Below are 56,105 nucleotides of genomic sequence, written 5' to 3'. Positions count from 1 at the left end.
GTGCGTCCCGCCCGTCGCGATAGGGACCTGAGGAGAACTGGTGCCGCTCCCGTCACTGACCCCCGAACAGCGCGCTGCCGCGCTGGAGAAGGCCGCGGAGATCCGCAAGGCCCGTGCTGAGCTGAAGGAGCAGCTCAAGCAGGGCAAGACCACCCTCGGAGCCGTCCTCGAGCGTGCCGAGTCCGACGACGTCGTCGGCAAGCTCAAGGTCTCCGCCGTGCTGCAGGCGATGCCGGGTATCGGCAAGATCCGGGCCACCCAGATCATGGAGAAGCTCAAGATCGCCGACAGCCGTCGCCTGCGTGGCCTCGGCGAGCAGCAGCGCAAGGCACTGCTTGGAGAGTTCGCCGCCAACTGAGCCTGGCTGCGTGTAGAAACAAGCAGTGAGCACGGATGACGAGGCGCGCCCGGCGGCTCGGCTCACTGTCCTGACGGGGCCTTCGGGCTCCGGCACGGAGAGTGTCGTCGAGCGCGTCCGGGCGCGTTCTCCGTCCGTGTGGGTTCCGGTGCCGGCCACCACGCGATCCCGCCGGGAGGGCGAGCTGGACGGCGTCGACCGGCTCTTCCTGACCCCCGCCGAGTTCGACCGGATGGTCGCCGCCGGGGAGCTGCTGGAGTGGAGCCGGGCCGGTCCCCACCGGCGCGGCACCCCCCTCGAACCGTTGCGCTCCCGGCTCGCCGCCGGTCAGCCGGTGCTGATCGGCCTCGACCTGGCCGGCGCGCTGCTGGTCCGGGCGGTACTGCCCGACGCCCGGCTGGTGCTGCTGCACCCGCCGGGGAACCTCCCCCCGCAGGTCACACCGGCCGCGGTCGAACACACCCTCGCGCACGACCTCACCGGGCGGGTCGTCGACGAGCTGGTAGGCTTGTCCGGTTCTTCTTTCCTGGCTCCGGCGCCACCGCACACGCGCGGTTGACCGCCAGCACCGCCACGCGGTGCGATAGACGCAGAGGTTAATTCGTGGGATCCATCGCAAACCCCGAAGGCATCACCAACCCGCCGATCGACGAGCTCCTCGAGAAGACGACCTCGAAGTACGCGCTGGTGATCTTCGCCGCCAAGCGCGCGCGCCAGGTCAACGCCTACTACAGCCAGCTCGGTGAGGGTCTGCTGGAATACGTCGGCCCGCTGGTCGAGACCACGCCGCAGGAGAAGCCCCTCTCCATCGCCATGCGCGAGATCAACGCGGGCCTGCTCACCGCCGAGCCGACCGACCAGCCGTAATCCGCCCCGCGTCGATGTCCCCCCGGATCGTCCTCGGGGTCGGCGGCGGCATCGCCGCCTACAAGGCGTGCGAGCTGCTGCGGCTCTTCACCGAGTCGGGCCACCAGGTCCGGGTCGTGCCGACCGCGTCGGCGTTGCGCTTCGTCGGGGCCCCGACCTGGGCCGCGCTCTCCGGCCAGCCCGTCGCCGACGACGTCTGGTCGGACGTGCACGAGGTGCCGCACGTCCGGCTCGGACAGCAGGCCGACCTGGTGGTGGTCGCGCCGGCCACCGCCGACCTGCTGGCCAAGGCCGCCCACGGCCTCGCCGACGACCTGCTCACCAACACGCTGCTGACCGCCCGCTGCCCGGTCGTGCTGGCCCCGGCCATGCACACCGAGATGTGGGAGCACCCGGCCACCGTCGCCAACGTCGCGACGCTGCGCTCCCGGGGCGTGCGCGTCGTCGAGCCCGCCGTCGGCCGGCTCACCGGCGCCGACACCGGCAAGGGCCGGCTGCCCGACCCGGCGGAGATCTTCGCGGTCGCCCGCCGGGCCCTCGCCCGGGGCGTCGGGGCGCCCGCCGACCTGACCGGGCGGCACGTGGTGGTGACCGCCGGCGGCACCCGCGAGCCCCTCGACCCGGTCCGCTTCCTGGGCAACCGCTCCTCGGGCAAGCAGGGCTACGCCTTCGCCCGTTGCGCGGTGGCCCGGGGCGCCCGCGTCACGCTGATCTCGGCCAACGTCTCGCTGCCCGACCCCGCCGGCGTCGACCTGGTCCGGGTCGGCACCACGGGCGAGCTGCGCGACGCCACGCTGGCGGCGGCGGCCGAGGCCGACGCGGTGGTGATGGCGGCGGCTCCGGCCGATTTCCGTCCCGCGACCTACGCGCCTGGCAAAATCAAGAAGTCGGACGACGGTAGCGCGCCCACCATCGAGCTCGTCACCAACCCGGACATCGCTGCCGAGCTGGGCCGGCGACGTCGCCCGGAGCAGGTGCTGGTGGTGTTCGCCGCGGAGACGGGCGACGCCGAGGCCAACGGCCGGGCCAAGCTCGCCCGCAAGCGGGCGGACCTCGTCGTCGTCAACGAGGTCGGGCACGACAAGGTCTTCGGCGCCGAGACCAACGCGGCGACCGTCATCGGCGCGGACGGTTCGGTCAGCCGAATGCCCGAACGGTCCAAGGAGGATCTCGCCGACGGCGTCTGGGATCTCGTGGTGGCCCGGTTGCCCGGCCGTTCCTGACGGCTGGAACCGGGCACGACCGAAGGGGCCAGGCTCTGACGCGGATGATTAAACTGCCGCGGAACGACTTCCACAATTTAGGAGTGCCGTGACACGCCGCCTCTTCACTTCCGAATCGGTCACGGAAGGCCACCCGGACAAGATCGCCGACCAGATCAGCGACGGCATCCTCGACGCCCTGCTCACCGAGGACCCGCGCAGCCGCGTCGCGGTGGAAACCCTGATCACCACCGGCCAGGTGCACATCGCGGGCGAGGTGACCACCAAGGCGTACGCCGACATCCCCACGATCGTCCGCCGGACCATCCTCGACATCGGCTACGACTCGTCGAAGAAGGGCTTCGACGGCGCCTCCTGCGGCGTCAGCGTCTCCATCGGCGCGCAGTCGGAGGACATCGCGCAGGGCGTCGACAACGCCTTCGAGCTGCGTACCGGGGCGTCGGAGAGCGCGCTGGACGCGCAGGGCGCCGGCGACCAGGGCATGATGTTCGGCTTCGCCTGCTCCGAGACGCCGGAGCTGATGCCGCTGCCGATCGCCCTGGCGCACCGGCTGGCCCGGCGGCTCTCCCAGGTCCGCAAGGACGGCACGATCCCGTACCTGCGCCCCGACGGCAAGACCCAGGTCACGATCGAGTACGAGGGGCTGCGCCCCGTCCGGCTCAACACGGTGGTCGTCTCCAGCCAGCACGCCGCGGACATCTCGCTGGACTCGCTGCTCACCCCCGACGTGCGCGAGCACGTCATCGCCCCGGAGCTGGAGAGCCTCGGGCTGGACACCGAGGGCTACCGGCTGCTGGTGAACCCGACCGGCCGGTTCGAGATCGGCGGGCCGATGGGCGACGCCGGCCTCACCGGTCGCAAGATCATCGTCGACACCTACGGCGGCTACGCCCGGCACGGCGGCGGCGCGTTCTCCGGCAAGGACCCGTCGAAGGTGGACCGCTCGGCGGCGTACGCGACGCGCTGGGTGGCCAAGAACGTGGTCGCCGCCGGCCTGGCCGAGCGGTGCGAGGTCCAGGTCGCGTACGCGATCGGCAAGGCCCACCCGGTCAGCCTCTTCGTCGAGACGTTCGGCACCGAGACCGTGCCGGTCGCCTCGATCGAGAAGGCCGTCTCCGAGGTCTTCGACCTGCGCCCGGCCGCCATCATCCGGGACCTCAACCTGCTCCGCCCGATCTACCAGCAGACCGCCGCCTACGGCCACTTCGGCCGGGAGCTGCCGGACCTGACCTGGGAGAGCACCGACCGGGCCGCCGACCTCAAGTCGGCCGCGGGAGCCTGACCGGCACCAGGCGCAGCGACCGGCGACCCGCGGACGGGTCGCCGGTCGCTCGTGTCTGCGTCGACGTCCCCCTGGCCCACCTGGACCGCCCGTTCGACTACCTCGTCCCGGCCGAGCTGGACGCCGACGCCGTTCCCGGCGTACGCGTGAAGGTCCGCTTCGCGGGGCAGCTCGTCGACGGCTGGCTGCTGGAGCGGGCCGACGACTCGGGGCACACCGGTCGGCTGGCGTACCTGGAGAAGGTCGTCTCGCCCGAGCCGGTGCTCGCGCCGGAGGTCGCCCGGCTGGCCCGGGCGGTCGCGGACCGCTACGCCGGCAGCCTCGCCGACGTGCTCCGCCTCGCCGTTCCGCCCCGGCACGCCCGGGTGGAGAAGGACGTCCGCGCCCGCGCCGCCGCCCCCGCCGTCCCCGACGTGGACTCCGCCGTCCCCGGCGCGGATCCTGCCGTTCCCGGCGTGGGTCCCACGGTCCCCGACGTGGACTCCGCCGTCCCCGGCGTGGGTCCCGCGGTTCCCGGCGCGGATCCTGCGGTTCCCGGCGCGGATCCTGCGGTTCCCGGCGCGGATCCTGCCGTTCCCGGCGTGGGTCCCGCCGTGTCCGGCGTGGGTCTCGACGCGTGGCGGGACTATCCGGCCGGGCCGGCCCTGCTGCGGGCGCTCGCCGACGGGCGGGCCCCCCGGGCGGTGTGGTCGGCGCTGCCGGGGGAGGACTGGCCCGCCCGGTACGCCGAGGCCGTCGCCGCCACCGTGGCCGGCGGCCGGGGCGCGGTGGTGGTCGTCGCCGACAACCGCGACCTGGACCGTCTCGACGCCGCCCTGCACGACGTCCTGGGCCCGGGGCGGCACGTCTGCCTCTCCGCGGCGCTCGGTCCCGCCCGGCGCTACCGGGCGTTCCTCGCCGCCCGGCGCGGCGACGCGGCGGTGGTGGTCGGCACCAGGGCCGCGATGTTCGCCCCGGTCGCCCGGCTCGGGCTGGTGGCGATCTGGGACGACGGCGACGACCTGCACGCCGAGCCCCGGGCCCCCTATCCGCACGCCCGCGAGGTGCTGCTCACCCGCGCCCAGCTCGGCGACGCCGCGGCGCTGGTGGGCGGGTACACCCGCACCGCCGAGGCGCAGCTGCTGGTGGAGACCGGGTGGGCCCGCGAGGTGGTGGCCGACCGGGCGACCGTCCGGGCCCGGATGCCGGCGATCGCGCCCACCGGCGACGACCCGCAGCTGGCCCGGGACCCCGGGGCGGCCACCGCCCGCCTGCCCAGCCTGGCCTGGACCACCGCCCGGGAGTCGCTGCGGGCGGACCTGCCGGTGCTGGTCCAGGTGCCCCGCCGCGGCTACCTGCCCTCGGTGGCCTGCGCCGAGTGCCGCACCCCGGCCCGGTGCCCGCACTGCGCCGGCCCGCTCGCGCTGCCGTCGGCCGAGGGCACCCCGGCCTGCCGCTGGTGCGGGCGGGTCGCCGCCGCGTACGCCTGCCCGGAGTGCGGCGGGCGGCGGCTGCGCGCCTCCGTCACCGGCGCCCGGCGCACCGCCGAGGAGCTGGGCCGGGCCTTCCCCGGCGTGCCGGTGCGCACCTCGGGGCGGGAGGAGGTGCTGGCCGCGGTCCCGGGCGGCGCCGGCCTGGTCATCGCCACGCCCGGGGCGGAGCCGGTCGCCGAGGGCGGCTTCGGGGCGGTGCTGCTGCTCGACTCGTGGGCCCTGCTCACCCGGGCCGACCTGCGGGCGGGGGAGGAGGCGCTGCGCCGCTGGCTGGCGGCCGCCGCGCTGGCCCGTCCCGCCTCCGCCGGCGGCCGGGTGGTGGTGGTCGCCGACGGGGCCCTCGCCCCCGTGCAGGCGCTGCTGCGCTGGGACGCCGGCTGGTTCGCCGCCCGCGAGCTGGCCGAACGGCGGGAGCTTGGCTTCCCGCCGGCGGTGCGGATGGCCAGCGTCACCGGCCTGCCGGCCGCGGTGGCCGACCTGCTGGCCGAGGCCCGGCTGCCGGCGGAGGCCGAGCTGCTCGGGCCGGTGCCGGCCGACGGGGAACGGGAACGGATGCTGGTCCGGGTCCCCCGGGCCCGCGCCGGCGCGCTGGCCGGCGCGCTGCACTCGGCGGCCGGGGTGCGCACCGCCCGCAAGGCCGCCGAGCCGGTCCGCCTCCAGGTCGACCCGCTGGCCCTCTTCTGACCGCCGGCCCCACCGCTCCCACCGCCCGACCTGGCCCCTCGTCGCACGCCGTGTCCGGCGGTGTGTCGACACGCGGGTGATAGCATCGCCCGTCATGCCCGGGCGTACGACGGCTCCAGGTCGCGGCGCGGCGCCGGACGCGCCGAGCCGGGGTCGTCGCAGGATCGCGCGACGATGGCGGGAGCGCGTCGGTTTCGGCGCGGTGTCGATGATTCCAAACAGCCGGTGATCAGGGGTGGACCAGTCGTGACCGTTCGTCAGTCGATCGTCTTCAATGGTGACCTCGGCAGCGGCAAGAGCACCGTCTCCGTGGTGATCGCCGAGCGGCTCGGCCTGCGCCGGGTCAGCGTCGGCGACCTCTACCGCCAGATGGCGCAGGAGCGGCAGATGACCGCGCTCCAGCTCAACCTGCACGCGGAGCTGGACCAGGCCGTCGACGGCTACGTCGACCAGCTCCAGCGGGACATCGCGGCCTCGGGCGAGCGGCTCGTCATGGACTCCCGGCTGGCCTGGCACTTCTTCACGGACGCGCTCAAGGTGCACATGATCACCGAGCCGGGCGAGGCGGCCCGACGGGTGCTCGCCCGCCCCTCCGGCCCGGCCGAGAGCTACGCCTCGATGGAGGAGGCCAAGGCCAAGCTGCGCGAGCGCAGCGAGAGCGAGCGGGGCCGGTTCATCGTCCGCTACGGGGTGGACAAGGCCCGGCTGCGCAACTACGACCTGATCTGCGACACCACCCGCGCCTCGGCCTCCGAGGTCATCGAGCACATCATCGACGCGTACGAGGGCCGGCTGTGCGCGGACGTGCTGCGCGACGCGCCGCCGCTGCTGCTGCTCGACCCGGCCCGCGTCTACCCGACCGAGGACATCGCCCACCTGCGCGACCTGTGGGACTCCGAGTTCGTCGGCGAGGTGGCCGCCGCCGGCGACGAGGCGCTGGAGCCCCTGCGGATCGGCTACACCGGCGAGTACTTCTTCGTCGTCGACGGGCACCGCCGCCTCAGCGCCGCCCTCCAGAACGGCTTCCGCCTGGTGCCGGCACAGCTCGTCGCCGAGGTGGACGAGCCGGTGGTCGGTGGGATGAGCGCGGTCGACTACTTCGCCGCCCAGGCCCGGCCCGGCCTGATCCACGACTGGGAGGCCGCCCACAAGATCGAGCTGCCGCTGCCCGAGCACGCCCTGCTCGGCGGCGACGCGGTCCTGGCCGGGGAGCCGGGCACCGGCGCCTGACCCGAGCGCGCCCCGTGCCGCCCGGGCCCGGGAGCGCCGCCGCGCCCGACCACAGCCGGATGCCCGGGCTCTCCCTGGCCGCCCCGCCGCGGCACCGGTCCCGGCTGGTCCTGCGCGGCTACGAGAGCCTCCCCCGTGACCATCGACACGCAACGGTCCGCGCCGCTTCGCGGCACGCCGGCCGGGGCGGCCGACGGCACTCCGTAGACTGGTACGGCACCAGTCCGCCCGCCGAAGGAGCCATGCCGAGTGACCGTCCAGCCCATCCGTCTGTTCGGGGATCCGGTGCTGCGCACGCCGGCCGATCCGGTGGTCGACTTCGACGTCGAGCTGCGCAAGCTCGTCGCCGACCTGACCGACACGATGCGTGAGCAGAACGGCGCCGGCCTCGCCGCGCCGCAGCTCGGTGTGGGCCTGCGGGTGTTCACCTTCGACGTCGACGACGTGGTCGGCCACCTGGTCAACCCGGTGCTCGAGTTCCCCGACGCCGAGGAGCAGGACGGTCCCGAGGGCTGCCTGTCCATCCCCGGCCTCTACTTCGACACCAAGCGCCGGCAGAACGTGATCGCCAAGGGCTTCAACGGCTACGGCGACCCGATGCAGATCGTCGGCACCGGTCTGATGGCGCGCTGCGTGCAGCACGAGACCGACCACCTCGACGGGGTGCTCTTCGTGGACCGGCTGGACCCGGCCGGGCGCAAGGAGGCGATGAAGGCGATCCGCCAGGCGGAGTGGTACGACCCGGCCACCCCGCCGACGGTCAAGCTCAACCCGCACGCCTCCGGCAGCCCCTTCGGCCTGGGTCGGTGAGCCGGTGCGCGTGATCTTCGCCGGTACGCCGGCCGTCGCCGTTCCCGCCCTGGCTGCCGTGGCGGCCTCCCGTCACGAACTCCTCGCCGTGGTCACCCGGCCGGACGCCCCCGCGGGGCGCGGTCGCGGGCTGGTCCGCTCCCCGGTGGGGGCGTGGGCCGACGAGCACGGGATCGAGGTGCTCACCCCCGCCCGGCCGCGTGAGCCGGAGTTCCAGGACCGGCTGCGTGAGCTGGCCCCCGACTGCGTCCCCGTGGTCGCGTACGGCGCGCTGGTGCCGCCGGCCGCCCTGGAGATCCCCCGCCACGGCTGGATCAACCTGCACTTCTCGCTGCTGCCCGCCTGGCGGGGGGCCGCGCCGGTGCAGCACGCCGTGCTGCACGGCGACGAGCTGACCGGGGCGAGCGTGTTCCAACTGGAGGAGGGGCTGGACACCGGTCCGGTCTACGGCACGCTGACCGACGAGATCCGTCCGACCGACACGTCCGGCGACCTGCTGGAGCGGCTGGCCCACTCCGGCGCCGGTCTGCTGGTGGCCGTCCTCGACGCGATCGAGGACGGCACGGCCCGGGCAGAGCCGCAGCCCGCCGACGGGGTGTCGCTGGCGCCGAAGCTGACCGTGGAGGACGCCCGGGTGCGCTGGTCCGATCCCGCCTTCGCGGTGGACCGGCGGATCCGCGCCTGCACCCCGGCGCCCGGCCCGTGGACGACGTTCCGGGGCGAGCGCGTCAAGCTGGGCCCGGTCACCCCGGTGCCCGACGGTCCGGAGTTGAAGCCGGGCGAGCTGCTGGTGGAGAAGTCCCGGGTGCTGGCCGGCACGGCCACCACCCCGGTACGGCTCGGCGAGGTCCGGGCGGCGGGCAAGCGGGCGATGCCGGCGACCGACTGGGCGCGGGGCGTCCGGGTCGCCGCGGGGGAGGAAGTCGCGTGACGGGCACTTCGGAAGGGCCCTCGGGCGACCGTCTCTCCGGCGAACGGCGCGGTGAGCGCTCCGACAGCGGGCGTTTCGGCGGTGAGCGCTCCGGCGGACGCGAGCAGCGTCCCGCGGGCGGCCAGCGCGGCGAGCGGCCGGCGCGGGGCGGCCAGTGGGGTGCCCGGACCGGCGGCGACCGCCGCGACGGCGGCCGGCGCCCCCCGGCCCGCCCGACGGTGGACCTGCCCCGCCAGGTGGCCTACGAGGCGGTCGCGGCGGTGCACCGGGACGACGCGTACGCCAACCTGGTGCTGCCGTCACTCCTGCGCGACGCGGGGCTGGTCGGCCGCGACGCCGCCTTCGCCACCGAGTTGACCTACGGCACGCTGCGCCACCTCGGCACCCTCGACGCGATCCTCAGCGACGCCGCCGGGCGGGACGTGCAGCGCATCGACCCGCCGGTGCGCGACGCGCTGCGGCTCGGGGCGTACCAGCTGCTGCACACGCGGGTGCCGGCGCACGCCGCGGTCTCCTCGACCGTCGACCTGGTCCGGGCGGTGGGCCCCGGCGCGACGGGCTTCGCCAACGCGGTGCTGCGCGAGGTCGCCGGCCGCGACGCCGACGCCTGGGTGGCCAAGTTGGCCCCGTCGGCGGAGAGCGACCCGGTCGGGCACCTGGCCCTGGCGTACAGCCATCCGCAGTGGATCGTGCGGGCCTTCGCCGAGGCGCTCGGCGGCGACCTCGGCGAGACCACCCGGCTGCTCATCGAGGACAACGAGCGCCCGCCGGTGCACCTGTGCGCCCGGCCCGGCCTGGCCGACGCGGCGGAGCTGGCCGACGAGGCCGGCGGCGCACCGGGGGCCTTCTCCCCGTACGCGGTCTATCTCTCCGGTGGCGCGCCCGGCGACCTGCCGGCGCTCGCGCAGGGGCGTGCCCACGTGCAGGACGAGGGCTCCCAGCTGGTGGCCAACGCCCTGGCGGTGGCCCCGCTCGACGGCCCGGACGGACGCTGGCTGGACCTGTGCGCCGGCCCGGGCGGCAAGTCCGGCCTGCTCGGCGCCCTGGCCGCCCAGCGGGACGCGCGGCTGACCGCGGTCGAGGTCTCCGAGCACCGGGCCCGGCTTGTCGAACAGGCCACCCGCGGCCTGCCGGTGACCGTGCTGCACACCGACGGCCGCACCGTCGGCGCGGATCCGAAGCTGCCGGAGGCGCACTTCGACCGGGTGCTCGTCGACGCGCCCTGCACGGGGCTGGGGTCGCTGCGCCGTCGCCCGGAGTCCCGCTGGCGGCGCCAGCCCTCGGACCTGCCGCCGCTGACCCGGTTGCAGCGCGAGCTGCTGGCCGCGGCGCTGCGCGCGACCCGCCCGGGTGGGCTGGTCGCCTACGTGACGTGCTCCCCGCACACCGTGGAGACGCACGTGACGGTGACCGAGGCGGCCCGCCGCTCCGGTGTGCCGGTCGACTTCGTCGACGCCCGGCCGCTGCTGCCGGCGGGCATGCCCGGTCTCGGCGACGGGCCGACGGTGCAGCTGTGGCCGCACCGGCACGGCACCGACGCGATGTTCCTCGCGATGCTCCGCCGCACCTGAGCGGCGGTCCCCACGGGCTCGTCCGGCCGAGACGCGGCGGACCACGGCCGCGGCACGCTCACCGAGCGCGCCGCGGCCGTCATCCGCGTACGGTGACTGAGGGCACCTGTCACCCCTGGTCGAGGTCCCAGACGAAGCAGAAGGGCTTGCCGGCGGGATCGGCGTAGACCCGCCAGTTGTCCCCCTCGCCGGGCAGACGGGTGGCCCCGAGCGCGAGCGCCGCCGGCTCGGCCGCCGCCACGTCGTCGACCCGCACGTCGAGGTGGATCTGCTGCGGGTGGGCGGGGTCGGGCCAGCGCGGCGGCGAGTAGTCGGCCACCTGCTGGAACAGCACCGGTCGGGCGCCGTCCTCGCCGATCATCGCCATGCCGTCGCCCTCGTAGGTCACCGGCTTGCCGAGCAGTTCCGCGTAGAACACGCTGAGCGCCTTGGCGTCGGGGCAGTCCAGCATCACGCCCGCCAGCGTGGTGCGCGGGTCGTCGGCGTTGAGGCACAGGTCGAACGGGTGCCCGGTGGGGTCGGCCAGGGTGTGCCACCGCTCGTTGCGACGCAGCAGCGTCGCGCCCAGCTCCTGCGCCCGGGCGGTGGCCGCCGCCAGGTCGGGCACCCGCAGGTCGAGGTGGGCCTGCTGGGGGCGGGCGGGATCCGGCCACCGCGGTGCCACGTGGTCCGGCGCGAGCTGGGCCGCCACCCGCCAGCCGTCGTCGGTGGTCATCGTGATCCAGTCGTCCTCGGCATGGATCTGCCGCCACCCGGCCAGCTCCTGGTAGAACCTCGCCAGGCCGGCGATGTCACGGGTGTCCAGGGCGACGGTCCACAGGGTGCCGATCATCGTTCCTCCCCCTCCGTCGGCGTCGACACATGATTGCCCACCGGTACGACACCACGCCCGTCGGTCCGTCGGCGGTGCGCGGGCGCGGCGGGAAGCGCCACCCTTTCGTCTGCTTCCACGATCGCGCTCCACGGTGGCATCATCAGGCGGCCACCTATCGAGGAGCGTCCATGAAGCGAAGAATCCTGACCGCCGGCCTCGCGCTCGCCGTCGTCACCGGCGGCATGGCGACGCAGACCGCCGCGCCGGCGTCGGCGGCCCCGGCCGCCGGCGTGCTCGCGCCCGCCGCGCAGGCCCTGGCCGCGCCGGACATCGCGATCGCCGACGTCCAGGCCCACCTGACGCAGTTCCAGACCATCGCCACCCAGAACGGCGGCAACCGGCGGGCCGGCTCCGCCGGCTACACGGCCTCCGTCGCGTACGTCAGGACGAAGCTCCAGGCCGCCGGGTACACGGTGACCGAGCAGGTCTGCACCGACTGCACCTACCGGTCGAACAACCTGATCGCCGAGTGGCCGGGCGGCCCCGCCGACCAGGTCGTCATGTTCGGCGCGCACCTCGACGGCGTCTCCGCCGGCCCGGGCATCAACGACAACGCCACCGGCTCGGCCGCGCTGCTGGAGAACGCGCTGGTGCTGGCCCGGCAGAACCCGACGATGACCAAGCGGGTCCGGTTCGCCTGGTGGACCGACGAGGAGCAGGGCCTCAACGGCTCGGACTTCTACGTGCGTTCCCTCAGCGCCACCCAGCGGGGGTACGTCAAGGGCTACTACAACTTCGACATGGTGGGCTCCACCAACGGCGGCTACTTCATCAACCGGATCACCTCCACCACCGCCGCCCCGCTGAAGGCGTACTGGGACTCGCTGAACATCCAGCCCGAGGAGAACGTCGAGGGCCAGGGACGCTCCGACGACTACTCGTTCCAGCAGGCCGGCATCCCGACCTCCGGGTACGCGGCGGGCGCCAGCGCCCGGAAGACCTCGGCGCAGGCCGCCAAGTGGGGCGGCACGTCCGGCTCGGCGTACGACCCGTGCTACCACCGCTCCTGCGACACCACCTCGAACGTCAGCGCCACGGTGCTCAACCGCAGCGCCGACGGGATCGCGTACGCCGTCTGGCAGCTCGCCGTGGGCACGGGGACCAACGACTTCTCGGTAGCGGTGAGCCCGACGTCGGGTTCGGTGCAGCGGGGCGCGTCCACCACGGCGACGGTCGCCACGGCCACCACCGGCGGCACCGCCCAGACGGTCGGCCTGTCGGCGACCGGCGCCCCGGCGGGCGTCACCGTGTCCTTCAGCCCGTCGTCGGTCACCTCCGGCGGCTCCGCCACCATGACGGTCAGCGCGTCGGCCTCGGCCCCGGTGGGCACGTACACCCTCACGGTCACCGGCGCGGGCTCCGGCGGCGTCTCGCGCTCGGCCAGCTACACCCTGACCGTCGGTGGGGGTGGCGGTTGCGCCGGTGGACAGCTGATCGGCAACGGCGGGTTCGAGAGCGGGTCGTCGCCGTGGACCGCCTCGTCGGGTGTCATCACCAACGACACCCGCCAGCCGGCGCGGACGGGTTCGTACAAGGCGTGGCTGCTGGGGTACGGCTCGACGCGGACCGAGACGCTGTCGCAGTCGGTGACGATCCCGGCGGGCTGTGCGAGCTACACGCTGTCGTTCTGGCTGCACGTCGACACGGCCGAGACGACGACGAGCACCGCGTACGACCGGTTGGTGGTGCAGGTGGGGACGGCCACGCTGGCGACGTACTCGAACCTGAACGCGGCGGCGGGCTACACGCAGCGGTCGTTCAACGTGGCCGGGTACGCGGGACAGACGGTGACGCTGAAGTTCACCGGCACGGAGGACGCCTCGTTGCAGACCAGCTTCGTCGTCGACGACGTGACGCTCCAGGCCAGCTAGGCGCGGCAGGTGTCGGGGCGGCCATCCGCGGTGGCCGCCCCGGGCCTCAGGTGACCGGCAGGCCCCTCGTGCCGGCGCCCTTCACCGACCTGGTGAGGTTGCGGTCGCTGACCCACAGGAAGCACTGCACGCCCCGGTTGCCGTTGCGCCACTCCCGCTCGAACGGGTGGTAGTAGATCGAGCCGGCCCGGTACTGCAGGTCGCCGTTGTCCGGCACCCTGGCGTACTTCGCGATCAGCGTCCGGCACGCCCGGTGCACCTTGCGCGTGTCCCGGCTGAAGTCGTCGTAGCTGGTGTCGGGTGCCTGCCACACGCCGACGAACTCGGCGCGGTGCTTGCTGGTGCAGGCCACCGGCACCATCTCCCGCACCTCGTCGGCCCGCGTCTTCGGGTTGAAGCAGCGGTGGGCGAGCGGGGCGGCGCCGCTCAGCGCGCCCTTCAGGCTGCCCGTGCGGGCCTTCGCGGCGGCCTCGTCGAGGCTGGTCTGCTCGCTCAGGTCGCAGCGGAACCAGCGGGCGCCGCCGCCCCACGCCTGCGGCGACGGCAGCACCACGCTCAGCCCGAGCCGGCCGGCCCGCCAGTCGCCGCCGACCAGCTCGTTGACCTTCGCGTCGCACTCGGCGCGGGCGGCGCGCATGCCGGCCGAGCCGGCCGGCGGGGGCGTGACCCGGTCGGCCCCCGCCCCGGTCAGCGTGCCGACGTGCACGGTCTCCGTGCGGTGCGACACCGCGCAGTCGACGGGGTGGTAGGCGGTGAGGTAGCCGACGTCCTGCACGCCGGCGTGGCAGACCCCGGCGGCGGGCACGAACGCCTGCGGCGCGGCGGGCGCCGGCCAGTCGTCGGTCAGGTCACGGTCGGTGCCGGCAGGGGTGCCGCAACCGGCGAGCGCCAGGGCCGCCACCGCGCCCACCGTGGCCGCCGTCCACCACCGTCGCATCCCGACCTCCCGCGGTTCGTGGGCCGCACCCGGCGGCGGCCAGCGCGGCGGTCCCGCCGGCGCGGAGGCGGCCGGACACGCCACGGTGCGGCAGCATACGGCACCCTCGCTCAGCTCGCGGGCAACCCTTGCGGGCCGGCGCCCCGCATGGAGCGGGTCAGCTTCCGGTCGTCGCTCCACAGGAAACACCGCACCCCCCGGTCGCCCTCCTGCCACTCCCGCTGCGACGGGGGATAGAAGATCGAGCCCGCCCGGTACGGCAGGTCGCTGTTGTTGGGCACCTCGGCGAAGGCGGCGATGAGCGCCATGCAGCGCGTGTGCGCCTGCCGGTGGGACCGGCCGAACTCGGCCCAGGTGATGTCCCGCTCCAGGTAGACGCCGACGAACTCGGCGCGGTGCGGCTCGGTGCACAGCACCGGTGCCATGTAGTTCAGGTTGTCGCCGATCAGCTTGGGATCGAAGCAGCGGTGCAGCAGCGGGGAGTCGCCGATCATCGCGCCCCGCAGGCTGCCCGTGCGGTTCACCGGCCGGGTGTTGTCGATGCTGCCGGTCTCGCTCAGGTCGCAGCGGAACCAGCGGGCACCCCCGCGCCACGCGGTCGCGGAGGGCAGCGCGACGGTGAGCGTGATGCGGGCGGCGTGCCAGTCGCCGCCGAGCACCTCGCGGGCGCGCTGGTCGCACTCGGCGCGGGCGGGACGCAGGGTCGCGGAGCCCGGTTCTGGCCGGTCGCCGTCGGCGGCAGGGCCGGCGAACCTGCCCACGTGCACGGTCTCGGCCAGGTGGTTGCGGGAGCAGTCCACCGCCTCGTAGGTGCGGGCCTGCACGACGGCGGTGATCCGGGGCAGGCAGGCGTCCGTGGCCGGCACGAACAGCTGCGGCGCCCGCAGCGCCGGCCAGTCGTCGGTGAGGTCGCCGTCGGAGCCGCCCGGTCGTACGCAGCCGGACAGCAGGACCGTCAGCGTGCCGGCCAGCGCCAGCGCCGCGAGCCACCGTCGCATCGTCCGCCCTTTCCGGGAGCTGACGCGTCGACCGCCGCCGGGCCACCGCGCGGGCGTACGGCTCACGTCACCGTCCCTGATGGAGTCTTGCCGCGTTTCGGTCGTCCGGCCAGTCGCGGATGGCCCTTCGTCCGGTTTCGCCGACCCGGGAGGGCCAATTCTGCACCACTGGTCACCGCCGGGTCACCGGGTGTCCCGGTTGGTGGCGCGCTGCGGGTGGTCGTCGGCCGCGTTCGTACACTGGCCCGGTGACCGTACCGCCGCCGATCGTCGCGCCCAGCATCCTCGCCGCCGATTTCGCCCGCCTCGCCGAGGAGGTCCGCGCCGTCGAGAACGCCGCGGACTGGCTGCACGTGGATGTCATGGACAACCACTTCGTGCCCAACCTGACCATCGGGCTGCCCGTGGTGCAGAGCCTGCGGGCCGCCACCGAGCTGCCCTTCGACGTGCACCTGATGATCGAGGACCCGCGCCGGTGGGCGCCCGGGTACGCCGACGCCGGGGCGTACAACGTCACCTTCCACGCCGAGGCGTGCGACGACCCGGTGGCCCTGGCCAAGGACCTGCGCTCGGCGGGGGCCAAGGCCGGGCTGGCGATCGACCGGGACACCCCGATCGAGCCGTACCTGGAGCTGCTGCCGAGCTTCGACACGCTGCTGATCATGACAATCAAGGCCGGCTTCGGCGGGCAGCGGTTCATCCCGCAGCTGCTGGACAAGGTGCGTACGGCCCGCCGGCACGTCGACGCCGGCCACCTCGAACTGCGCATCGAGGTCGACGGCGGCATCGCCGCCGACACCATCGCCCAGGCTTCCGAGGCGGGTGCCGACGCGTTCGTCGCCGGCACCGCCGTCTACGGCGCCGACGACCCCGCCGAGGCCGTCCGGAAGCTGCGGGCACTCGCGGAGCGCGCCGCCCCCGGGGCCTGACGTGGAACCGGCCGGGGACCGTCCGGACGTGATCCTCGTCGTCGACGACGACGAGGACATCGCGCGTTTCGTCGCGTTCAACCTCCGGCTGCACGGCTTCGAGGTGATCCACGCCAGCGACGGGCAGGAGGCGCTCGAGGTGATCGAGCGCCAGCGCCCCGACCTGGCGGTGGTCGACCTGATGATGCCGCGCATCGACGGGCTGGAGCTGACCCGGCGGCTGCGCGCCGACCCGATGACCTCCGCCCTGCCGGTGATCATGCTGACCGCCAAGGGCATGACGGTGGACAAGGTGCACGGGCTCAGCGCCGGCGCCGACGACTACCTGGTCAAGCCGTTCGACACCGCCGAACTGGTCGCCCGGGTCAGCTCCACGCTGCGCCGCAACAAGGAGTTCCGCGAGGTCTCGCCGCTGACCGGGCTGCCCGGCAACAGCCGGATCCGCCGGGAGATCTCCGACCGCGTCCGCAGCGGGGTCGACTACGCCGTCGGCTACATCGACATCGACCGGTTCAAGAGCGTCAACGACCGGTACGGCTTCGTCCGCGGCGACGACTTCATCTCGGCCCTGGCCCGCAGCCTGCACCGGGCGGTGGTCTCGGTCGGGCTGCCGCCGGCGTTCCTGGGGCACGTCGGCGGGGACGACTTCGTCATCGTCTGCGCCCCGGAGCAGGTCCGGCCGCTCACCTCCCGGGTCTCCGCCGACTTCGAGAAGGCCGCCGACTCGCTCTACGACCCGGTCGACGCCGCGCGCGGCTACGTGGAGCTGAAGGACCGCCGGGGCAACATCCGGCGGGCGGCCCTGGTCACCCTCTCGATCGGCGTGTCCCTCTCCGACTCCGGCAAGCGGTTCACCGACCCGCTGGAGGCGATCGCGGTCGCCTCCGAGATGAAGACGGTGGCCAAGAGCCAACCCGGCTCGTACGTGGCGGTGGACCGCCGGCGCGGGGTCACCTGATTCGTGCGCTGTTGCTGTGAAGTACCACGCCCGGGTGGCGCGACCCCCCGTCCGGCGTGTAACACTTCCCGTGTACCCACCACGCGCTGGCGGGACTCGGTGTAATTCCGAACCGGCGGTGATCCACGGTGTGACCGTGGTAAGCCCGCGACCCGGTCGGCCTCGTGCCGCCCGGTGGACCTGGTGAGAATCCGGGGCCGACGGTTGGGAGCGGGAAACCCCGCCCCCAGACAGTCCGGATGGGAGACAGCGCGCGGGACGGACGGGCCCTGCCCGGCCGCTGACCTCAGCGTGCCGTGCGCGCCCCCCGGGGCGGCTCCGCCGTACCCGGATCTCCGCCGCCGCACGCTCGCGGCCCCATGCCGTCTCCTCCCGTCACCGCCCGCGCGTCGACCGGCGAGTGAGAGGGCAGGGCATGGCCGGCGTCTCCGTCGACGAGGCGATGCGTCGCGCGGTGGAACTCGCCGCGCGCGGTCTCGGCACGACCAGCCCCAACCCGGTGGTCGGCTGCGTGCTGCTCGACGCCGACGGGCAGGTGGTCGGCGAGGGGTTCCACGCCTACGCCGGAGGGCCGCACGCCGAGATCGTCGCGCTCGCCCAGGCGGGGGAGCGGGCCCGCGGCGGCACCGCCGTGGTCACCCTGGAGCCCTGCGACCACACCGGCCGCACCGGCCCCTGCAGCACCGCGCTGGTGCGCGCCGGCGTCGCCCGGGTCGTCATCGCCGTGCCCGACCCCAACCCGCTCGCCACCGGGGGCGCCGCCACGTTGCGCGCCGCCGGGATCCAGGTCGACACGGGGGTACGCGCGTGCGAGGCGGAGGCCGGCAACGTCGCCTGGCTCACCTCGATGCGCCGGGGCTGGCCGTACGTGATCTGGAAGTTCGCCGCGACGCTGGACGGCCGGTCGGCGGCGGCCGACGGCACCAGCATGTGGATCACCTCCGAGGCCGCCCGGATGGACGTGCACGCGCTGCGCGGCACCGTCGACGCGGTGCTCGCCGGCGTGGGCACGGTCCTCGCCGACGACCCCCGGCTCACCGCCCGCAACCTGCGCGACGGCACGCTCGCCATCCGGCAGCCGCTGCGGGTCGTGGTGGACACCGACGGGCGTACGCCGGCCGACGCCCGGGTCCGCGACGGCGCGGCGCGCACGTGGATCGCCACCGCGGCGGAGGTCGGCACCGGCCCCGACGGCCGCGTCGACCTGCCGGCGCTGCTCGCCGCGCTGCACCAGCGCGGGGTCCGCGCCGCGCTGCTGGAGGGCGGCCCGAAGCTGGCCGGCGCCTTCCTGGCCGCCGGCCTGGTCGACAAGATCGTCGGCTACGTCGCGCCCCGGCTGCTCGGCGCCGGCCCGACCGCCCTGGTCGACGCCGGTGTGAACACCATCGCCGAGGCCATCGACCTGGAGTACGTCGACGTTACGCAGGTCGGACCCGATCTGCGGATCACCGCGCTGCCCCGGAAGAGGGAGGGCTGACATGTTCACCGGCATCGTCGAGGAGTTGGGTGAGGTCGTCCGGATCACGGAGACGGCGGGTGACTCGGCGCTGGTCGCGGTCCGCGGCCCGCTGGTCACCTCGGACGCCCGGCACGGCGACTCGATCGCGGTCAACGGCGTCTGCCTGACCGTGGTCGACGTCGAGAACGGGACCTTCACCGCGGACGTGATGGGGGAGACGCTGCGCCGCTCCGCGCTGGGCGCGCTGCGGGCCGGCGACCCGGTCAACCTGGAGCGGGCCGCCGCGCTGAACAGCCGCCTCGGCGGGCACCTCGTGCAGGGGCACGTCGACGGCGTCGGCGAGGTCGTCGCCCGCGAGCCGGCCGCGCAGTGGGAGACCGTCCGGTTCCGGCTGCCCGCCGCCCTGGCCCGGTACGTGGTGGAGAAGGGCTCGATCACCGTCGACGGCGTCTCGCTGACCGTCGCCGAGGTCGGCCCGGACTGGTTCGCGGTCGGCCTGATCCCGACCACGCTGAAGCTGACCACCCTCGGCGCCCGGCGCGTCGGCGACCCGGTCAACCTCGAGGTGGACGTGCTCGCCAAGTACGTCGAGCGGCTGCTCGGCGCCCGACTGGCCGATCCCGCCCTCCCGGACGCCGGCCCGCCCGGCGGGCTGCCGGTCACCCTGCCGGGTGCCGCCGGACCGGGCGGGGTGGCCTGATGGGCCCGCTCGGGTGGTTGCTCGACGCGCAGATCGGCATCGCCGGCTCGCCGGTGCTGGTCCGCGAGATCGTCGGCAACGGCTTCGGGCTGGCGTCGGCGGTGTTCGGCCTGCGCCGGCTGGTCTGGGCCTGGCCCGTCGGCATGATCGGCAACGCGTTGCTGTTCACCGTCTTCCTGGGCGGTGTCTTCGCCACCCCGCAGGCGCACGACCTCTACGGGCAGGCCGGCCGGCAGGTCTTCTTCTTCTCGGTCAGCGTCTACGGCTGGTGGCGCTGGTCGCAGCACCGCCGCCGGGGCGTCGACGGCGACCGGACGGCGGTGGCGCCCCGCTGGGCCACCGGCCGGGAACGGCTCGGCCTGCTGCTCGCGGCCGTGATCGGCACCGCCGCGGCGTACCCGCTGCTCGCCGCACTCGGCTCCTGGGGGCCACTGCCGGACGCCTGGATCCTCACCGGCAGCCTGCTCGCCACCTACGGCATGGCCCGCGGCTGGGTGGACTTCTGGCTCATCTGGATCGCGGTCGACGCGGTCGGCGTGCCGCTGCTGCTGCGCGGCGGGTTCTACCCGTCGGCCGCCATGTACCTCGTCTACGGCGCCTTCTGCGCCTGGGGCCTGGTCGCCTGGTGGCGCACCTCGCGGGCCGCCCGCCCGGCGCCCGCGCCGATCCCGTCGACCTACTCGGAGGCCGTGGCATGACCACCTTTGGCAGCATCGAGCAGGCGGTGGCGGACGTCGCCGCCGGCCGGCCCGTCGTCGTGGTCGACGACGCCGACCGGGAGAACGAGGGCGACCTGATCTTCGCCGCCGAGCTGGCGACGCCGGAGCTGCTCGCCTTCATGGTGCGCCACACGTCCGGCTACATCTGCGCGCCGCTGACCGAGAGCGAGTGCGACCGGCTGGACCTGCCGCCGCAGCACCACACCAACCAGGACCGGCGCGGCACCGCCTACACGGTGACCGTGGACGCCCGGGAGGGCGTCAGCACCGGCATCTCCGCCGCCGACCGGGCGCACACCATCCGGCTGCTCGCCGACCCCGGCACCGGCCCGGCCGACCTGGCCCGCCCCGGGCACGTGGTGCCGCTGCGGGCCCGCGAGGGCGGCGTGCTGCGCCGGCCCGGCCACACCGAGGCCGCGGTCGACCTGACCCGGCTGGCCGGGCTGCGTCCCGCCGGCGTGCTCTGCGAGCTGGTCAACGACGACGGCACCATGATGCGGGTGCCGGACCTGGAGAAGTTCTGCGCCGAGCACTCCCTGACCCTGATCACCATCGCCGACCTGGTCGCGTACCGGCGGCGGACCGAGAAGCAGGTCGAACGGGTCGCCGACGCCCGGATGCCCACCCGGCACGGCGTGTTCCGCGCCCTGGGCTACCGCAGCGAGCACGACTCGGCCGAGCACGTCGCCCTGGTCACGGGTGAGATCGGCGACGGGCGCGACGTGCTGGTGCGGGTGCACTCCGAGTGCCTCACCGGGGACGTGTTCGGCTCGGTGCGCTGCGACTGCGGCCCGCAGCTCGACGCCGCCCTGGACCGGGTCGCCCGGGAGGGCCGGGGCGTGGTGCTCTACGTACGCGGCCACGAGGGGCGCGGCATCGGGCTGCTGCACAAGCTCCAGGCGTACCAGCTTCAGGACCAGGGCCGCGACACGGTCGACGCAAACCTCGACCTGGGCCTGCCGGCCGACGCCCGCGACTACGGCACCGGCGCGCAGATCCTCTACGACATCGGGGTGCGCTCGATGCGGCTGCTCACCAACAACCCGGCCAAGCGCGCCGGCCTGGAGGGCTACGGGCTGACCGTCACCGGCCGCGAGGGGCTGCCGGTGCGCCCGCACCCGGAGAACGTGCGCTACCTGCGCACCAAGCGGGACCGGATGGGGCACCTGCTGGACGAGCTGGACGAGGTGACCGAGGCCCCGATGGGCCGCCCGGTCCTCGGCGACGAGATCGGAGCGTAGGCATGGCGGGTTTCGGTGAACCGGGCGTGACGGCGGTGGACGCCGCCGGGATGACCGTCGGCGTGGTCGCCGCGCGCTGGCACGGCGAGCTGACCGACCACATGCTCGACCGGGCGGTGGCGGCGGCCGAGGCGTGCGGCGCGCGGGCGGTCACCGCGCGGGTGGCCGGCTCGGTCGAGCTGCCCGTGGTGGCCCAGGCCCTCGCGCGGCGCTGCGACGTCGTGGTCGCGCTCGGCGTGGTGGTCCGGGGCGCCACCGCCCACTTCGACTACGTCTGCCGCTCCGTCACCGACGGGCTGACCCGGGTGGCGCTGGACGAGGGCAAGCCCGTCGCGCACGGCGTCCTCACCGTCGACACCCTCGCGCAGGCCCGCGACCGGGCCGGGCTGCCCGGCTCGGCGGAGGACAAGGGCTGGGCGGCGACCGTCGCCGCCCTCGACGCCGCCCTGGCCATCCGCGCCCTCGCCAGCAACGGCCACCGGGTCGGCTTCGGCGGCTGACCCCTCCCCGGCGCGGGGACGCACCCGTCGTGCGGGGCGTTCCCGGTCGGTGAGCGGGGCCTGACCCGGCACGTCGGGGCCGTCGGGGCGGCTGGAAGAATCGCGGCGTGAAGACGTTCGAGGAGTTGTTCGCCGAGCTGCAGGCCAAGGCCGCCGCGGGCACCCCCGGCTCGGGCACGGTCGCCGCGCTCGAGAAGGGCGTGCACTTCATCGGCAAGAAGGTCGTCGAGGAGGCGGCCGAGTCGTGGATGGCCGCCGAGCACGAGGGGCCGGAACGCACCGCCGAGGAGATCTCCCAGCTGCTCTACCAGGTCCAGGTGCTGATGCTGGCCAGCGGTCTCGACCTGAAGGACGTCTACCGACATCTGTGAGTGCGCCCCGTCGTTGATCAGTTTCGATCGAAGGAGCACTCCGTCATGCTGCGTGTCGCCATTCCGAACAAGGGCACCCTGGCCGAGCCGGCCGCCCAGATGCTGCGCGAGGCGGGCTACCGCCAGCGCACCGACCCGAAGGACCTGGTCTGCCGGGACGAGGCCAACGACGTCGAATTCTTCTACCTGCGCCCGAAGGACATCGCCACCTACGTCGGCTCCGGCGACCTGGACCTGGGCATCACCGGCCGGGACCTGTTGATCGACTCCGGCGCCCCCGCCGAGGAGGTCGTCGACCTCGCCTTCGGCCGGGCCACCTTCCGCTTCGCCGCCCGCCCCGACGACATCGCCTCGGTGCAGGAGCTGGGCGGGCACCGGATCGCCACCGCGTACCCGGGGCTCGTGCAGCGGCACCTCGCGGAGCTCGGGCTCAAGGCCGAGGTGATCCGCCTCGACGGCGCGGTGGAGAACGCCGTCCGGCTCGGCGTCGCCGACGTGGTCGCCGACGTGGTGGAGACGGGCGCCACGCTGCGCCAGGCCGGCCTGGTGGTCTTCGGCGAGCCGCTGCTGCGCTCGTCGGCGGTGCTGGTCCGCCGTGCCGACGCCCCGACCCACCCGCAGGCCGCGCAGCTGCTGCGCCGGCTGCACGGGGTGCTGGTCGCCCGCCGCTACGTGATGCTCGCCTACGACGTGCCGGCCGGCCTGCTGGACCGGGCCAGCTCGCTGACCCCGGGCATCGAGTCGCCGACCGTCTCCCCGCTGCACCGCGAGGGCTGGGTGGCGGTGCAGGCGATGGTGCTCCGCGACGACGTGCACCGGATCATGGACGAGCTGTACGAGCTCGGCGCGCGCGCGATCCTGGTCACCAACATCCACGCCTGCCGGCTGTGAGACGCCCGGCCACGCCGGGGACGGTGCCGGGGCGCCCGCCCGCGGCGTCGGGCCTGCCGCCGTGGGCGGCGCTGACCCTGGTCACCCTCGCCGGCGTCGCCTCGGCGGCCCAGGGCGCGATCAACGCCGAGCTCGGCGAGCGGGCCGGCAACGCGACCCTGGGGGCGGTGGTCAACAACCTCGGCGGGGCGCTGCTGGTCGGCCTCGGGGTCCTGGCGTTGCCGTCGGCGCGCACCGGCCTGGCCGCGCTGCGCCGGGCAGGGCTGCCCTGGTGGGCGTACCTGGGCGGGCTCGGCGGCGCGGGCATCGTGCTGGCCGGCGCGTACATCGTGCCGGTGCTCGGGGTGGCGATCTTCACCATCGCCCAGGTCGCCGGGGGCAGCCTCGGCGGGCTGGCCGTCGACCGGGCCGGGCTGGCACCGGTGGGGCGGCTGGCGCTCACCCGGCCACGGGTGGCCGGCGCGCTGCTCGGCGTGGCCGCCGTGACGCTGGCCCAGCTCGGTCAGCCCGTCGGCGACCTCGCCCTCGGCCTGGTCCTGCTCGCCGTGGCCGGCGGGCTGGCCGTCGCGCTCCAGTCCGCGCTGAACGCGCGGGTCTCCGCCGCCAGTTCGGCCGCCGCCGGGATGGTGGTCAACTTCGCCACGGCCACGCCCGTCGTGCTGCTGGTCGCGGTGCTGGCCGGCGCCCTCACCGGGCCGGGCCCGACCTGGCCGGACGACTGGTACCTCTACACCGGCGGCCTGCTCGGCGTCGTCATCGTGGCCGCCCTGCTGGCCGGCGTCCCGGCGGTCGGCGTGCTGCGCACCGGGCTCGCCCTGGTCGCCGGCCAGTTGGGCGGCGCCCTGCTGCTGGACGCGCTGCTGCCGGGCGGCCCCGGCCTGCGGCTGCCGGTGCTCGCCGGGGCGCTGCTCACCCTGGCGGCCGCCCTGGTCGCCGGCCGGGGGCGCGGCCGCCGAGGTCTCGGGAAGGCCGTCCCGCCTGCGGAACGTGTGGCGGCGCCGGAACGGCCCGCATCGGGTGGCAGACTGGTGGGGTGAGCGAAATCGAGTCCGTCCACCTCCGCCCGCGCCGCATCCGAGTGGTCTGCTGGGCCTCCGCGGCCGTGCTGTTCGTGGTGTTCAGCCTGCTGGCGACCTCGCTGAGCGGCGCGACGGGCAACGGCTACGGCAGCTTCCAGCGCGGCGACCAGATCGCGATGGTCGGGCTCGGCGTCCTCGGCGCGCTCGCCGTCCTGATCTTCACCCGTCCCCGGGTGGACGCGAACGCGTCGGGGGTGCGCGTGCGCAACGTCGTCGGCTCGTACGAGCTGCCGTGGGAGGTCGTCCGGGGGGTCCGCTTCGACCGGGGCGCGCCCTGGGCCAGCCTGGAGCTGCACGACGACGACCTGCTGCCGATGGTCGCCCTGCAGGCCGCCGACAAGGAGCGGGCCGTCGAGGGGGTCCGTGCCCTGCGCCGGCTGCACCAGGCGCACCAGGCTCGGCTCACCGAGGGCGCCACCGGCCGCTGACCCGGGTGCCCGGTTGGAAGGGTGTCCGGGCGAGGGTGTAGTGTTACGAAGTCGACCAGGCTGTCTTCGTGTGCGCATCGCGCCCACGCGTGCGGCCTTGAAAGAGGAGCGCCTGCTCCCACCCGAGTCGCCACCACGGTGGCCGGGTCCGGTCACCGGTTCCGGGCACGTCCCGGCACCGGATGCGCGATCATGTGATCGTGCCGACCGGTCGAGCGGGCCCTGGCATGCGCCGGGGCCTTCTGCTTTCCAGGTCGGCTCCCACCCGGGAGCCGCGAGGGTCGGCCACGTAGAGATTCCGACTCGAGGAGGCCCCATCAGCGTCGAACCACGCGTGAACGAGCAGATCCGGGCACGTGAGGTCCGACTGGTCGGCCCCGAGGGCGAGCAGGTGGGCATCGTCCCGCTGGAGCGCGCCCTTCAGCTGGCCGCGGACGTCGACCTGGACCTGGTCGAGGTTGCGCCGATGGCGCGCCCGCCGGTGTGCAAGCTCATGGACTTCGGCAAGTTCAAGTACGAGAGCGCACTGAAGGCGCGCGAAGCGCGGCGTAACCAGCAGCAGACCGTCATCAAGGAGATGAAGCTCCGGCCGAAGATCGACCCGCACGACTACGAGACCAAGAAGGGTCACGTGGTGCGGTTCCTCAAGGCGGGCGACAAGGTCAAGGTGACGATCATGTTCCGCGGTCGCGAGCAGAGCCGTCCGGAGCTGGGTTACCGGCTCCTGCGCCGGCTCGAGTCGGAGATCTCGGAGCTGGGGTACGTCGAGGCCGCTCCGAAGCAGGACGGTCGAAACATGATCATGGTGCTCGCGCCGCACCGCGCCACCAAGGCCGCCGCGGTCGCCGCCACGGCCACCCGGGGCGGGCCCAGGGAGCGGGACGCCGAGGGCGCCCCGGCCGGCGAGCCCGCAGCGGCCGGTGACACCGGCACCGTCGCCGACAACAGCGGCGAGTAACAGGGGAGAGACGTTCCACATGCCGAAGATGAAGAGCCACACGGGGATGGGCAAGCGGGTCAAGGTGACCGGCAAGGGCAAGATCGTTGCCCAGCAGGCCGGCCTCCGGCACAACCTGGAGAAGAAGCCCTCCACCCAGACCCGTCGGCTGACCGGCACCGTGGTGCTGGCCAAGGCCGATGTCAAGCGCATCAAGAAGCTGCTCGGCCGCTGACGCGCGCCACCTTACGTAATTAGGAGTTGAGATGGCACGCGTCAAGCGGGCTGTGAACGCCCAGAAGAAGCGTCGTACCCTGCTGGAGACCGCGAGCGGCTACCGCGGTCAGCGCTCCCGCCTCTACCGCAAGGCCAAGGAGCAGGTGCTGCACTCGATGCAGTACGCCTACCGGGACCGTCGCGACCGCAAGGGCGACTTCCGGCAGCTGTGGATCCAGCGGATCAACGCGGGCGCCCGCGCGAACGGGATGACCTACAACCGCCTGATCCAGGGCCTGCGCCTGGCCGGCATCGAGGTCGACCGCAAGATCCTGGCCGACCTGGCCGTCAACGACGCCGCCGCCTTCGCGGCGATCGTCGAGCTGGCCCGGGCCGCGGTCGCGGCCGAGGGCACCGGCGGCGCGGCGGCCCAGGCCGCCTGATCCCCGCGCACCAGCAGATCGAGGCGTCTCCCATGCAGTCACCATCGCGCGGGAGACGCCTCGACGCTGTCTCCGGCCCCTTCACCCCGCGTACCCCCAGGGTGGTCGCCGCCCGCCGGTTGCAGCGCCGCCGGGACCGCGAGGCGGCCGGCCGTTTCCTGGCCGAGGGGCCGCAGGCGGTCCGCGAGGCCCTGGCCCGCCCGGGGGTGGTCACCGAACTCTTCGGTACGCCCGCCGCCCTGGACCGGCACGCCGACCTGGCCGCCGTCGCGGCCCGCGCCGACGTGCCCGTCTCCGAGGTGACCGACGAGGCGCTCGCCGCGCTGGCCGAGACGGTCGCCCCGCAGGGCCTCGTCGCCGTCTGCCGCCACCTCGACGTGCCGCTGGAGCGGGCCCTGGCCGACGGGCCCCGCCTGGTGGCCGTGCTCGCCGAGATCCGCGACCCGGGCAACGCCGGCACCGTGCTGCGCACCGCCGACGCCGCGGGCGCCGGTGCGGTGGTCTTCGCCGGCGAGGCCGTCGACCCGTACAACGGCAAGTGCGTGCGGGCCTCGGCCGGCAGCCTCTTCCACGTCGACGTGGTCCGCGCGCCCGACCCGGTGGACGTCGTCGCGGCGCTGCGCGCCGCCGGGCTCACCGTCCTCGCCACCACCGGCTACGGCGAGGACGACCTCGACGACCTCGCCGACGACGGGCGGCTCGCCGCCCCCACCGCCTGGATCTTCGGCTCGGAGGCGCACGGCCTGCCCGAGGCGCTCACCGTCGCCGCCGACGCCCGGGTCCGGGTGCCCCTGCACGGGCGTGCCGAGAGCCTGAACCTGGCTGCGGCCGCCGCCGTCTGCCTGTACGCTTCGGCGAGAGCACAGCGGCGGCCGTGACCCGGCCGCCCGAGGCACAGACCGCAGGGGAGAGCGTCCGCCCATGAACGCGCCACGGCGTTCGTTTAGCCAGCCCGCCGGTGTCGGCGGGCGGCGGGCCTGACCTGCTCTCCGCACAACTCCCACCGGCGGGCTGCGGCACAGCCGCGCGTCCGTAGACTCGCTTCGCCGCCCGTGAGGGCTGGCGCCGCCGTGAGGGAGTGCCCGTACGCCATGAGCTACCGCAACGATCCGTACGACCCGAAGCAGGTCGCCCTGCTCGACCCGGCCGCCCTGGCCGAGGCCGTCGCCGCCGCCGAGAAGGCGTTCGCCGAGGCCGGTGACCCGGACGCGCTGACCGCGCTGCGCCCGGCGCACCTCGGCGACCGGTCCCCGGTCTCGCTGGCCCGCCGCGAGATCGGCGCGCTGCCGCCGGCCGCGAAGTCCGACGCCGGCAAGCGGGTCAACGAGGCCCGCCGCGCCATCGACGCCGCGTACGCGGCCCGCCAGGAGGTCCTGGACCGGGAGCAGGCGCAACGGGTGCTGGTGGAGGAGCGCGTCGACGTGACGCTGCCCCACGACCGGCGGCCCCGGGGCGCCCGGCACCCGATCAGCACCCTGATGGAGCAGATCAGCGACCTGTTCGTCGGCATGGGCTACGAGGTGGCCGAGGGGCCCGAGGTCGAGCTGGAGTGGACCAACTTCGACGCCCTGAACATCCCCGCCGACCACCCGGCGCGCGGCCTGATGGACACCTTCCACGTCGCCCCCGCCGACGGCTCCGCCGAGGCGGCGGGCTCCGGGCTCGTCCTGCGTACCCACACCTCGCCGGTGCAGGCGCGTACCATGCTGACCCGCACGCCGCCGATCTACGTGATCGTGCCGGGCCGGGTCTACCGCACCGACGAGCTGGACGCCACCCACGCGCCGGTCTTCCACCAGGTGGAGGGCCTCGTCGTCGACCGGGGCATCACCATGGCGCACCTGCGCGGCACCCTGGACCACTTCGCCCGGGCGATGTTCGGCGAGGGCGCGAAGACCCGCTTCCGGCCGCACTACTTCCCGTTCACCGAGCCGTCCGCCGAGTTCGACGTCTGGTTCCCGGAGCACCGCGACGGCCCGCGCTGGGTCGAGTGGGGCGGTTGCGGCATGGTCAACCCGCGGGTGCTGCGCGCCTGCGGCATCGACCCCGAGGTCTACTCCGGATTCGCGTTCGGCATGGGGATCGACCGGACGGTGATGTTCCGGCACGGGGTCAGCGACATGCGGGACATGGCCGAGGGCGACGTGCGGTTCACCCGCGCGTTCGGGGCCGGAGCGTAGGCGATGCGGGTACGAGTTACGGAGACGGTGGTCTGAGTCATGCGAGTTTCTGTCAGTTGGCTGCGGGAGTACGTCGACCTCCCCGCCGACCTGCCCGCCGGCGACCTGGAGCAGGCCCTGGTCGGCCTCGGCATCGAGGTCGAGTCCGTGGTGGACCTGCGGGAGACCGTCACCGGTGCGCTGGTCGTCGGTGAGGTCCGCGAGATCGAGGAGCTGACCGGCTTCAAGAAGCCGATCCGGTTCTGCCGCGTCGACGTCGGCGACGCCAACGGCACCGGCGAGCCGCAGGAGATCGTCTGCGGGGCGCGCAACTTCGCCCCCGGCGACCGGGTCGTGGTGATCCTGCCCGGCGGCGTGCTGCCCGGCGGCTTCGCCATCGGCGCGCGCAAGACGTACGGGCGCAACTCCAACGGCATGATCTGCTCCGCGCGGGAGCTGGGCCTGGGCGACGACCACGACGGCATCATCGTGCTGCCGGGGGACACCCCGGCCAAGCCGGGCGACGACGCACGGCCCGTCGTCGGCCTCGACGACGTCGTGGTCGAGGTGGAGATCACCCCCGACCGGGGGTACGCGATGAGCGTCCGTGGCCTGGCCCGGGAGCTGTCGCACGCCCTCGGCGTGCCGTTCCGCGACCCGGGCCTGGCGCCCGCGCCCGGCGGCACCGACACGCCGGCGTACCCGGTCGAGGTGCGCGACACCGTCGGCTGCGACCGGTTCGCCGCCCGCCTCGTACGCGGCGTCGACCCGACGGCTCCGACCCCGGACTGGATGCAGCGGCGGCTCACCGTCGCCGGCATCCGCAGCATCTCGCTGCCGGTCGACATCACCAACTACGTGATGCTCGAACTGGGTCAGCCGATGCACGCCTTCGACGCCGACCGGATCGCCGGGCCGCTGGTGGTGCGCCGGGCCGAGGCGGGGGAGAAGCTGACCACGCTCGACGGGGTCAGCCGCACCCTCGCGCCCGAGGACATGGTGATCTGCGACGACACCGGACCGATCTCGCTGGCCGCCGTGATGGGGGGCGAGACCAGCGAGGTCGTCGCCGGGACCACGGACGTGCTCTTCGAGGCCGCCCACTGGGACCCCGTCATGGTCGGGCGCACCGCCCGCCGGCACAAGCTGTTCAGCGAGGCGGCGAAGCGGTGGGAGCGGGGCGTCGACCCGGCCCTGCCGCTGGTGGCCGTCGCGCGGGCGGTCCGGCTGCTCACCGAGCACGCTGGCGGCGCGGCCGGTGACGAGATCCTCGACATCGACCACGTCCGGCCGCGTACCCCGGTCGTCCTGCCGGCCGACCTGCCGACCCGGCGGATCGGCGTGAGCTACCCGCCGGCGCGGGTGGCCGCCCTGCTGGAGCAGGTCGGCTGCGCGGTCGCCCGGGGCGCCGACCGGCTGGTCGAGGACCCGGGCGAGGTCGGCGTGGCCGCCGGCACCGGCGGCGCGCTCAGCGTCACCCCGCCGACCTGGCGCCCCGACCTGACCGACCCGGCCGACCTGGTCGAGGAGGTGGTCCGCCTCGACGGCTACGACCGGGTGCCGTCCGTGCTGCCGACCGCGCCGCCCGGCCGCGGCCTGACCTGGCAGCAGCGTCGCCGCCGGGCCGTGGCCCGGTCGCTCGCCGAGCGCGGGTACGTGGAGGTGCTGGCGCACCCGTTCGTCGCCCCCGGGCTGGCCGACCAGCTCGGCCTGCCCGCCGACGACCCGCGTCGGCGCGCGGTACGGCTGGCCAACCCGCTGTCGGAGGAGGAGCCGCTGCTGCGCACCACGCTGCTCGGCCCGCTGCTCGGCATCGTGAAGCGCAACCTCGGCCGGGGCCAGCGCGACCTCGCCCTCTACGAGATCGGCGCGGTGTTCCACCCGCGTCCCGACGCCGGCCGCCCGCCGGCGATGGGCGTGGACCGGCGACCCACCGACGAGGAGTTCGCCGCCGCCGACGCGGTGGTGCCCGACCAGCCCCGGCACGTCGCCGTCGTCCTGACCGGCGACGTCGAGCCGGCCGGCTGGTGGGGCGCGGGCCGCCCGGCCGGCTGGGCCGACGCCGTGGAGGCCGGCCGGGACGTGCTGGCCGCCGCCGACGTCCCGGCGGACCGGGTCGAGGTCCGGGCCGCCGAGCACGCCCCCTGGCATCCCGGCCGCTGCGCCGAGCTGCTGGTCGACGGCACGGTGGTCGGGCACGCCGGCGAGCTGCACCCGGCGGTCGTGGCGGCGCTGGAGCTGCCCCGGCGCACCAGCGCCATGGAACTCGACCTGGACGCGCTGCCGGCGGCCCCGGTGGCGTCCGCGCCGGTCGTCTCGGGCTTCCCGCCGGCGCTGATCGACGTGGCGCTGGTCGTCGACTCCTCGGTGCCCGCGGCGCAGGTGCAGCAGGCCCTCGTCGAGGGCGCCGGCGGGCTGCTGGAGGGGGTGCGCCTGTTCGACGTGTACGCCTCCGAGCAGATCGGGGCGGGGCGCAGGTCGCTGGCGTACAAGCTCACCTTCCGGGCCCCGGACCGGACGCTGACCGTGGAGGAGGCGGTGGCCGCCCGGGACGCGGCGGTCGCCCGCGCCGCGGAACGCTTCGGCGCCACACTGCGCGGCGCCTGATCGACGACGAAGGCCCTCCCGCCGGACGCGGGAGGGCCTTCCCGTCAGCCCACCTCGGCGGACAGGTCCCCCAGCGTCCGCAGGGTGGGCAGGTCGCGGACGGTGATCCGGCGGTAGCCGGTGTCGACCAAGCCGTCGGTGCGCAGCTCGCGGAGTGCCTTCTGGGTGGAGGTCTCGGCGGCGCCGCAGATGCTGGCGAGCTCGGGCTGGGTGAGCCGGACGTCGATGACGACGCCGTCGCGGCCCTGCCGGCCGTGGGTACGGCAGAGTTCGGCGACGACCCGGGCGACCCTGATCATCACCGGGTACGAGGTGAAGTCGATGCGTCGCCGGTTGGACCAGCGCAGCCGGTCGGACACCATCGCCGCCAGCTCCAGCGCGGCGTCGGGGTGCTCCTTGAGGAACGTCTTGAACCGGCTGGGCTGGATGACCCGGTAATCGCCGGCCCACAGGTGGTGACGCTCGCCGAGCGGGGCCGGTCGTTGAGCGCCGACACCTCGCCGACGAGGTCACCACCGACGCGTAGGGCGAGCAGTGCGGCCCGCCCGTCGGGGAGGCTCACCGTGACCTTCGTCAGCCCCTCTTCGAGCAGCACCAGATGCGACTCCCGGACGCCCTCGTGGATGAGGATCTGCCCGGGGGCACCCGCCGGCGGGCGCCCAGCTCCAGCAGGGCGCTGCGGACCGGAGGACCGAGCCGTTGCAGGAATGTGCCGTACGGCCGTTCGGCCTCGGACCTCACTTGCGTGCGTGGCATCGGCGTCTGGTTGGACGCGAGCGCTGCGGGGGAAGGGACGAGGAGGTCGGCGGGGCTAGGTTCGACAACCGTGTGCTTCCATGATGTTCAGGTGTTCCACGTCGCGGGGACGGCTGAGCCTCTTCTTGGTAGCGATCACGACGGACAGCTGAACAAAACGAACTCCGTCGATTATGTCGGCCTCGTCGATCAGTTTGTTCACGGACCACACCTCCGGAAACCAGCCGTCAAGCACCTCCAGTTGGCCGCCGAACAGTTTGAGCCGTTGGACGTCGGAGTAGGGGGCTGGCGTTGCCTCGCCGTGTTGGCGGGCGATGCGCCAGGCGGGGCCTCGAGCCACTACGTCGATGTCGCCTGGATCGGAGATCCACCCTCGGGCGAACAGCGGGCCGCTCCCCGCGACTGCGAAGTGCTGCCGAGGAAGGCGGAGTGACAGGAGTTTCTGCATGTAGGGGTGTTTCAGGAGTGCGGTCATCACTGTCCTAAAGTGCCGGCAGGCCCAAGGCGATGCGGACCACTATCCCAGCGCCGACGGCAACAAGCAGGCTTGTGAGCGTGCCCACGATGACGTACTGACCGAATCCGGTGTTCTTGCCCTGGTGCTCGCGAATTTCGGGTATACGTACGAGCGACTTGGCGGTGATCGCCAACGCGGCGGCCTCGGGCTGCCCTGCGGCGATGAAGACGAACACGAGGGCTCGTTCGATCCAGCCGAGTCGGGTGCCCAGGTGTAGCAGCCCAACCGCCCGGTCCTCCTCTGGAAGTGCCTGGAAGTAGGGCCGTACAACCCGCGCGACGATGAGGTTGCCAACGAAGACGGCGAGGAGAAGCCCCGAGAGGAGCACGCCGAAGCTGTCCTCGATCCACAGGTGGGTGAGGACATCCAAGGTGCGGGAGCCGTAGAACGCCACGAAGGCGCCAGCCAGGATGGCCGCCAGCAACACGATGTTCTTGGTGCTCTGGAGAGACTGTCGCCAGTGCCCTGCTGCCGAGCGACGGTGAGTGTGTCCGCCCGCCCGCCCTGTGACGATGGTCCACCTGCCGGCTTGCCCGGCTGGCGCTGACCGGAGGCTTGCAGTCAGCGCGACAGCGACCCAGAGCAGGATCGCCTTCCAGCCGTGCAGTACCGGAAAGATCGCATAGGCGGCGTACAGCACGGTGAATGCGTAGGAGGCCGCTGTGTGAGTACGGAGAAGCGCGACGCTCGACGGCAGAAGGCCGGCGACCAGGAGGCCGAGTATCAGACGCGCCAGCTCCATCGTTTGCCCCGTTCGCCTAGCCGACCGAATGTGGCCGCGACGGTACCGAGAGCAAGCAAGCATCGGTGGTGTCTTTGCGCGGACGTTCTGACGTGGCCATCCTCGCCCTTACATTCTCATGCAGTGAGTCGTATGAACTTGCAGCGGGGAGTCTGCGTTTGCTAGCCTCTCCTGCATAGTCATGCGGAGGTGGGGATGGGTATCCGAGTCGCGGTCGCCGGGGCGAGCGGCTACGCAGGCGGCGAGCTGATCCGCCTGGTCGCCGGGCATCCGGAGTTCGACCTTGCCGCCGCCACCGCGCACAGCCAGGCGGGGCACCGGCTCGACGTCGTACACCCGCAGCTCGCCGGCCTGGACATGGTCCTCGGCGAGACGGACGCGGCGACGCTGGCAGACGCGGACCTGGTCTTCCTGGCCCTGCCGCACGGTCAGTCGGCTGGCCTGGCCGCCCAGCTCCCGCCCGAGGTGCGCGTGGTCGACCTGGGCGCGGACCACCGCCTCGCCGACCCGTACGCCTGGGCCAACTACTACGGCGGCACGCACGCCGGGCCGTGGACCTACGGCCTGCCCGAGCTGCCCGGCCAGCGGGAGCTGATCGCCGGCGCCATCCGGGTCGCCAACACGGGCTGCTACGCCGCCGCGATCATCCTGGCCCTCGCCCCACTGATCGCCGCCGGCGCCGCCTCCCCGGCCGACGTGGTGGTCGTCGCGGCCTCCGGCACCTCCGGCGCCGGCAAGGCGGCCAAGCCGCACCTGCTCGGCAGCGAGGTGATGGGGGACCTGTCGCCCTACCGCGTGGGCACCCACCAGCACGTCCCGGAGATCAAGCAGGCCACGGGCGCGACCGGCCTGTCGCTGACGCCGGTGCTCGCGCCGATGCCCCGGGGCATCCTCGCCACGGTGACCGCCGTGCCGGCCGGGGGCGTCGACCCGCGGGCGGTGCTCGCCGAGGCGTACGCGGACTCGCCCTTCGTGCACGTCCTGCCGGAGGGGGCCTGGCCGCACACCGCCGCCACCCTCGGCTCCAACTCCTGCCATTTGCAGGCCACGGTCGACGTCGACTCCCGCCGGATGATCGTGCTGAGCGCGCTGGACAACCTCGGCAAGGGCGCCGCCGGCCAGGCCGTGCAGAACGCCAACCTCATGTGCGGCCTGCCGGAGACGACGGGCCTGTCCGTCTGGGGCGTGGCGCCGTGAGCGTGAGGAGTGCGGCGCGGCGGAGCCCCGCAGTCGCGAACGAAGGAGTAACGCCGTGAGCGCGAGGAGTGCGGCGCAGCGGAGCCCCGCAGTCGCGAACGAAGGAGTAACGCCGTGAGTGTCACGACCCCGCGGGGGTTCCGGGCGGCCGGGGTGGCTGCCGGGCTCAAGACCAGCGGCGCGAGCGACGTCGCGCTGGTCGTCAACGACGGCCCGGACGCCGGTGTCGCCGGAGTGTTCACCGCCAACCGGGTCAAGGCCGCGCCGGTGCTCTGGACCCAGCAGGTGGTACGCGGCGGCGTCGCCCGCGCCGTGGTGCTCAACTCCGGCGGCGCCAACGCCTGCACGGGCCCGGCCGGCTTCCAGGACACCCACGCCACGGCCGAGCACACCGCCGCCGCGCTCACCGGGGCCAGTGCACGACTCATGCTGGGCGCCGCCGACGTGGCGGTCTGCTCGACGGGGCTGATCGGCGAGCGGCTGCCGATGCAGAAGCTGCTCCCCGGCGTACGCTCGGCGATCCGCCGGCTGTCGCGCGACGGCGGCGCGGCGGCCGCCGAGGCCATCATGACCACGGACACCCGGCCCAAGACCGCGGTGGCCCGGGGCAGCGGCTGGACCGTCGGCGGCATGGCGAAGGGCGCCGGCATGCTCGCCCCGGCGATGGCCACCATGCTCTGCGTGCTGACCACGGACGCGGTGGCCGGGCCCGAGGCACTCGACGCCGCCCTGCGGGAGGCGTGCCGGGTCACCTTCGACCGGATCGACTCCGACGGCTGCATGTCGACCAACGACACGGTGCTGCTGCTGGCCAGCGGCGCGAGCGGCATCGCCCCGACCCAGGCCGAACTGACGGCCGCGGTCACCGCCGCCGCCCACGACCTGGCCCAGCAGCTCATCGCCGACGCCGAGGGCGCCACCAAGCAGATCGCCATCGACGTGGTCGGCGCGGCGAGCGAGGACGACGCGGTCGAGGTGGGGCGGTCGGTGGCCCGCAACAACCTGGTCAAGACCGCGCTGTTCGGCAACGACCCGAACTGGGGACGGATCCTCGCCGCCGTCGGCACCACCGCCGCCGCGTTCGAGCCCGACGCGGTCGACGTCGCCGTCAACGGCGTCTGGGTGTGCCGCTCCGGCGCAGCCGCCGAGGACCGGTCGAAGGTTGACCTGACCGGCCGGGACGTCACCATCCGGATCGACCTGCACGCCGGCGCCGCCGAGGCCACGATCTGGACCAACGACCTGTCCCACGCGTACGTGCACGAGAACTCGGCCTACTCGACATGAACCTCTCCACCGACCTCACCCGCGCCCAGGTCAAGGCGGCCACGCTGATCGAGGCGCTGCCCTGGCTGGCCCGCTTCTCCGGCTCGACCGTCGTGGTCAAGTACGGCGGCAACGCCATGGTCGACCCCGGGCTCCAGCGCGCCTTCGCCGCCGACATGGTCTTCCTGCGCTACGCCGGTCTCCGGCCGGTCGTGGTGCACGGGGGCGGCCCGCAGATCTCCGCCATGCTCGGCCGGCTGGGCATCGCCAGCGAGTTCCGGGGCGGCCTGCGGGTGACCACGCCGGAGGCGATGGACGTGGTCCGGATGGTCCTGGTCGGCCAGGTCGGCCGGGAACTGGTCGGCCTGATCAACGCCCACGGCCCGTTCGCGGTGGGCCTCTCCGGCGAGGACGCCGGGCTGTTCACGGCCGTGCGGCGGCCCGCGTACGTGGACGGGGAACCGGTCGACGTCGGGCAGGTCGGCGACGTGGAGTCGGTCGACGTCTCGGCGGTCACCGACCTGATCGGGGCCGGCCGCATTCCGGTGATCTCCACCGTGGCGCCCGACGCCGACGGGGTGCTGCACAACCTGAACGCCGACACCGCCGCCGCCGCGCTGGCCGTCGCCCTCGACGCCCGCAAGCTGGTCGTCCTCACCGACGTGCCGGGTCTCTACGCCGACTGGCCCGACACCGACAGCCTGATCAGCGAGATCACCGTCGACGAGTTGGCGGCGCTGCTGCCGTCGCTGTCCAGCGGCATGGTCCCCAAGATGGAGGCGTGCCTGCGGGCGGTGCGGCAGGGCGTGCCGGCCGCGCACGTCGTCGACGGCCGGGTCGCCCACTCCACGCTGCTGGAGGTCTTCACCTCGGAAGGATTCGGAACCATGGTCGTGAGCGCGAGGAGTGCGGGAGCGGAGCGACCAAGCCCCGCAGTCGTGAACGAAGAGGGTGTCGTGAGCGCGAGGAGTGCGGGAGCGGAGCGACCAAGCCCCGCAGTCGCGAACGAAGAGGACACCGTCAGCGCGCGGAGCGGGTCCGTCAGCCCCGCGGCCGCCAGCCAGGAAGGCACGATCGCCGGATGAGCACGCTCGTCGAGCGCTGGGCACAGTCCATGATGGACAACTACGGCACGCCGCCGCTCGCCCTCGTGGCCGGCTCCGGCGCCGTCGTGGTCGACGACGCCGGCCGGGAGTACGTCGACCTCGTCGGCGGCATCGCGGTCAACGCCCTCGGCCACGCCCACCCGGCCGTGGTGGCGGCCGTGTCGAAGCAGGTCGCCACCCTGGGGCACGTCTCGAACCTGTACGTCGCCGAGCCGCCGGTGGCCCTCGCCGAGCTGCTGCTGGCCCTGGCCGGACGGCCGGGGCGGGTCTTCTTCGCCAACTCGGGCGCGGAGGCCAACGAGGCGGCGTTCAAGCTCTCCCGGCTCACCGGCCGCTCGCACGTGGTCGCCACCCGGGGCGGCTTCCACGGCCGGACGATGGGCGCGCTCGCCCTCACCGGCCAGCCGGCCAAGGCCGACCCGTTCCGCCCGCTGCCCGGCGAGGTGACCCACGTCGACTACGGCGACGTGGCGGCCCTGGAGGCGGCGGTCACCGACACCACCGCGATGGTGATCCTGGAACCGGTGCAGGGGGAGAACGGCGTGGTGGTCCCACCGGCCGGCTACCTGGCCGCCGCGCGCCGGATCACCGCCCGGCACGGCGCGCTGCTGGTGCTCGACGAGGTGCAGACCGGTGTCGGGCGTACCGGGCACTGGTTCGCGCACCAGGCCGAGGGGATAGAGCCCGACGTGGTCACCCTGGCCAAGGGGCTCGGCGGCGGGCTGCCCATCGGCGCCTGCCTGGCCTTCGGCCGCGCCGCCGAGCTGCTGGCTCCCGGCTCGCACGGCACCACCTTCGGCGGCAACCCGGTGAGTTGCGCCGCCGCCCTCGCGGTGGTGTCGACCATCGCCAGCGAGGGGCTGCTCGACCACGTCAAGCGGGTCGGCGAGCGGCTGCGCCGGGGGATCGAGGCGCTGGGCCACCCGCTGGTCGACGGCGTACGCGGCGCGGGCCTGCTGCTCGGTGTGGTGCTCGCCGCGCCCGTCGCGAAGGTGCTCGCCGAGGCGCTGCGGGAGGCCGGCTTCCTGGTCAACCCGGTGCAGCCCGGCGTGGTACGGCTCGCCCCGCCGCTGATCCTCACCGCCGCCCAGGCCGACGACTTCCTGGCCGCCCTCCCCGCCGCCCTCGACGCGGCCTCCCCGGCCGCCGCCGGCTCCGGTTCCGGCTCCGCGCCGGATCTTGGTGGGAAACGGCCCCTGGAAGGGCCGGAATCTACCAAGATCTCGACGCCGCCCACCGCACCCGCCGCGTCCGCGCCGTCCACCGTGGCGATGCCGAGCACGACGGAGGCGGGGGCGTGATCCGGCACTTCCTGCGGGACGACGACCTGAGCCCCGCCGAACAGTCGGCCGTGCTCGACCTCGCGGCGCGGATGAAGGCCGACCGGTTCGGTCACCGGCCGCTGGCCGGGCCCCGGTCGGTGGCGGTGCTGTTCGACAAGCAGAGCCTGCGTACGCGGTTCTCCTTCGACGTCGGCATCGCCGAGCTGGGTGGGCACCCCCTCGTGGTGGACACCCAGGTCACCCACTTCGGGCGGGGCGAGACCCTGGCCGACGCCGGCCGGGTGCTGTCCCGCTACGTCGCGGCGATCGTGCTGCGTACCCACGGCGACGACCGGATCGCCGAGGTGGCCGACGGCGCCAGCGTGCCGGTGGTCAACGCGCTCACCGACGGCTTCCATCCCTGCCAGCTCCTGGCCGACCTGCTCACCGTCCGCGAGCACTGCGGCGGCACCGCCGGGCGGACGCTGGCCTACGTCGGCGACGCGGCGAACAACCTCGCCCACTCGTACCTGCTCGCCGGGGCGACCGCCGGCATGCACGTCCGGGTCGCCGGGCCGGCCGGCTTCGGCCCCGACCCGGAGGTGGTCGCCCGGGCCGCGAAGATCGCCGCCGGCACCGGGGGTTCGGTGCAGGCGCTGACCGACCCGGTGGCGGCGGTGGCCGGTGCCGACGTGGTCGCCACGGACACCTGGACCTCGATGGGGCAGGAGGACGACGGGCTGGACCGGATCACCCCGTTCCTGCCGTACCAGGTCAACGCCGCGCTGCTCGCCCACGCCGCGGCCGACGCCGTCGTGCTGCACTGCCTGCCCGCGCACCGGGGCGAGGAGATCACCGACGAGGTGCTCGACGGCCCGCAGAGCGTCGTGTTCGACCAGGCGGAGAATCGGCTGCACGCCCAGAAGGCGCTGCTGACGTTCCTCCTCGGGGCCGCGCCCGCCGCCCCGGACGCGGCGGCGCCGGGCCTCGCCGCGACCAGGGAGAAAACATGACCGCCCCGCTGACCCGCGCCGCCCGGCACGCCCGCATCGTCGAGCTGATCCGCGACAAGGCGATCCACTCGCAGACCGAGCTGGCCGACCTGCTCTCCGGCGACGGGATCCAGGTCACCCAGGCGACCCTCTCCCGGGACCTGAAGGAACTGGGCGCGGTCACCGCGCGCGGCGGCGACGGACGGGCCGTCTACCACATCCCCGAGGACGGCCACCGGCCGCTGCGCGACGCCGAGGCCGCGCCGGCCCGGCTGGTCCGGCTGCTGCGCGAGCTGCTCAACGGGGTCGACGCCAGCGGCAACATCGCCGTACTGCGCACCCCGCCGGGCGCAGCCCAGTACCTGGCCAGCGCGTTGGACCGGGCGGGCCTGCCCGAGATCGTCGGCACCATCGCCGGCGACGACACCATCCTCGTCGTGGCCCGCGAGGCCGTCGGCGGGGCCGCGCTCGGCGACAAGCTCGCCGGCTGGGCCCGCCGCGAAGAGAACGTCGAAGGGAACACCACGCCATGACCGAGCGGGTCGTACTCGCCTACTCCGGAGGGCTCGACACCTCCGTCGCCATCCCGTACCTGGCCGACCGGACCGGCGCCGAGGTGATCGCGGTGGCGGTCGACGTCGGGCAGGGCGGCGAGGACCTCGACGCGATCCGGCGGCGCGCCCTGGACTGCGGTGCAGTGGAGTCGGAGGTGGTCGACGCGCGCGACGAGTTCGCCGCCGAGTACTGCCTGCCGGCCGTGCGCGCCAACGCGCTCTACATGGACCGCTACCCGCTGGTCTCCGCGCTGTCCCGGCCGCTGATCGTCAAGCACCTGGTGGCCGCGGCCCGCAGGCACGGCGGCACCATCGTGTCGCACGGCTGCACCGGCAAGGGCAACGACCAGGTCCGCTTCGAGGCCGGCCTCGGCGCGCTCGCCCCCGACCTCAGGATCGTCGCGCCGGCCCGGGACTACGCCTGGACCCGGGACAAGGCGATCGCCTTCGCCGAGGAGAAGGGGCTGCCGATCGACGTGTCGGCGAAGTCCCCGTACTCCATCGACCAGAACCTGTGGGGCCGCGCCGTGGAGACGGGCTTCCTGGAGGACATCTGGAACGGCCCGGTCGAGGACCTCTACTCGTACACCTCCGACCCGACGCAGGAGCGCGACGCCGACGAGGTCGTGATCACCTTCGACGCCGGCGTCCCGGTGGCGATCGACGGCGAGACCGTCACCCCGTACCAGGCGATCCTGGAGCTCAACCGGCGCGCCGGCGCCCAGGGCGTCGGCCGGCTCGACATGGTCGAGGACCGCCTCGTCGGCATCAAGAGCCGTGAGGTGTACGAGGCGCCCGGCGCGATCGCGCTGATCACCGCCCACCAGGAGCTGGAGGCGGTGACCGTGGAGCGCGACCTGGCCCGGTTCAAGCGCGGCGTCGACCAGCGCTGGGGCGAGCTGGTCTACGACGGCCTCTGGTTCTCGCCGCTGAAGCGCTCGCTGGACGCGTTCATCGACGACGCGCAGCGGCACGTCACCGGCGAGGTGCGGCTGACCCTGCACGGCGGCCGGGCCACCGTCACCGGGCGCCGCTCCGAGGCCAGCCTCTACGACTTCGGCATGGCCACCTACGACACGGGGGACACCTTCGACCAGTCCCTGGCGAAGGGCTTCGTGCAGCTCTGGGGCCTGCCCAGCAAGATGGCCGCCGCGCGGGACGCCCGGCTGGGAGGCTGCTGACCATGGGCACCACAATGGGCGGCGTGGACGACAAGAGCCTGACCGAGAACAGTGCCGCCACCAACCGCACGAGCCTCTGGGGCGGCCGCTTCGCCGGTGGCCCCGCCGAGGCCCTGGCCCGACTGTCGGTGAGCGTGCAGTTCGACTGGCGGCTGGCCCCGTACGACATCGCGGCGTCCCGGGCGCACGCCCGGGTGCTCGCCGGGGCCGGCCTGCTCGACCCGGAGGAACTGGGCCGGATCCTCGCCGCCCTCGACGACCTGGAGGCCGCCTGCGCCTCCGGGCAGTTCCGTCCCACGGTCGACGACGAGGACGTGCACACCGCCCTGGAGCGCGGCCTGCTGGAGCGGCTCGGCAGCCTCGGCGGCAAGCTGCGCGCCGGCCGGTCCCGCAACGACCAGGTCGCCACCGACCTGCGGCTCTACCTGCGCGACCACGCCCGGGGCGTGGCCGGTCGGCTGGTCGAGCTGGCCGAGGCACTGGTCGAGCAGGCCGAGCGGCACGTGGAGACCGCCGCGCCCGGCATGACGCACCTGCAGCACGCCCAGCCCGTCACGTTCGGGCACTGGCTGCTGGCGCACGTGCAGCCGCTGCTGCGCGACCTGGAGCGGCTGAGCGACTGGGACCACCGCACGGCGGTCAGTCCGCTCGGCGCGGGCGCGCTCGCCGGCTCCGGCCTGCCGCTGGACCCGGTGGCCGTCTCCAAGGAGTTGGGCTTCCGCACGTCCTTCGCCAACTCGATGGACGCGGTCGCCGACCGGGACTTCGTCGCCGAGTTCCTGTTCGTCACCGCGATGATCGGGGTGCACCTGTCCCGCCTCGGCGAGGAGGTGGTGCTCTGGACCTCGCAGGAGTTCGGCTGGGTGGAGCTGGACGACGCGTTCGCCACCGGTTCGTCGATCATGCCGCAGAAGAAGAACGCGGACATTGCCGAGCTGGCCCGGGGCAAGTCCGGCCGGCTCGTCGGCGGGCTGATGAGCGTGCTCACCATGCTCAAGGGCCTGCCGATGAGCTACGACCGGGACATGCAGGAGGACAAGGAGCCGGCCTTCGACGCGGTCGACACCCTGGAGCTGCTGCTGCCGGCGCTCGCCGGGATGATCTCCACGATGACCGTACGCGCCGACCGCCTCGTCGCCGCCGCGCCGGTCGGTTTCTCCCTCGCCACCGAGGTCGCGGACTGGCTGGTGCGCCGCAACGTGCCGTTCCGCGACGCGCACGAGATCACCGGGAAGCTGGTGGCGCTCTGCGTGGCCCGTGACTGCGCCCTCGACGAGGTCAGCGACGACGACCTCGCGGCGGTCAGCGAGCACCTCGACCCGTCGGTGCGCGACGTGCTCTCGGTCCGCTCGGCGCTCGCCGCCCGGATCACGCCGGGCTCGACCGGTCCGGGGCCGGTGGCCGACCAGCTCGCCACCGCCGCCGACAAGCTCGCCGGCTGGCGGGAGTGGGCCGCCGAGCGGGTCGTGCCCCGCTGAGTCGCCGACCCCCGCGCGGCGCCACCGGCGTCGCGCGGGGGTCAGCCCGCCGGGCGCTCCCGCTTGGGCAGCTTCGCCACCACCGCGTCGTACGACCCGTCGACCGCCTCGATCAGCTCCTCCTCGTCGATCCCGCCGGCCAGGCGCAGCGTGTTCCAGCCGGCGCGCCCGATGTACGGCGACGGCCGCGCGTCGCCCGGGTGCCGGTGCAGCCACTCGTCGGCCACCTCCCGGCTCGGGCCGCACTTCACCCCGACGGTCGGCTCGTCGCCGCCGGCGGAGCCGAGGAAGGCGAAGATCCGGCTGCCGACCTTCACCACCTCGTCGCCCTCCCACGGCTGGTCCAGCCAGGCCCCCGGCTTGCCCAGGCAGTACGCCAGCATCTCCTCGCGCGTCATCGCGTCCTCCTCGACACCGATCCCGCGCCCAGTCTCGTCCATCGGCGGCGTCATTCGGTGGTGGCGGTGCGGGCGGAGAGCCGTTCGAAGCGCTGCTTGGCGGCCTGCGCGCTGCCCAGCCCCAGCCCGTACGCGATCTGCTGCCAGGTCAGTCCGCGGCCGCGGGCGAGCGTCAGCAGCCCCGCCTCCATCGCGTCGATCTCGGCGCGCAGGTGCGGGGCGAGGGTGAGCGCCGCGACGAGGTCCGCGTCGTCGACCGGCTCCTCGCCGGGCTCGACCTCTGCCCCGCCGGCGGCCAGGGCGGTGACCAGCGCGACCGCCTCGTAGGCGTCCGGCATGTAGGGGTTGGTGTGCCGGCGGCGGCGCGTCTCGGTGCCGGCGTGCCGCTCGGTGATCCGGTGCAGCGCGGCGTACGTGCGGTGCGCCCGGGACGCGCCGGCGTCGGGGGCGGTGAAGGAGTCGGTCATTCCCACACTCCAGCATGACAACGAGCCGTTGTCAACGGAATGTTGATAGGTCGATGGGCGTCAGGCGGCGTCGGCGGATAGGGTCGGTGCCGTGGTGGCGTACTCCGACCGCCGCCCCGCCGACCTGGCGGGGCTGGCCGACCTGCTCGCCGGCCCGGTGGTGCCGGCCGCCCGGGGCCTGCTCGGCTGCCGGCTCACCGCCGGCGACGTGACCGTCCGGATCACCGAGGTCGAGGCGTACGCCGGGACGGCCGGCGACCCGGCGTCGCACGCGCACCGCGGGCGCACCCCGCGCAACGCGGTCATGTTCGGCCCGGCCGGGCACGCCTACGTCTACTTCACCTACGGCATGCACTGGTGCATGAACGTCGTCACCGGGCCCGACGGGGAGGCCTCGGCGGTGCTGCTGCGCGCCGGCGAGGTGGTCGACGGCGTCGAGGCGGCCCGGGCCCGGCGCCCGGCCGTGCGCCGGGACGTCGATCTCGCGCGCGGGCCCGCCCGGCTCTGTGCGGCGCTGGGCATCGACAAGAGTGCCTACGGCCGCTGGCTGCTGGGCGACGGCCCCGTCCGCCTGCGCCCAGCCGACGCCCCGGTGCCCGCGAACGCGGTCGCCGCCGGGCCCCGGGTGGGCGTGACCGGGGCGCACGAGGTGCCGTGGCGGTTCTGGATCGCCGGCGACCCGACCGTGAGCACCTACCGCCGGCACGTGCCGCGTAGCCGCTGACCTGCCCGGGGGCGACCGCCGCGCGATCGACGCGGCCGGCGTGACGGTGGCCACCGGCGGCGCCTCCGGCGCCGGAATAGTTGACTCGTCAAATATGTTGTGCGGTGCGTCCGGGAGCCGCAGCGGCCCCGGCGAAGGACAACGCGAGGAGCTGGTCATGCAGTTCGGAGTCTTCACCGTCGGCGACGTCACGGTCGACCCGACCACCGGTCGCGAGCCGACCGAGCATGAGCGGATCAAGGCGATGGTCGCCATCGCGCTCAAGGCCGAGGAGGTCGGCCTGGACGTCTTCGCCACCGGCGAGCACCACAACCCGCCGTTCGTGCCGTCGTCGCCCACCACCATGCTGGGCTTCATCGCGGCGCGCACCGAGCGCCTGCTGCTGTCCACCGCCACCACGCTGATCACCACCAACGACCCGGTGAAGATCGCCGAGGACTACGCGATGCTCCAGCACCTCGCCGACGGCCGGGTGGACCTGATGATGGGGCGCGGCAACACCGGACCGGTCTACCCGTGGTTCGGCCAGGACATCCGCAACGGCATCCCCCTCGCCATCGAGAACTACGACCTGCTGCACCGGCTCTGGCGCGAGGACGTGGTCGACTGGAAGGGCCGCTTCCGCACCCCGTTGCAGTCGTTCACGTCGACGCCGCGACCGCTCGACGGCGTGCCGCCGTTCGTCTGGCACGGCTCGATCCGCAGCCCCGAGATCGCCGAGCAGGCCGCCTACTACGGCGACGGCTTCTTCGCCAACCACATCTTCTGGCCCAAGGAGCACACCCAGCGGATGGTCGGGCTCTACCGGCAGCGCTTCGCGCACTACGGGCACGGCTCCGCCGACCAGGCCATCGTGGGCCTCGGCGGGCAGGTGTTCATGCGGCGCAACTCGCAGGACGCGGTAAGGGAGTTCCGGCCGTACTTCGACAACGCCCCGGTCTACGGGCACGGCCCGTCGCTGGAGGAGTTCACCGCGCAGACCCCGCTGACCGTGGGCAGCCCGCAGCAGGTCATCGACCGCACGCTGGGCTTCCGCGACTACGTCGGCGACTACCAGCGCCAGCTGTTCCTCATGGACCACGCCGGCCTGCCCCTGAAGACCGTGTTGGAGCAGCTCGACCTGCTCGGCGAGGAGGTCGTACCCGTGCTGCGCAAGGAGTTCGAGTCGCTGCGCCCGGCGCACGTGCCGGCCGCGCCCATCCACGCGTCGCTGCGCGACGCCGCCGACCGGGCCGGGGCGGAGGCCAGCCGATGACTCGCCGCACCCTCGCCGTGGTGTCGGCCGGGCTGGGGCGGCCCTCGTCGACCCGGCTGCTCGCCGACCAGCTCGCCGCGGCCACCCGCGACGAGCTGGCCCGGCGCGGCGACGACGTCGACGTACGCCCCGTCGAGCTGCGCGAGCACGCCCACGACATCGTCAACCACCTGCTGACCGGTTTCCCGTCGCCCGCGCTGCGGGAGGTGCTCGACACGGTCACCGGCGCGGACGGGCTGATCGCCGTCACGCCGATCTTCCACGCCTCGTACAACGGGCTGTTCAAGTCGTTCTTCGACCTGGTCGAATCCGGCGCGCTCGCGGACCGGCCGGTGCTGGCCGGCGCCACCGGCGGAACGGCCCGGCACTCGCTGGCGCTGGAGCACGCCGTCCGGCCGATGTTCACCCACCTGCGGTCGGTCGTGGTCCCCACCGCGGTCTTCGCCGCCCCGGAGGACTGGTCCGCCGGCACCGCCGACGGCGCGCTGCGGGCCCGGATCGTCCGCGCCGGCAGCGAGCTGGCCGAGCAGGTCCACCGGCGGCCGCCGTCCACCGGCCCCGCCGACCCATTCGCCCTCACCACCAGCTTCGACGAGCTCCTCGGGGGTCGGGACCACTGATCCGACGGTGGAGACCCTGTCCCCGCCTCGCCGGGAGCGGCGTGCCGGACGGGGGCGTCCTCGCCGCCGCCGGCCCGCCGACCCCGCCCGGGACCGGCGGGCCGGGGCACGTCAGTGGGCGTGACCGTACGGGCGGGCCACCAGCACCGGGCAGTGCGCGTGCTGCACGAGGGCCTGGCTGACCGAGCCGAGCAGCAGCCCGGCGAACCCGCCCCGGCCCCGGGAGCCGACCACCACCAGCGCCGCGTCCCCGCTGGCCTCGACGAGCGCCTGCTCGGCCTTCGGCGCCCGGAGCACCCGCCCCTCGACGGCCAGCCCCGGGTGACTGCCACGGACGGCCGCCGCGGCGGTGGCCAGCAGCTCGGCGGACCCAGGGTGGGCGGCGGCCTGCGTCTCCGTCACCTCGTCCGCCGCCGGGCGGTCCCCGTCGGGCGGCTGGACGTGCACCAGCACCAGCCCGTCGCCACGGCGGGCCGCCTCGTCGGCCGCGTACCCGACCGCCAGCTCGGCGGGCTCGGACCCGTCGACCCCGACCAGCACCGGCCCGGCGACCGGGATCGGCTCCTCGGCGGGACGCACCACCAGCACCGGGCAGTGCGCGTGGGCGGCCACCTGCGTGCCGACCGAGCCGAGCAGCAGCCCGGCGAAACCGCCCAGCCCCCGGCTGCCCACCACCACCAGCTCGGCCCGCCGGGACTCCTCGACCAACGTCGCACCCGGCCCGCCCGCCACCTGGCGCACCTCGACGGTCAGTCCCGGGCAGCGCCCGGCGAGGTCGGCGGCCGTGCGTTCCAACATCTTCTGCGCCTCCTCGGTCGGCGCCGGCAACCCCACGTCGTACGGGTTGAGCGGCACGCCGTAACCGAGCGGGTGCAGGTAGCCGTGCACCAGGTGCAGGGGGCGGGACCGCAGCACGGCGGCCCGCGCGGCGTGCTCCGCCGCCAGCAGGCTCGCCGGTGATCCGTCCACACCCACCACCACGGGTCGGTTCATCAGCCCTCCCAGAGATCGATCAGGCCATTGTCGACGCGGCATTGCCGACCCGCCGGCATTTGCGTCGACGCCGTCGCGCCGGCCGGGGGAGCGGCCGACGCGACGGCGTCGCGGTGCGGTGACCGGGTCAGGACGCGTCGGCCCCCTTCGCGTGCCGCACGATCACCAGCGGGCAGTGCGCGTGGTGCAGCACCGCGTGGCTGACCGAGCCGAGCAGCAGCCCGCCCAGCGCGCCCCGGCCGCGTGCCCCCACGACCACCAGCTGGGCCTTCTTCGACTCCTCCACCAGCACGCCGCCCGGGGAGCCCCGGACCAGCCGGTGCTGCGCCGGCACGTCGGGGTAGCGCTCGGCGAAGCCGGCGACGGCCTCCGCGAGGGCGCGTTCCTCGTCCGCGGCGAAGGCGTCCAGGTCGTACACCAGGGGCAGGACGTCGCCCGGGCCGACCGGCGCGGGGTAGAGCCAGGCCTGCACCGCGACCAGCGGAGCACCCCGGCGGCTCGCCTCCTCGAAGGCGAACGCGATGGCTTCGAGGGAACACTCGGAGCCGTCGACGCCCACCACGACCGGGCCGTCGGCGCGCTGCTCGCCGCGCACCACGAGGACGGGGACCTGCGCGTGGGCGGAGACCTGCACGGTGACGGAGCCGAGCAGCAGCCCGGCGAAACCGCCCAGGCCCCGGTGGCCCAGCACCAGCAGGGCGGCGTCCCGGGACTCCCCGAGCAGGACGGGGGTCGCCGCGCCGTCGACCACCACGCCGGTCACCGGCACGTCCGGGGCGGTCCTGTTGGCCTCGGCGATCGCCTCGGCGACGTACCGCTCGGCCTGGTTGCGCAGGCCGGCGCCGGCCGGCGCGCCCTCGGCGGCACCGAGCGGGGCGCGCGTCAGGGGCCAGATGAAGGCGTGCACGACCCGCAGCGGGCGCTGTCGCTGCGCCGCCTCCCGCGCCGCCACCCGGACCGCGTCGACCGCGGCGGCCGAGCCGTCCACACCCACCACGACGGGGGCACCGGTGTTGATGGTCATCGACTCCTCCTTCGTCCACCTTCAGCCTGCTTGATCCGCACGCTACCGGTCAGAGGCGGTCGTCCCGACCAGCGGGACCTTGGTCCCGACTCGCAGACCGACGGTCACCGGCCGGGCCGCCCGCCCCCGGCGCGCTCCGACCGACCCCGGCCGCAGCGCCCGGGCTGTCCGCCCCCGGCGCGTTCCGACCGACCCCGGCCGCAGCGCCCGGGCGCGGCAGGGCGGCGTCCGTCGCGGTGCCGTCCGGCGGGACCGCGTCCCGGGGCCCGGCGTCCCCCGGGGCGGCGCCGCCCGGCCGGCGGGCCAGCCGCAGCACCAGCCCGGGCAGCACGCTGACGGCGGCGCAGGCCAGCAGCTCCGCCGCGCCGAGCGGCTGCGTGCCGAGCAGCTCCCGCAGTGGAGGCAGCAGCACCCCGGCGACCTGGAGCAGCGCGGAGACCGCCACCGCGACCGGCAGCGCCCGGTTGCCGTGCCGGGCACCGCGCGGTCGCGGCGCGCGGACCGCGAGCGCCACCCCGAGCTGGGCCAGGCCGAGCACCACGAAGACCACCGACTGCCAGGGCCGGTCCCAGTGCGCGGCGAGCACGCCGGCGCCGAGCACCACGGCGGCGATCAGTCCGCCGGTGACCAGCACGTCCCGGCCCAGGCCGGCCCCGAGCACCGACTCCGACGGGGAGCGGGGCGCCCGGCGCAGCGTGCCCGGCTCCGCCGGCTCCGCGCCCAGCGCCACCCCCGGCACCCCGTGGGTGAGCAGGTTCACCCAGAGGATCTGCGCCGGCAGCAGCGGTACGGCCAGCCCGAACAGCGGGCCGAGCAGCATCACGGCGATCTCGGCGACCCCGCCGGAGAGCGCGTAGCGCAGGAACCGCCGGATGTTGTCGTAGATGCGGCGGCCCTCGCCGATGGCGGCGGCCACCGTGGAGAGGTCGTCGTCGACGAGCACCAGGTCGGCGGCCTGCCGGGCGACCTCCGTGCCGCCGCCCATCGCCACCCCAATGTCGGCGCGGCGCAGCGCCGGGGCGTCGTTCACCCCGTCGCCGGTCATCGCCACCACGTGCCCCCGCGACTGCAACCCGGCGATGATGTCGAGCTTCTGTTCCGGCTGGGTACGCGCGAACACCCGCGCCTGCGGGTGCGCCCGCGCCGGGTCGCCGTCGTCCCCGCGTACCACCGGGTCGCCCTCGCGCCAGAGCCCCAGCTGGCCGCCGATCGCCGCGGCGGTCGCCGGGTGGTCGCCGGTGATCAGCACCAGCCGGACCCCGGCGTCGTCGAAGCTGCCCGCGATGTCGGCCGCGCCCGCGCGCAGCGGGTCGCCGACGGCGACCAGCCCCACGGGCCGCAGCCCGACCGGCCGGGCGGGATCGGCCGGCGGGGCGTCCACCACGGCGGACGCGACGGCCAGCACCCGCAGCCCCTCGGCGGCCAGCCGGTGCGCGGCGGCGGTCAGCTCGCCGATCTCCTCGGCAGAGGCGTCGACCAGCGGCGCGGCCAGCACGTTCTCCGGCGCGCCCTTGCACACCACCAGGTACCGGCGGTCGCAGGAGCGGTGCACGGTGGTCATCCGGCGCAGCTCCTGGTCGAAGGGGTGCTCCGCGACCCGCGGCCACGCCGCGCGGGTGCGCTCCGGGTCGAGACCGCACCGGGCGGCGAAGGCGACCAGCGCCGCCTCCAACGGGTCGCCGACGGCGGCCCACTCCGGCCGTTCGCCGGTGGGCGGGGCCAGGGTCGCGTCGTTGCAGAGCAGCCCGGCGCGCGCCAGGCTGCGCAGGTCGTCCGGTACGGCCACCGCCTCGCCCCGCCGGTGCACCGTGCCCTGCGGCGCGTAACCGCTGCCGGTGACGCCGTAGCGGGAGCCGTCGCCGGTGACGGCGTGCTGCACCGCCATCCGGCCCTCGGTGAGGGTGCCCGTCTTGTCCGAGGCGATGACGGTGACGGAGCCGAGCGTCTCGACCGCGTGCAGCCGGCGGGGAATGGCCCGCGCCCCGGCCATCCGGCGGGCGCCGAGGGCGAGGGCGAGGGTGACGACCGCCGGCAGCGACTCGGGCACCGCCGCCACCACGAGGCTCACCGCGGTGACCGCCATGTCGACCACCGGCCGCCCGCCGACGACGCCGATGACGAAGACCAGCCCCGAGAGCACCACCGCGGCGAAGCCGAGCATCCGACCGAGCCCGGCGAGGCGGCGCTGCAACGGGGTGGCGGCGGGCCGGGTGGACGCCACCAGGGCGGTGATCCGGCCGAGCGCGCTCGCGGTGCCCGTCCGTACCACCGTGCCGGTGGCCCGCCCGGTGGTGACCACGGTCCCCGCGCTGGCCTCCCCGCCCACCGTGCGGGTCACCGGCACGGACTCCCCGGTCAGCGCCGACTCGTCGACGCTCAGCCGGGCCGCCTCGGCGAGCAGCAGGTCGGCCGGGACCACGTCGCCGGCCTCGACCCGCACCAGGTCACCACGGACGAGGTCGGCGGCGGGCAGGACGACGTCCCGGCCGTCCCGCACGACCCGGGCGGTGGGCGCGGCGAGCTGGTCCAACGCGGCGATCGCCCGGTCGGCCCGGACCTCCTGCACGACGCCGATGGCGGTGTTCACCAGCACCACCAGCACGATCACCGCGGTGTCCGGGTAGTCGCGCAGCACGGCGGTGACAACGGCGGCGGCCAGCAGCAACGCCACCAGCGGGTCGCTGAGCTGGCGCAGGACGCGGCCGCCCAGGTGGCGGCGGGCCGGCGCGACCGCCGCGTTCGGCCCGTCCGCGCGCAGCCGGGCGGCGGCCTCCGCCGAGCTGAGCCCGGCCGCCGGCCTGGTCGAGGTGTCAGCGGGCACCGGTACGCCCCCGCCCCCGCCGTTCTCCGGACCGTCCCACGTCATCCTCCGCCCTGCCGGCGCCGTCGCGGCGCACCGTCCCGATCCCACCCTCGTCCCGACGGGCGGCACCGGCCAGGGGAGTTCCGCCCGCGCGACCCGGGACCAACGGCCCTGCCGCCCACGGCCGGCGTGCGGTGCGATGGGAGCCGGCACGACCCGTCGCGGGTATCCGGCCACCGCCGGCCCGGTTCGACGAGAGGGGCACCGCATGACCACCCTGGACGTACTGCGCGCGCATCCGTTCCTCGCCGGGCTGCCCGAGCCGTGGCTGCCCCGGCTCGCCGGGCACGCCCGGCCGGTGGTCTGGCACCCCGGGCACCGGCTGTTCCGGGCCGACGGGCCGGCGGAGCGCTTCTGGCTGGTCCGCACCGGCCGGGTCGCGCTCGACTTCGCGGTGCCCGGCCGCGGCGACGTGGAGATCGAGACGATCGGCGCGGGCGGGGTGCTGGGCTGGTCGTGGCTGTTCCCGCCGTACCGCTGGCAGTTCGGGGCGGTGGCCGCGCAGCGCAGCACGGCGGTGGAGTTCACCGCCGAGGGGGTGCGCCGGCTGATGGAATCCGACGACGCGCTCGGCCGGCAGTTGACCACCCGCTTCATGAGCGTCGTGGTGGACCGGCTACACGCGGCCCGGGGCCGGCTGCTCGACCTCTACGGCTATCCGGTGGGCACCCCGCCCGCCGGCTGATCCGTCCGACCCGCGCCACTGTGGACGCTGTCCGCTATCCGTCGCCGGCCGGCCGCGCACCACCAGCTCGTCGACCTCCAGCCTGCCGATGCGCAGCTCACGGACGACCGCCCGGCGGATCGCCAGCCGGCCGATCGCGAGCGCGCCGACGGCGGCGGCACCGCAGGCCAGCGCCCCCACGGCCAGCGCCCCGACCGACGCCGCCCCCGCCGCCCGCGCGCCCGCCGCCGCCGCACCGGTGGCGCTCGTCCCGACCACCCGCGCGCTCCGTACCGTTCGTCCCATCCCGCCATTGTCGGCGCACCGCCGGCGGCGTGCGACCGGATCATGCGCACCCGACCCGCGATCCGGTTGTCGGTGGTGGGTCCTATCCTCGGGCCCGTGACCGCCGAGCTGCACCTGCGTCCCGTGCGCGACGACGACCTGCCCCTCTTCTTCGCCCACGAGCAGGACGCGGAGGCCAACTGGATGGCCGCGTTCGGGCCGGAGGACCCGGCCGACCGGGAGCGGTTCGACGCCCACTGGCGGCGCGTGCGCGCCGACGAGCGGATCGTTCCCCGCACGGTGGTCGTCGACGGCGAGGTCGTCGGCCACGTGGTGGCCTTCCCCGTCGGCGAGCGGACCGAGGTCAGCTACTGGATCGACCCCCGACGCTGGGGTCGGGGGCACGCCACGGCGGCGCTCGCCGCGCTGCTGCGCGAGCTGCCCCAGCGGCCCGTGCACGCCCGCGCCGCCAAGGACAACCGCGCCTCGCTCGCCGTGCTGCGCAAGTGCGGCTTTGTCGTCACCGGCGAGGACAAGGGGTACGCCAACGGCCGGGGCACCGAGGTGGAGGAATGGGTGCTGGAGCTCGCCGGCGACTGACCCGCCGCCGCCCGCCGGGTCGCCGCGTCCGCGCGAGCACTACTCTCGCGGGGTGAACTGGCTGGAACTGATCGGCTGGACCGGCTCCGCGCTGCTGGTCTGGTCGCTGCTGCAGACGCGCATCCTCCGGCTGCGTGCCCTGAACCTGGTCGGCTGTCTGATCCTGATCGGTTACAACGCCGCCGTGCAGGTCTGGCCCATGGTCGGGCTGAACGTCGTGCTCGCGGTGATCAACGTCTGGTACCTGCGGACCATGCTCGCCACCCGCCACGACGAGGCCACCTACCAGGTGGTCGAGGTCGGGGTCGACGACCAGTTCCTGGCCCACACGCTGAGTGTGCACGCCGCCGACATCGCCCGGTTCAACCCCGGCTTCCGCTGGCCCCCCGGCACCGCCGCCGAGCGCTCGGCGTTCCTGGTCGTACGCGCCGACGAGGTGGTGGGCGTGGTGCTGTCGCACGCCGAGGCCGACGGCGTGGCGCAGGTCGACCTCGACTACGTGACCCGACGGTTCCGGGACTTCACCCCCGGCGAGTTCGTCTACCGGCGCAGCAGCCTCTTCACCGACCGCGGCTTCCACCGGGTGATCACCCCGCCCGGCATGGTCGCCCCGTACTACCACCGGCTCGGCTTCCGCCCCGAGGGCCGCTCGTACGTCCTCGACCTGCCCGCCCCGCCGGTCGCCCGGCGGGCCTGATCACATCGGGCACCGGATGAGGATTCGCCGGTCGGCCCGGTGGGCACAGACTGGCCTACGCCGGCCGTGATCCTCGGCCGGCGGTGCCCGTCGTGCCGGCGGGCACTGTCCCGCGTGAGGAGAGCCGGGCGTGCAGAGCATCTGGACCCAACTGGCCCTGGTCGGTGTCCTGGTCATCCTCAACGCGGTCTTCGCCGGCAGCGAGATGGCACTGGTCTCGCTGCGGGACAGCCAGATCCAGCGGCTGGAACGCACCAGCCGGGCCGGCCGGGTGCTGGCCCGCCTCGCCAAGGACCCGAACCGCTTCCTGGCCACCATCCAGATCGGGATCACCCTCGCCGGCTTCCTGGCATCGGCCGCGGCGGCGGTGTCGCTGGCCAAGCCCCTCGTACCGCTCCTCAGCGCGCTCGGCGGCGCCGCCGAGACCGTCGCGATCGTGGTGGTCACCCTCGCGTTGACCTTCGTCACCCTGGTCTTCGGCGAGCTGGCCCCGAAGCGCATCGCCATGCAGGCCGCGGAGCGGTGGGCGCTCCTGGTCGCCCGCCCGCTCGACCTGCTGGCCTCCGTGACCCGGCCGGCCGTCTGGGCCCTCGGCGCCACCAGCGACCTGGTGGTACGCCTGGTCGGGCTCAACCCGAAGCACGAGCCCGACGAGATCGGCCCCGACGAGCTGCGGGACATCGTCGCCGGCAACCACGGCTTCACCAAGGAGCAGCGGACCATCATCGCCGGCGCCGTCGAGATCGCCGACCGGCAGCTGCGGGCGGTGCTCGTACCCCGGTTGCAGGTCTTCACGCTCGACAGCGGCACCACGGCGGAGGCCGCGCGGCTGCTGCTGGCCGCCACCGGCCACTCCCGGGCACCGGTGGTCCGGCACGGCGGCCTCGACGACGCGGTCGGCGTGATCCACCTGCGTGACCTCGTCGGCGTTCCCGAGGACCGGCCGGTCGACGAGTGCGCGCGCCCGCCGATGCTGCTGCCGGACTCCCTGCCGGTGGTGGACGCGCTGCGGCAGTTCAAGGCCGAACGCCAGCACATCGCCCTGGTGGTGGACGAGCGGGGCGCCGTCGACGGCATCGTCACCCTGGAGGACATCCTCGAGGAGATCGTCGGGGAGATCTACGACGAGACCGACCGGGACGTGCGCGCCGTACGCACCGAGCCCGACGGCACCCTGCTGCTCCCCGGCACCTTCCCCGTGCACGACCTCATCGACCTGGGCGTCGAACTGCCCGGCCGCCCCGGCGGGGACTACACCACGATCGCGGGTCTCGTGCTCGCCTGCCTCGGCCACATCCCCACCGTGGCAGGGGAGAGCGTCGTCGTGGACGGATGGGAGCTGGAGGTGACCCGCATCGACCACCGCGCCATCGCGGGGGTCCGACTGCGCCGGCAGTCCGCGCCGGCGTCCGACGATGCCGGGGCCGTGCTGGACGAGGCCCGAAGCTGACCGGTCAGGCCGGGTAGAGGTTCTGCAGCCGGACCTGGCCGCGGGCCACGAGCCGGGCGTCGGCGTCGGTGATCTCCACCTGCCAGAGCTGCTGGCTGCGTCCCCGGTGCACGGGCGTGCCCACCGCGGTCAGCTCGCCGTCGCGCACCGCGCGCAGGAAGTCGGTCTGGTTCGACACGCCCACGACGCGTCCGCGCTCGCCCAGCCACAGCGACCCGCCGATGCTGGCGGCCGTCTCGACCACCGAGCAGTACACGCCGCCGTGCTGGATGCCGAACGGTTGGTGCAGCTCCGGGCGGACCTGCCAACGGATCACCACCCGGTCGCCGTCGACCTCGTCGAGCTTGAGGCCGAGCAGGGCGACGAAGCCGCCCGTCAGATCCGGCATGTCCACGGCGTTCCCTCCCTCGATCACGGCGCCGCCAGCCTACGCCGACGTCCGCCCGGCAAACCCGGTACGTTCCGCCCCCGGTCATGGGGGACAATCGGTGACCGTGACCGACAGCAGCCCCCCGCCCCCCGGGCGGGACTCCCTGACCGACGACCTGCGGTGGCGGGGCCTGATCCAGGACTCCACCGGCCTCGACGAGCTGCGTGCGCTGCTCGACGGCGGTTCCGCCGCCTACTACGTGGGCTTCGATCCGACCGCGCCGAGCCTGCACGTCGGCCATCTCATGCAGGTCGCCACGGCACGTCGGCTCCAGCTCGCCGGGCACCGGCCGCTGCTGCTCGTCGGCGGCGCCACCGGCCAGATCGGCGACCCGAAGGAGAGCGCCGAGCGGAGCCTCAACCCGCCCGAGGTGGTCGCCGGCTGGGTGGCCCGGATCCGCGACCAGCTCGCCCCCTTCGTCTCGTACGAGGGGGAGAACGCGGCGCAACTGGTCAACAACCTGGACTGGACCGGCGAGATGTCGGTGGTCGAGTTCCTCCGCGACGTCGGCAAGCACTTCCCGGTCAACAAGATGCTGGCCCGGGAGGTGGTCAGGGCGCGGCTGGAGAGCGGCATCAGCTTCACCGAGTTCAGCTACCAGCTGCTGCAGGCGAACGACTTCTTCGAGCTGCACCGCCGGCACGGCTGCCAGCTCCAGTTCGGCGGCTCGGACCAGTGGGGCAACATCACCGCCGGCGTCGACTACATCCGCCGGCGCGGTGCCGGGCCGGTGCAGGCGTTCACCACGCCGCTGGTGACGAAGTCCGACGGCACGAAGTTCGGCAAGACCGAGGGCGGCGCGATCTGGCTCGATCCCGAGATGACCAGCCCGTACGCGTTCTACCAGTTCTGGGTCAACGTCGACGACCGGGACGTGAGCCGCTACCTGCGGTACTTCAGCTTCCGCTCCCGGGAGGAGCTGGAGGCGCTGGAGAAGGAGACCGCCGAGCGGCCGGCGGCCCGGGCGGCGCAGCGGGCGCTGGCCGAGGAGCTGACCACGCTGGTGCACGGCGAGCGGGAGATGGCGCAGGTGGTGGCCGCGAGCCAGGCGCTCTTCGGCCGCGGCTCGCTGGACGAGCTGGCGCCGGCGACGCTGCGGGCCGCACTCACCGAGGCCGGCCTGGTCCACGTCGACGAGCTGCCCGACGTCGCCGGGTTGCTGCGCGACTCCGGGCTGGTTCCCAGCCTCAAGGAGGCGCGCCGGGTGATCGCCGAGGGCGGCGCCTACGTGAACAACACCCGGGTCACCGAGACCGACGCCACTGTGGACCGCGGCGACCTGCTGCACGGCCGGTACCTGGTGCTGCGCCGCGGCAAGCGGTCGTTCGCCGGGGTCGAGCTGCGCGGTTAGCCGTACGTCGCCCGACGTGACGCGGGACGCCCCCGGTGGATTTGACGATCGATCCGCCGGGGGCGTAACTTTCTCTCTGCCAGCGCGGAACGGACGAACCGGGGCGAAGCCACCGGAGGCCGGGCGCGGGAATGAGCTTCGGGTCCGGTGTGTTGCACTCATCGGTGCCCGGACCGGGCGGTGCCCCGGATCCGTCGCGAGGCGGATTTGGCGAGGCGGAACCGACCGGGTATGGTTCATCGCCGGCAGGGAACCGGGCGAGCTCGCGGGGGACCGCGGCGGCCGGCCTGCCGGAAGTCACGATCGACAACGGCGCAAGCCGATGTCGGGTGGCGCCCGGAAATGGGATTGAAGTGGTGCGGATCGCTACGAAGCGGTTTGACACGACGGAAACCACCGGGTAACGTAGTAAAAGTGCCCGGCGCGGGAAGCGGCGGGTGCGGTGAACGAAATGCCCCGGGTCGGGGGCTCCACGGTGTGGGGTTTCC

58 protein-coding genes are annotated in these 56,105 nt (G+C 74.4%); 44 read left to right on the top strand and 14 right to left on the bottom strand.

Annotated elements, in window-relative coordinates; all coding sequences use genetic code 11:
• The first annotated feature begins 40 nt into the window (after positions 1-40).
• From mihF to AB0883_RS28160, 10 genes are all read left to right on the top strand, one after another.
• Complete coding sequence (gene mihF, locus AB0883_RS28205) at positions 41-358, top strand: integration host factor, actinobacterial type (protein WP_007458370.1); 318 nt, start codon at positions 41-43, stop codon at positions 356-358.
• 25 nt (positions 359-383) lie between these two features.
• Positions 384-917 carry a guanylate kinase gene (locus tag AB0883_RS28200; protein ID WP_366644333.1) on the top strand — a complete coding sequence of 178 codons (534 nt, stop codon included), beginning with the start codon at positions 384-386 and terminating at the stop codon, positions 915-917.
• 44 nt (positions 918-961) lie between these two features.
• On the top strand, positions 962-1,225 hold the full coding sequence (gene rpoZ, locus AB0883_RS28195) for a DNA-directed RNA polymerase subunit omega (RefSeq protein ID WP_007075826.1): 264 nt from the start codon (positions 962-964) through the stop codon (positions 1,223-1,225).
• A gap of 14 nt (positions 1,226-1,239) precedes the next feature.
• The gene (gene coaBC, locus AB0883_RS28190; protein ID WP_366644332.1) at positions 1,240-2,448 is read left to right on the top strand and encodes a bifunctional phosphopantothenoylcysteine decarboxylase/phosphopantothenate--cysteine ligase CoaBC; all 1,209 of its coding nucleotides are present in this window, start codon (positions 1,240-1,242) and stop codon (positions 2,446-2,448) included.
• A gap of 88 nt (positions 2,449-2,536) precedes the next feature.
• Positions 2,537-3,730 (top strand): methionine adenosyltransferase, encoded by a 1,194-nt coding sequence (gene metK, locus AB0883_RS28185; RefSeq protein WP_121395227.1) that lies wholly within the window; start codon positions 2,537-2,539, stop codon positions 3,728-3,730.
• A gap of 71 nt (positions 3,731-3,801) precedes the next feature.
• On the top strand, positions 3,802-5,886 hold the full coding sequence (locus tag AB0883_RS28180; RefSeq protein ID WP_366644388.1) for a primosome assembly protein PriA: 2,085 nt from the start codon (positions 3,802-3,804) through the stop codon (positions 5,884-5,886).
• A 246-nt stretch (positions 5,887-6,132) separates the two neighbouring features.
• On the top strand, positions 6,133-7,116 hold the full coding sequence (locus tag AB0883_RS28175) for an AAA family ATPase (RefSeq protein WP_366644331.1): 984 nt from the start codon (positions 6,133-6,135) through the stop codon (positions 7,114-7,116).
• A gap of 249 nt (positions 7,117-7,365) precedes the next feature.
• A complete protein-coding gene (gene def / locus AB0883_RS28170) occupies positions 7,366-7,926 on the top strand; it encodes a peptide deformylase (protein ID WP_121395221.1) in 561 nt (186 codons plus the stop codon).
• Positions 7,927-7,930: 4 nt separating this feature from the next.
• The gene (gene fmt / locus AB0883_RS28165) at positions 7,931-8,857 is read left to right on the top strand and encodes a methionyl-tRNA formyltransferase (RefSeq protein ID WP_366644330.1); all 927 of its coding nucleotides are present in this window, start codon (positions 7,931-7,933) and stop codon (positions 8,855-8,857) included.
• Positions 8,854-10,428 carry a transcription antitermination factor NusB gene (locus AB0883_RS28160; protein ID WP_366644329.1) on the top strand — a complete coding sequence of 525 codons (1,575 nt, stop codon included), beginning with the start codon at positions 8,854-8,856 and terminating at the stop codon, positions 10,426-10,428. The genes fmt and AB0883_RS28160 overlap by 4 nt, the downstream gene beginning before the upstream one ends.
• Before the next feature lie 109 nt (positions 10,429-10,537).
• Here AB0883_RS28160 and AB0883_RS28155 read toward each other — a convergent pair whose 3' ends face one another.
• Positions 10,538-11,260, bottom strand: a complete 723-nt coding sequence (locus AB0883_RS28155; RefSeq protein ID WP_366644328.1) for a VOC family protein — start codon at positions 11,258-11,260, stop codon at positions 10,538-10,540.
• Between the two features lie 170 nt (positions 11,261-11,430).
• On the opposite strand from AB0883_RS28155, the gene AB0883_RS28150 reads away from it, so the two are divergent.
• On the top strand, positions 11,431-13,173 hold the full coding sequence (locus tag AB0883_RS28150) for a M28 family peptidase (RefSeq protein WP_366644327.1): 1,743 nt from the start codon (positions 11,431-11,433) through the stop codon (positions 13,171-13,173).
• 46 nt (positions 13,174-13,219) lie between these two features.
• Here AB0883_RS28150 and AB0883_RS28145 read toward each other — a convergent pair whose 3' ends face one another.
• Both AB0883_RS28145 and AB0883_RS28140 read right to left on the bottom strand, forming a co-directional pair.
• On the bottom strand, positions 13,220-14,110 hold the full coding sequence (locus AB0883_RS28145) for a septum formation family protein (RefSeq protein WP_366644326.1): 891 nt from the start codon (positions 14,108-14,110) through the stop codon (positions 13,220-13,222).
• Between the two features lie 110 nt (positions 14,111-14,220).
• Positions 14,221-15,108, bottom strand: a complete 888-nt coding sequence (locus tag AB0883_RS28140; RefSeq protein WP_366644325.1) for a septum formation family protein — start codon at positions 15,106-15,108, stop codon at positions 14,221-14,223.
• Positions 15,109-15,356: 248 nt separating this feature from the next.
• On the opposite strand from AB0883_RS28140, the gene rpe reads away from it, so the two are divergent.
• The 17 genes from rpe (at position 15,357) to pheT (ending at position 30,745) form a co-directional block, all read left to right on the top strand.
• A complete protein-coding gene (rpe, locus tag AB0883_RS28135) occupies positions 15,357-16,037 on the top strand; it encodes a ribulose-phosphate 3-epimerase (protein ID WP_121395207.1) in 681 nt (226 codons plus the stop codon).
• 1 nt (position 16,038) lies between these two features.
• A complete protein-coding gene (locus AB0883_RS28130; RefSeq protein WP_121395205.1) occupies positions 16,039-16,995 on the top strand; it encodes a response regulator in 957 nt (318 codons plus the stop codon).
• A gap of 415 nt (positions 16,996-17,410) precedes the next feature.
• Entirely contained in the window at positions 17,411-18,472 is a 1,062-nt protein-coding gene (gene ribD / locus AB0883_RS28125; RefSeq protein ID WP_366644324.1) for a bifunctional diaminohydroxyphosphoribosylaminopyrimidine deaminase/5-amino-6-(5-phosphoribosylamino)uracil reductase RibD, read from the top strand.
• 1 nt (position 18,473) lies between these two features.
• Positions 18,474-19,154 (top strand): riboflavin synthase, encoded by a 681-nt coding sequence (locus AB0883_RS28120; protein ID WP_366644323.1) that lies wholly within the window; start codon positions 18,474-18,476, stop codon positions 19,152-19,154.
• Positions 19,154-19,852, top strand: a complete 699-nt coding sequence (gene pnuC / locus AB0883_RS28115; protein WP_366644322.1) for a nicotinamide riboside transporter PnuC — start codon at positions 19,154-19,156, stop codon at positions 19,850-19,852. The genes AB0883_RS28120 and pnuC overlap by 1 nt, the downstream gene beginning before the upstream one ends.
• On the top strand, positions 19,849-21,114 hold the full coding sequence (locus AB0883_RS28110; RefSeq protein ID WP_366644321.1) for a bifunctional 3,4-dihydroxy-2-butanone-4-phosphate synthase/GTP cyclohydrolase II: 1,266 nt from the start codon (positions 19,849-19,851) through the stop codon (positions 21,112-21,114). Before pnuC ends, AB0883_RS28110 begins: the two co-directional genes overlap by 4 nt.
• Before the next feature lie 2 nt (positions 21,115-21,116).
• Positions 21,117-21,614, top strand: a complete 498-nt coding sequence (gene ribH / locus AB0883_RS28105; RefSeq protein ID WP_121395195.1) for a 6,7-dimethyl-8-ribityllumazine synthase — start codon at positions 21,117-21,119, stop codon at positions 21,612-21,614.
• Positions 21,615-21,721: 107 nt separating this feature from the next.
• The gene (locus AB0883_RS28100; RefSeq protein WP_088947482.1) at positions 21,722-21,985 is read left to right on the top strand and encodes a phosphoribosyl-ATP diphosphatase; all 264 of its coding nucleotides are present in this window, start codon (positions 21,722-21,724) and stop codon (positions 21,983-21,985) included.
• A 45-nt stretch (positions 21,986-22,030) separates the two neighbouring features.
• Positions 22,031-22,876, top strand: coding sequence for an ATP phosphoribosyltransferase (gene hisG / locus AB0883_RS28095; RefSeq protein WP_366644320.1), 846 nt, complete (start codon positions 22,031-22,033; stop codon positions 22,874-22,876).
• On the top strand, positions 22,873-23,913 hold the full coding sequence (locus AB0883_RS28090; protein ID WP_366644319.1) for a DMT family transporter: 1,041 nt from the start codon (positions 22,873-22,875) through the stop codon (positions 23,911-23,913). The genes hisG and AB0883_RS28090 overlap by 4 nt, the downstream gene beginning before the upstream one ends.
• Entirely contained in the window at positions 23,910-24,383 is a 474-nt protein-coding gene (locus tag AB0883_RS28085) for a PH domain-containing protein (protein ID WP_366644318.1), read from the top strand. The genes AB0883_RS28090 and AB0883_RS28085 overlap by 4 nt, the downstream gene beginning before the upstream one ends.
• 334 nt (positions 24,384-24,717) lie before the next feature.
• Positions 24,718-25,341, top strand: coding sequence for a translation initiation factor IF-3 (infC, locus tag AB0883_RS28080; protein WP_089000940.1), 624 nt, complete (start codon positions 24,718-24,720; stop codon positions 25,339-25,341).
• Between the two features lie 19 nt (positions 25,342-25,360).
• Positions 25,361-25,555, top strand: coding sequence for a 50S ribosomal protein L35 (rpmI, locus tag AB0883_RS28075; RefSeq protein ID WP_007458415.1), 195 nt, complete (start codon positions 25,361-25,363; stop codon positions 25,553-25,555).
• Between the two features lie 31 nt (positions 25,556-25,586).
• Positions 25,587-25,979 (top strand): 50S ribosomal protein L20, encoded by a 393-nt coding sequence (gene rplT / locus AB0883_RS28070; protein ID WP_030335718.1) that lies wholly within the window; start codon positions 25,587-25,589, stop codon positions 25,977-25,979.
• A 32-nt stretch (positions 25,980-26,011) separates the two neighbouring features.
• Positions 26,012-26,857: an RNA methyltransferase gene (locus tag AB0883_RS28065; protein WP_366644317.1), complete on the top strand. Its 846-nt coding sequence runs from the start codon at positions 26,012-26,014 to the stop codon at positions 26,855-26,857.
• A gap of 213 nt (positions 26,858-27,070) precedes the next feature.
• Positions 27,071-28,159, top strand: coding sequence for a phenylalanine--tRNA ligase subunit alpha (pheS, locus tag AB0883_RS28060; protein WP_366644316.1), 1,089 nt, complete (start codon positions 27,071-27,073; stop codon positions 28,157-28,159).
• A gap of 39 nt (positions 28,160-28,198) precedes the next feature.
• A complete protein-coding gene (gene pheT, locus AB0883_RS28055; protein ID WP_366644315.1) occupies positions 28,199-30,745 on the top strand; it encodes a phenylalanine--tRNA ligase subunit beta in 2,547 nt (848 codons plus the stop codon).
• Between the two features lie 44 nt (positions 30,746-30,789).
• On the opposite strand, the gene AB0883_RS28050 is transcribed toward pheT, so the two are convergent.
• From AB0883_RS28050 to AB0883_RS28035, 4 genes are all read right to left on the bottom strand, one after another.
• Entirely contained in the window at positions 30,790-31,107 is a 318-nt protein-coding gene (locus AB0883_RS28050) for a helix-turn-helix domain-containing protein (RefSeq protein ID WP_366644314.1), read from the bottom strand.
• A complete protein-coding gene (locus AB0883_RS28045) occupies positions 31,044-31,340 on the bottom strand; it encodes a cyclic nucleotide-binding domain-containing protein (RefSeq protein ID WP_366644313.1) in 297 nt (98 codons plus the stop codon). Before AB0883_RS28045 ends, AB0883_RS28050 begins: the two co-directional genes overlap by 64 nt.
• Positions 31,341-31,556: 216 nt before the next feature.
• On the bottom strand, positions 31,557-31,976 hold the full coding sequence (locus tag AB0883_RS28040) for a hypothetical protein (RefSeq protein ID WP_366644312.1): 420 nt from the start codon (positions 31,974-31,976) through the stop codon (positions 31,557-31,559).
• Positions 31,977-31,983: 7 nt separating this feature from the next.
• The gene (locus AB0883_RS28035) at positions 31,984-32,760 is read right to left on the bottom strand and encodes a hypothetical protein (protein ID WP_366644311.1); all 777 of its coding nucleotides are present in this window, start codon (positions 32,758-32,760) and stop codon (positions 31,984-31,986) included.
• A gap of 195 nt (positions 32,761-32,955) precedes the next feature.
• Between AB0883_RS28035 and argC the strand changes: the two genes are divergently transcribed.
• From argC to argH, 8 genes are all read left to right on the top strand, one after another.
• Positions 32,956-33,957: an N-acetyl-gamma-glutamyl-phosphate reductase gene (gene argC, locus AB0883_RS28030; RefSeq protein WP_366644310.1), complete on the top strand. Its 1,002-nt coding sequence runs from the start codon at positions 32,956-32,958 to the stop codon at positions 33,955-33,957.
• Between the two features lie 114 nt (positions 33,958-34,071).
• Positions 34,072-35,244 carry a bifunctional glutamate N-acetyltransferase/amino-acid acetyltransferase ArgJ gene (gene argJ / locus AB0883_RS28025; protein ID WP_366644309.1) on the top strand — a complete coding sequence of 391 codons (1,173 nt, stop codon included), beginning with the start codon at positions 34,072-34,074 and terminating at the stop codon, positions 35,242-35,244.
• Positions 35,241-36,308: an acetylglutamate kinase gene (argB, locus tag AB0883_RS28020; protein ID WP_366644308.1), complete on the top strand. Its 1,068-nt coding sequence runs from the start codon at positions 35,241-35,243 to the stop codon at positions 36,306-36,308. The genes argJ and argB overlap by 4 nt, the downstream gene beginning before the upstream one ends.
• Entirely contained in the window at positions 36,305-37,630 is a 1,326-nt protein-coding gene (locus AB0883_RS28015) for an acetylornithine transaminase (RefSeq protein WP_366644307.1), read from the top strand. The genes argB and AB0883_RS28015 overlap by 4 nt, the downstream gene beginning before the upstream one ends.
• Positions 37,627-38,604 (top strand): ornithine carbamoyltransferase, encoded by a 978-nt coding sequence (gene argF, locus AB0883_RS28010; protein WP_366644306.1) that lies wholly within the window; start codon positions 37,627-37,629, stop codon positions 38,602-38,604. Before AB0883_RS28015 ends, argF begins: the two co-directional genes overlap by 4 nt.
• Positions 38,601-39,116, top strand: coding sequence for an arginine repressor (locus AB0883_RS28005; RefSeq protein WP_366644305.1), 516 nt, complete (start codon positions 38,601-38,603; stop codon positions 39,114-39,116). The genes argF and AB0883_RS28005 overlap by 4 nt, the downstream gene beginning before the upstream one ends.
• A complete protein-coding gene (locus AB0883_RS28000) occupies positions 39,113-40,318 on the top strand; it encodes an argininosuccinate synthase (RefSeq protein ID WP_366644304.1) in 1,206 nt (401 codons plus the stop codon). Before AB0883_RS28005 ends, AB0883_RS28000 begins: the two co-directional genes overlap by 4 nt.
• A gap of 14 nt (positions 40,319-40,332) precedes the next feature.
• On the top strand, positions 40,333-41,796 hold the full coding sequence (argH, locus tag AB0883_RS27995; RefSeq protein ID WP_366644387.1) for an argininosuccinate lyase: 1,464 nt from the start codon (positions 40,333-40,335) through the stop codon (positions 41,794-41,796).
• Between the two features lie 41 nt (positions 41,797-41,837).
• On the opposite strand, the gene AB0883_RS27990 is transcribed toward argH, so the two are convergent.
• Both AB0883_RS27990 and AB0883_RS27985 read right to left on the bottom strand, forming a co-directional pair.
• Positions 41,838-42,194, bottom strand: a complete 357-nt coding sequence (locus AB0883_RS27990) for an MmcQ/YjbR family DNA-binding protein (protein ID WP_121398845.1) — start codon at positions 42,192-42,194, stop codon at positions 41,838-41,840.
• 50 nt (positions 42,195-42,244) lie between these two features.
• A complete protein-coding gene (locus tag AB0883_RS27985) occupies positions 42,245-42,661 on the bottom strand; it encodes a DNA-binding protein (protein WP_366644303.1) in 417 nt (138 codons plus the stop codon).
• A gap of 91 nt (positions 42,662-42,752) precedes the next feature.
• Between AB0883_RS27985 and AB0883_RS27980 the strand changes: the two genes are divergently transcribed.
• From AB0883_RS27980 to AB0883_RS27970, 3 genes are all read left to right on the top strand, one after another.
• A complete protein-coding gene (locus tag AB0883_RS27980; protein WP_366644302.1) occupies positions 42,753-43,385 on the top strand; it encodes a DNA-3-methyladenine glycosylase in 633 nt (210 codons plus the stop codon).
• 157 nt (positions 43,386-43,542) lie between these two features.
• Complete coding sequence (locus tag AB0883_RS27975) at positions 43,543-44,640, top strand: LLM class flavin-dependent oxidoreductase (protein WP_366644301.1); 1,098 nt, start codon at positions 43,543-43,545, stop codon at positions 44,638-44,640.
• Positions 44,637-45,260 carry an FMN reductase gene (locus AB0883_RS27970; protein WP_366644300.1) on the top strand — a complete coding sequence of 208 codons (624 nt, stop codon included), beginning with the start codon at positions 44,637-44,639 and terminating at the stop codon, positions 45,258-45,260. The genes AB0883_RS27975 and AB0883_RS27970 overlap by 4 nt, the downstream gene beginning before the upstream one ends.
• Before the next feature lie 111 nt (positions 45,261-45,371).
• Here the strand turns inward: AB0883_RS27970 and AB0883_RS27965 are convergent, their stop codons facing one another.
• From AB0883_RS27965 to AB0883_RS27955, 3 genes are all read right to left on the bottom strand, one after another.
• On the bottom strand, positions 45,372-46,253 hold the full coding sequence (locus AB0883_RS27965; protein ID WP_366644299.1) for a universal stress protein: 882 nt from the start codon (positions 46,251-46,253) through the stop codon (positions 45,372-45,374).
• Between the two features lie 127 nt (positions 46,254-46,380).
• Positions 46,381-47,277, bottom strand: a complete 897-nt coding sequence (locus AB0883_RS27960; RefSeq protein WP_366644298.1) for a universal stress protein — start codon at positions 47,275-47,277, stop codon at positions 46,381-46,383.
• A 49-nt stretch (positions 47,278-47,326) separates the two neighbouring features.
• Positions 47,327-50,143 carry a cation-transporting P-type ATPase gene (locus tag AB0883_RS27955; protein WP_366644297.1) on the bottom strand — a complete coding sequence of 939 codons (2,817 nt, stop codon included), beginning with the start codon at positions 50,141-50,143 and terminating at the stop codon, positions 47,327-47,329.
• 205 nt (positions 50,144-50,348) lie between these two features.
• Here AB0883_RS27955 and AB0883_RS27950 point away from each other — a divergent pair, with 205 nt between their 5' ends.
• Positions 50,349-50,825 carry a cyclic nucleotide-binding domain-containing protein gene (locus AB0883_RS27950; protein ID WP_366644296.1) on the top strand — a complete coding sequence of 159 codons (477 nt, stop codon included), beginning with the start codon at positions 50,349-50,351 and terminating at the stop codon, positions 50,823-50,825.
• Here AB0883_RS27950 and AB0883_RS27945 read toward each other — a convergent pair.
• Positions 50,757-51,110 carry a hypothetical protein gene (locus tag AB0883_RS27945; RefSeq protein ID WP_366644295.1) on the bottom strand — a complete coding sequence of 118 codons (354 nt, stop codon included), beginning with the start codon at positions 51,108-51,110 and terminating at the stop codon, positions 50,757-50,759. The genes AB0883_RS27950 and AB0883_RS27945 overlap by 69 nt on opposite strands.
• 96 nt (positions 51,111-51,206) lie before the next feature.
• On the opposite strand from AB0883_RS27945, the gene AB0883_RS27940 reads away from it, so the two are divergent.
• From AB0883_RS27940 to AB0883_RS27930, 3 genes are all read left to right on the top strand, one after another.
• Positions 51,207-51,689, top strand: coding sequence for a GNAT family N-acetyltransferase (locus AB0883_RS27940; RefSeq protein ID WP_366644294.1), 483 nt, complete (start codon positions 51,207-51,209; stop codon positions 51,687-51,689).
• Between the two features lie 52 nt (positions 51,690-51,741).
• Positions 51,742-52,386 carry a hypothetical protein gene (locus AB0883_RS27935; protein WP_121395150.1) on the top strand — a complete coding sequence of 215 codons (645 nt, stop codon included), beginning with the start codon at positions 51,742-51,744 and terminating at the stop codon, positions 52,384-52,386.
• Between the two features lie 130 nt (positions 52,387-52,516).
• Positions 52,517-53,836: a hemolysin family protein gene (locus AB0883_RS27930; protein ID WP_366644293.1), complete on the top strand. Its 1,320-nt coding sequence runs from the start codon at positions 52,517-52,519 to the stop codon at positions 53,834-53,836.
• Between the two features lie 4 nt (positions 53,837-53,840).
• Here the strand turns inward: AB0883_RS27930 and AB0883_RS27925 are convergent, their stop codons facing one another.
• Positions 53,841-54,248: a PaaI family thioesterase gene (locus AB0883_RS27925; protein WP_199729486.1), complete on the bottom strand. Its 408-nt coding sequence runs from the start codon at positions 54,246-54,248 to the stop codon at positions 53,841-53,843.
• An 82-nt stretch (positions 54,249-54,330) separates the two neighbouring features.
• Here AB0883_RS27925 and tyrS point away from each other — a divergent pair, with 82 nt between their 5' ends.
• Positions 54,331-55,617 (top strand): tyrosine--tRNA ligase, encoded by a 1,287-nt coding sequence (gene tyrS / locus AB0883_RS27920; RefSeq protein ID WP_366644292.1) that lies wholly within the window; start codon positions 54,331-54,333, stop codon positions 55,615-55,617.
• Positions 55,618-56,105: the final 488 nt, after the last annotated feature.

The organism is Micromonospora sp. NPDC047812 (assembly GCF_040704175.1).
Taxonomy (GTDB): domain Bacteria; phylum Actinomycetota; class Actinomycetes; order Mycobacteriales; family Micromonosporaceae; genus Micromonospora.
This window is presented reverse-complemented; position numbering and strand designations above follow the sequence as displayed.

Coding starts and splice junctions, on each gene's coding strand:
- coaBC (WP_366644332.1), top strand. CDS start 1,240: ATGTCCCCCCGGATCGTCCTCGGGGTCGGCGGCGGCATCGCCGCCTAC.
- AB0883_RS28155 (WP_366644328.1), bottom strand. CDS start 11,260: ATGATCGGCACCCTGTGGACCGTCGCCCTGGACACCCGTGACATCGCC.
- AB0883_RS28150 (WP_366644327.1), top strand. CDS start 11,431: ATGAAGCGAAGAATCCTGACCGCCGGCCTCGCGCTCGCCGTCGTCACC.
- AB0883_RS28145 (WP_366644326.1), bottom strand. CDS start 14,110: ATGCGACGGTGGTGGACGGCGGCCACGGTGGGCGCGGTGGCGGCCCTG.
- AB0883_RS28140 (WP_366644325.1), bottom strand. CDS start 15,108: ATGCGACGGTGGCTCGCGGCGCTGGCGCTGGCCGGCACGCTGACGGTC.
- ribD (WP_366644324.1), top strand. CDS start 17,411: ATGGCCGGCGTCTCCGTCGACGAGGCGATGCGTCGCGCGGTGGAACTC.
- AB0883_RS28120 (WP_366644323.1), top strand. CDS start 18,474: ATGTTCACCGGCATCGTCGAGGAGTTGGGTGAGGTCGTCCGGATCACG.
- pnuC (WP_366644322.1), top strand. CDS start 19,154: ATGGGCCCGCTCGGGTGGTTGCTCGACGCGCAGATCGGCATCGCCGGC.
- AB0883_RS28110 (WP_366644321.1), top strand. CDS start 19,849: ATGACCACCTTTGGCAGCATCGAGCAGGCGGTGGCGGACGTCGCCGCC.
- ribH (WP_121395195.1), top strand. CDS start 21,117: ATGGCGGGTTTCGGTGAACCGGGCGTGACGGCGGTGGACGCCGCCGGG.
- hisG (WP_366644320.1), top strand. CDS start 22,031: ATGCTGCGTGTCGCCATTCCGAACAAGGGCACCCTGGCCGAGCCGGCC.
- rpmI (WP_007458415.1), top strand. CDS start 25,361: ATGCCGAAGATGAAGAGCCACACGGGGATGGGCAAGCGGGTCAAGGTG.
- rplT (WP_030335718.1), top strand. CDS start 25,587: ATGGCACGCGTCAAGCGGGCTGTGAACGCCCAGAAGAAGCGTCGTACC.
- AB0883_RS28065 (WP_366644317.1), top strand. CDS start 26,012: ATGCAGTCACCATCGCGCGGGAGACGCCTCGACGCTGTCTCCGGCCCC.
- pheS (WP_366644316.1), top strand. CDS start 27,071: ATGAGCTACCGCAACGATCCGTACGACCCGAAGCAGGTCGCCCTGCTC.
- pheT (WP_366644315.1), top strand. CDS start 28,199: ATGCGAGTTTCTGTCAGTTGGCTGCGGGAGTACGTCGACCTCCCCGCC.
- AB0883_RS28050 (WP_366644314.1), bottom strand. CDS start 31,107: ATGGTGTCCGACCGGCTGCGCTGGTCCAACCGGCGACGCATCGACTTC.
- AB0883_RS28040 (WP_366644312.1), bottom strand. CDS start 31,976: ATGACCGCACTCCTGAAACACCCCTACATGCAGAAACTCCTGTCACTC.
- AB0883_RS28035 (WP_366644311.1), bottom strand. CDS start 32,760: ATGGAGCTGGCGCGTCTGATACTCGGCCTCCTGGTCGCCGGCCTTCTG.
- argC (WP_366644310.1), top strand. CDS start 32,956: ATGGGTATCCGAGTCGCGGTCGCCGGGGCGAGCGGCTACGCAGGCGGC.
- argB (WP_366644308.1), top strand. CDS start 35,241: ATGAACCTCTCCACCGACCTCACCCGCGCCCAGGTCAAGGCGGCCACG.
- AB0883_RS28015 (WP_366644307.1), top strand. CDS start 36,305: ATGAGCACGCTCGTCGAGCGCTGGGCACAGTCCATGATGGACAACTAC.
- AB0883_RS28005 (WP_366644305.1), top strand. CDS start 38,601: ATGACCGCCCCGCTGACCCGCGCCGCCCGGCACGCCCGCATCGTCGAG.
- AB0883_RS28000 (WP_366644304.1), top strand. CDS start 39,113: ATGACCGAGCGGGTCGTACTCGCCTACTCCGGAGGGCTCGACACCTCC.
- argH (WP_366644387.1), top strand. CDS start 40,333: ATGGGCGGCGTGGACGACAAGAGCCTGACCGAGAACAGTGCCGCCACC.
- AB0883_RS27990 (WP_121398845.1), bottom strand. CDS start 42,194: ATGACGCGCGAGGAGATGCTGGCGTACTGCCTGGGCAAGCCGGGGGCC.
- AB0883_RS27985 (WP_366644303.1), bottom strand. CDS start 42,661: ATGACCGACTCCTTCACCGCCCCCGACGCCGGCGCGTCCCGGGCGCAC.
- AB0883_RS27975 (WP_366644301.1), top strand. CDS start 43,543: ATGCAGTTCGGAGTCTTCACCGTCGGCGACGTCACGGTCGACCCGACC.
- AB0883_RS27970 (WP_366644300.1), top strand. CDS start 44,637: ATGACTCGCCGCACCCTCGCCGTGGTGTCGGCCGGGCTGGGGCGGCCC.
- AB0883_RS27965 (WP_366644299.1), bottom strand. CDS start 46,253: ATGAACCGACCCGTGGTGGTGGGTGTGGACGGATCACCGGCGAGCCTG.
- AB0883_RS27960 (WP_366644298.1), bottom strand. CDS start 47,277: ATGACCATCAACACCGGTGCCCCCGTCGTGGTGGGTGTGGACGGCTCG.
- AB0883_RS27955 (WP_366644297.1), bottom strand. CDS start 50,143: ATGACGTGGGACGGTCCGGAGAACGGCGGGGGCGGGGGCGTACCGGTG.
- AB0883_RS27950 (WP_366644296.1), top strand. CDS start 50,349: ATGACCACCCTGGACGTACTGCGCGCGCATCCGTTCCTCGCCGGGCTG.
- AB0883_RS27945 (WP_366644295.1), bottom strand. CDS start 51,110: ATGGGACGAACGGTACGGAGCGCGCGGGTGGTCGGGACGAGCGCCACC.